56 protein-coding genes (2 of these 56 only partly in view) are annotated in these 57,671 nt (G+C 39.5%); 23 read left to right on the forward strand and 33 right to left on the reverse strand.

Translation table 11 applies throughout. The features are described from left to right. The 5 genes from mdh to odhB form a co-directional block, all read left to right on the forward strand. Positions 1 to 154 carry the 3' portion of a malate dehydrogenase gene (gene mdh / locus H3299_RS11180; RefSeq protein ID WP_182417742.1) on the forward strand. It extends 809 nt beyond the left edge of the window, so only the last 154 of its 963 coding nucleotides appear in the window; its start codon lies off the left edge, out of view; it ends in the stop codon at positions 152 to 154. Positions 155 to 216: 62 nt separating this feature from the next. Next, entirely contained in the window at positions 217 to 1,413 is a 1,197-nt protein-coding gene (gene sucC / locus H3299_RS11185; protein ID WP_182417743.1) for an ADP-forming succinate--CoA ligase subunit beta, read from the forward strand. A gap of 3 nt (positions 1,414 to 1,416) precedes the next feature. Further along, the gene (sucD, locus tag H3299_RS11190) at positions 1,417 to 2,319 is read left to right on the forward strand and encodes a succinate--CoA ligase subunit alpha (protein ID WP_182417744.1); all 903 of its coding nucleotides are present in this window, start codon (positions 1,417 to 1,419) and stop codon (positions 2,317 to 2,319) included. 654 nt (positions 2,320 to 2,973) lie between these two features. Continuing rightward, a complete protein-coding gene (locus H3299_RS11195) occupies positions 2,974 to 5,985 on the forward strand; it encodes a 2-oxoglutarate dehydrogenase E1 component (protein ID WP_182417745.1) in 3,012 nt (1,003 codons plus the stop codon). Between the two features lie 73 nt (positions 5,986 to 6,058). After that, on the forward strand, positions 6,059 to 7,282 hold the full coding sequence (gene odhB / locus H3299_RS11200) for a 2-oxoglutarate dehydrogenase complex dihydrolipoyllysine-residue succinyltransferase (RefSeq protein ID WP_182417746.1): 1,224 nt from the start codon (positions 6,059 to 6,061) through the stop codon (positions 7,280 to 7,282). 154 nt (positions 7,283 to 7,436) lie between these two features. On the opposite strand, the gene H3299_RS11205 is transcribed toward odhB, so the two are convergent. Further along, positions 7,437 to 8,663, reverse strand: a complete 1,227-nt coding sequence (locus H3299_RS11205; protein ID WP_182417747.1) for an MFS transporter — start codon at positions 8,661 to 8,663, stop codon at positions 7,437 to 7,439. Between the two features lie 213 nt (positions 8,664 to 8,876). Here H3299_RS11205 and H3299_RS11210 point away from each other — a divergent pair, with 213 nt between their 5' ends. Both H3299_RS11210 and H3299_RS11215 read left to right on the forward strand, forming a co-directional pair. Beyond that, on the forward strand, positions 8,877 to 9,137 hold the full coding sequence (locus H3299_RS11210; RefSeq protein ID WP_182417748.1) for a hypothetical protein: 261 nt from the start codon (positions 8,877 to 8,879) through the stop codon (positions 9,135 to 9,137). Further along, positions 9,134 to 9,430 (forward strand): hypothetical protein, encoded by a 297-nt coding sequence (locus tag H3299_RS11215; protein ID WP_182417749.1) that lies wholly within the window; start codon positions 9,134 to 9,136, stop codon positions 9,428 to 9,430. Before H3299_RS11210 ends, H3299_RS11215 begins: the two co-directional genes overlap by 4 nt. An 80-nt stretch (positions 9,431 to 9,510) precedes the next feature. Here the strand turns inward: H3299_RS11215 and H3299_RS11220 are convergent, their stop codons facing one another. The 4 genes from H3299_RS11220 to gloB form a co-directional block, all read right to left on the reverse strand. Beyond that, positions 9,511 to 9,981 carry an Imm63 family immunity protein gene (locus tag H3299_RS11220; RefSeq protein ID WP_182417750.1) on the reverse strand — a complete coding sequence of 157 codons (471 nt, stop codon included), beginning with the start codon at positions 9,979 to 9,981 and terminating at the stop codon, positions 9,511 to 9,513. A 60-nt stretch (positions 9,982 to 10,041) separates the two neighbouring features. Beyond that, on the reverse strand, positions 10,042 to 10,503 hold the full coding sequence (locus H3299_RS11225) for a hypothetical protein (RefSeq protein WP_182417751.1): 462 nt from the start codon (positions 10,501 to 10,503) through the stop codon (positions 10,042 to 10,044). A gap of 129 nt (positions 10,504 to 10,632) precedes the next feature. Continuing rightward, positions 10,633 to 11,115: a hypothetical protein gene (locus H3299_RS11230; RefSeq protein ID WP_182417752.1), complete on the reverse strand. Its 483-nt coding sequence runs from the start codon at positions 11,113 to 11,115 to the stop codon at positions 10,633 to 10,635. Then, a complete protein-coding gene (gloB, locus tag H3299_RS11235) occupies positions 11,112 to 11,876 on the reverse strand; it encodes a hydroxyacylglutathione hydrolase (protein WP_182417753.1) in 765 nt (254 codons plus the stop codon). Before gloB ends, H3299_RS11230 begins: the two co-directional genes overlap by 4 nt. Before the next feature lie 980 nt (positions 11,877 to 12,856). Between gloB and H3299_RS11240 the strand changes: the two genes are divergently transcribed. The 3 genes from H3299_RS11240 (at position 12,857) to H3299_RS11250 (ending at position 18,475) form a co-directional block, all read left to right on the forward strand. Beyond that, positions 12,857 to 14,197 (forward strand): hypothetical protein, encoded by a 1,341-nt coding sequence (locus H3299_RS11240; protein ID WP_182417754.1) that lies wholly within the window; start codon positions 12,857 to 12,859, stop codon positions 14,195 to 14,197. Between the two features lie 247 nt (positions 14,198 to 14,444). Further along, positions 14,445 to 17,072: a bifunctional lysylphosphatidylglycerol flippase/synthetase MprF gene (mprF, locus tag H3299_RS11245; protein ID WP_182417755.1), complete on the forward strand. Its 2,628-nt coding sequence runs from the start codon at positions 14,445 to 14,447 to the stop codon at positions 17,070 to 17,072. Then, positions 17,069 to 18,475, forward strand: coding sequence for a virulence factor family protein (locus tag H3299_RS11250; protein WP_182417756.1), 1,407 nt, complete (start codon positions 17,069 to 17,071; stop codon positions 18,473 to 18,475). The genes mprF and H3299_RS11250 overlap by 4 nt, the downstream gene beginning before the upstream one ends. A 58-nt stretch (positions 18,476 to 18,533) precedes the next feature. Here the strand turns inward: H3299_RS11250 and H3299_RS11255 are convergent, their stop codons facing one another. The 5 genes from H3299_RS11255 to H3299_RS11275 form a co-directional block, all read right to left on the reverse strand. Then, positions 18,534 to 19,175, reverse strand: a complete 642-nt coding sequence (locus H3299_RS11255) for a CatB-related O-acetyltransferase (RefSeq protein WP_210276100.1) — start codon at positions 19,173 to 19,175, stop codon at positions 18,534 to 18,536. A gap of 27 nt (positions 19,176 to 19,202) precedes the next feature. Continuing rightward, positions 19,203 to 19,769, reverse strand: a complete 567-nt coding sequence (locus tag H3299_RS11260) for a hypothetical protein (RefSeq protein WP_182417757.1) — start codon at positions 19,767 to 19,769, stop codon at positions 19,203 to 19,205. 109 nt (positions 19,770 to 19,878) lie between these two features. Beyond that, positions 19,879 to 20,289, reverse strand: a complete 411-nt coding sequence (locus tag H3299_RS11265; protein WP_182417758.1) for a hypothetical protein — start codon at positions 20,287 to 20,289, stop codon at positions 19,879 to 19,881. A gap of 79 nt (positions 20,290 to 20,368) precedes the next feature. Then, the gene (locus H3299_RS11270; RefSeq protein WP_182417759.1) at positions 20,369 to 20,815 is read right to left on the reverse strand and encodes a hypothetical protein; all 447 of its coding nucleotides are present in this window, start codon (positions 20,813 to 20,815) and stop codon (positions 20,369 to 20,371) included. Next, positions 20,787 to 20,984: a hypothetical protein gene (locus H3299_RS11275; protein ID WP_182417760.1), complete on the reverse strand. Its 198-nt coding sequence runs from the start codon at positions 20,982 to 20,984 to the stop codon at positions 20,787 to 20,789. Before H3299_RS11275 ends, H3299_RS11270 begins: the two co-directional genes overlap by 29 nt. Positions 20,985 to 21,479: 495 nt before the next feature. Between H3299_RS11275 and H3299_RS11280 the strand changes: the two genes are divergently transcribed. Genes H3299_RS11280 through H3299_RS11290 form a run of 3 tightly spaced genes read left to right on the forward strand, consistent with a single transcriptional unit; the run spans position 21,480 to position 25,294 of the window. Beyond that, complete coding sequence (locus H3299_RS11280) at positions 21,480 to 22,193, forward strand: gluconate 2-dehydrogenase subunit 3 family protein (protein WP_182417761.1); 714 nt, start codon at positions 21,480 to 21,482, stop codon at positions 22,191 to 22,193. Positions 22,194 to 22,196: 3 nt separating this feature from the next. Further along, positions 22,197 to 23,963 carry a GMC family oxidoreductase gene (locus H3299_RS11285; protein ID WP_182417762.1) on the forward strand — a complete coding sequence of 589 codons (1,767 nt, stop codon included), beginning with the start codon at positions 22,197 to 22,199 and terminating at the stop codon, positions 23,961 to 23,963. 11 nt (positions 23,964 to 23,974) lie between these two features. Then, positions 23,975 to 25,294, forward strand: a complete 1,320-nt coding sequence (locus tag H3299_RS11290) for a cytochrome c (RefSeq protein ID WP_182417763.1) — start codon at positions 23,975 to 23,977, stop codon at positions 25,292 to 25,294. 79 nt (positions 25,295 to 25,373) lie between these two features. Here the strand turns inward: H3299_RS11290 and H3299_RS11295 are convergent, their stop codons facing one another. The 7 genes from H3299_RS11295 to phnF form a co-directional block, all read right to left on the reverse strand. Continuing rightward, entirely contained in the window at positions 25,374 to 26,090 is a 717-nt protein-coding gene (locus H3299_RS11295; protein WP_182417764.1) for a phosphonate C-P lyase system protein PhnL, read from the reverse strand. 54 nt (positions 26,091 to 26,144) lie between these two features. Then, complete coding sequence (locus H3299_RS11300; RefSeq protein WP_246708068.1) at positions 26,145 to 26,981, reverse strand: ATP-binding cassette domain-containing protein; 837 nt, start codon at positions 26,979 to 26,981, stop codon at positions 26,145 to 26,147. Continuing rightward, on the reverse strand, positions 26,951 to 27,865 hold the full coding sequence (locus H3299_RS11305) for an alpha-D-ribose 1-methylphosphonate 5-phosphate C-P-lyase PhnJ (RefSeq protein WP_182417765.1): 915 nt from the start codon (positions 27,863 to 27,865) through the stop codon (positions 26,951 to 26,953). Before H3299_RS11305 ends, H3299_RS11300 begins: the two co-directional genes overlap by 31 nt. Then, positions 27,862 to 28,950 carry a carbon-phosphorus lyase complex subunit PhnI gene (locus tag H3299_RS11310; protein ID WP_182417766.1) on the reverse strand — a complete coding sequence of 363 codons (1,089 nt, stop codon included), beginning with the start codon at positions 28,948 to 28,950 and terminating at the stop codon, positions 27,862 to 27,864. Before H3299_RS11310 ends, H3299_RS11305 begins: the two co-directional genes overlap by 4 nt. Positions 28,951 to 28,964: 14 nt before the next feature. Next, positions 28,965 to 29,510 (reverse strand): phosphonate C-P lyase system protein PhnH, encoded by a 546-nt coding sequence (gene phnH, locus H3299_RS11315; protein WP_182417767.1) that lies wholly within the window; start codon positions 29,508 to 29,510, stop codon positions 28,965 to 28,967. Next, positions 29,510 to 29,977 (reverse strand): phosphonate C-P lyase system protein PhnG, encoded by a 468-nt coding sequence (gene phnG / locus H3299_RS11320; protein WP_182417768.1) that lies wholly within the window; start codon positions 29,975 to 29,977, stop codon positions 29,510 to 29,512. The genes phnH and phnG overlap by 1 nt, the downstream gene beginning before the upstream one ends. Before the next feature lie 97 nt (positions 29,978 to 30,074). Then, positions 30,075 to 30,797, reverse strand: coding sequence for a phosphonate metabolism transcriptional regulator PhnF (phnF, locus tag H3299_RS11325; RefSeq protein ID WP_182417769.1), 723 nt, complete (start codon positions 30,795 to 30,797; stop codon positions 30,075 to 30,077). A 190-nt stretch (positions 30,798 to 30,987) separates the two neighbouring features. Here phnF and phnC point away from each other — a divergent pair, with 190 nt between their 5' ends. From phnC to phnN, 6 genes are all read left to right on the forward strand, one after another. Continuing rightward, the gene (gene phnC / locus H3299_RS11330) at positions 30,988 to 31,839 is read left to right on the forward strand and encodes a phosphonate ABC transporter ATP-binding protein (RefSeq protein ID WP_182417770.1); all 852 of its coding nucleotides are present in this window, start codon (positions 30,988 to 30,990) and stop codon (positions 31,837 to 31,839) included. A gap of 68 nt (positions 31,840 to 31,907) precedes the next feature. After that, the gene (gene phnD / locus H3299_RS11335) at positions 31,908 to 32,900 is read left to right on the forward strand and encodes a phosphonate ABC transporter substrate-binding protein (protein WP_182417771.1); all 993 of its coding nucleotides are present in this window, start codon (positions 31,908 to 31,910) and stop codon (positions 32,898 to 32,900) included. Between the two features lie 125 nt (positions 32,901 to 33,025). Beyond that, entirely contained in the window at positions 33,026 to 33,820 is a 795-nt protein-coding gene (phnE, locus tag H3299_RS11340) for a phosphonate ABC transporter, permease protein PhnE (RefSeq protein ID WP_182417772.1), read from the forward strand. After that, on the forward strand, positions 33,820 to 34,494 hold the full coding sequence (locus tag H3299_RS11345; RefSeq protein WP_182417773.1) for a DUF1045 domain-containing protein: 675 nt from the start codon (positions 33,820 to 33,822) through the stop codon (positions 34,492 to 34,494). The genes phnE and H3299_RS11345 overlap by 1 nt, the downstream gene beginning before the upstream one ends. A 112-nt stretch (positions 34,495 to 34,606) precedes the next feature. After that, positions 34,607 to 35,752, forward strand: coding sequence for an alpha-D-ribose 1-methylphosphonate 5-triphosphate diphosphatase (locus H3299_RS11350; protein WP_182417774.1), 1,146 nt, complete (start codon positions 34,607 to 34,609; stop codon positions 35,750 to 35,752). After that, complete coding sequence (gene phnN, locus H3299_RS11355) at positions 35,745 to 36,350, forward strand: phosphonate metabolism protein/1,5-bisphosphokinase (PRPP-forming) PhnN (RefSeq protein WP_182417775.1); 606 nt, start codon at positions 35,745 to 35,747, stop codon at positions 36,348 to 36,350. The genes H3299_RS11350 and phnN overlap by 8 nt, the downstream gene beginning before the upstream one ends. On the opposite strand, the gene H3299_RS11360 is transcribed toward phnN, so the two are convergent. From H3299_RS11360 to H3299_RS11375, 4 genes are all read right to left on the reverse strand, one after another. Beyond that, entirely contained in the window at positions 36,347 to 39,121 is a 2,775-nt protein-coding gene (locus H3299_RS11360) for an adenosine deaminase (RefSeq protein WP_182417776.1), read from the reverse strand. The two genes, phnN and H3299_RS11360, sit on opposite strands and share 4 nt — an antisense overlap. Next, positions 39,118 to 41,955, reverse strand: a complete 2,838-nt coding sequence (locus H3299_RS11365; protein ID WP_182417777.1) for a hypothetical protein — start codon at positions 41,953 to 41,955, stop codon at positions 39,118 to 39,120. The genes H3299_RS11360 and H3299_RS11365 overlap by 4 nt, the downstream gene beginning before the upstream one ends. A gap of 435 nt (positions 41,956 to 42,390) precedes the next feature. Then, positions 42,391 to 44,061: a hypothetical protein gene (locus tag H3299_RS11370; RefSeq protein WP_182417778.1), complete on the reverse strand. Its 1,671-nt coding sequence runs from the start codon at positions 44,059 to 44,061 to the stop codon at positions 42,391 to 42,393. A gap of 233 nt (positions 44,062 to 44,294) precedes the next feature. Further along, a complete protein-coding gene (locus H3299_RS11375) occupies positions 44,295 to 44,849 on the reverse strand; it encodes a L,D-transpeptidase (RefSeq protein WP_246708069.1) in 555 nt (184 codons plus the stop codon). Positions 44,850 to 44,958: 109 nt separating this feature from the next. Here H3299_RS11375 and H3299_RS11380 point away from each other — a divergent pair, with 109 nt between their 5' ends. From H3299_RS11380 to H3299_RS11390, 3 genes are all read left to right on the forward strand, one after another. Next, the gene (locus H3299_RS11380; protein WP_182417779.1) at positions 44,959 to 45,642 is read left to right on the forward strand and encodes a response regulator transcription factor; all 684 of its coding nucleotides are present in this window, start codon (positions 44,959 to 44,961) and stop codon (positions 45,640 to 45,642) included. A gap of 518 nt (positions 45,643 to 46,160) precedes the next feature. Beyond that, the gene (locus H3299_RS11385) at positions 46,161 to 46,613 is read left to right on the forward strand and encodes a cyclic nucleotide-binding domain-containing protein (protein ID WP_182417780.1); all 453 of its coding nucleotides are present in this window, start codon (positions 46,161 to 46,163) and stop codon (positions 46,611 to 46,613) included. A gap of 78 nt (positions 46,614 to 46,691) precedes the next feature. Then, a complete protein-coding gene (locus tag H3299_RS11390; RefSeq protein WP_182417781.1) occupies positions 46,692 to 47,216 on the forward strand; it encodes a gamma-glutamylcyclotransferase in 525 nt (174 codons plus the stop codon). Positions 47,217 to 47,270: 54 nt separating this feature from the next. Here H3299_RS11390 and H3299_RS11395 read toward each other — a convergent pair whose 3' ends face one another. The 12 genes from H3299_RS11395 to rpoH form a co-directional block, all read right to left on the reverse strand. Next, complete coding sequence (locus tag H3299_RS11395; protein WP_182417782.1) at positions 47,271 to 47,810, reverse strand: hypothetical protein; 540 nt, start codon at positions 47,808 to 47,810, stop codon at positions 47,271 to 47,273. Positions 47,811 to 47,825: 15 nt separating this feature from the next. Continuing rightward, positions 47,826 to 48,134, reverse strand: coding sequence for a PAAR domain-containing protein (locus tag H3299_RS11400; protein ID WP_182417783.1), 309 nt, complete (start codon positions 48,132 to 48,134; stop codon positions 47,826 to 47,828). An 85-nt stretch (positions 48,135 to 48,219) separates the two neighbouring features. Beyond that, entirely contained in the window at positions 48,220 to 48,750 is a 531-nt protein-coding gene (locus H3299_RS11405; protein ID WP_182417784.1) for a tetratricopeptide repeat protein, read from the reverse strand. A 180-nt stretch (positions 48,751 to 48,930) separates the two neighbouring features. Further along, positions 48,931 to 49,239, reverse strand: coding sequence for a PAAR domain-containing protein (locus H3299_RS11410; RefSeq protein ID WP_182417785.1), 309 nt, complete (start codon positions 49,237 to 49,239; stop codon positions 48,931 to 48,933). A gap of 58 nt (positions 49,240 to 49,297) precedes the next feature. Continuing rightward, entirely contained in the window at positions 49,298 to 49,918 is a 621-nt protein-coding gene (locus tag H3299_RS11415; RefSeq protein ID WP_182417786.1) for a tetratricopeptide repeat protein, read from the reverse strand. 309 nt (positions 49,919 to 50,227) lie between these two features. Further along, the gene (locus H3299_RS11420; protein ID WP_182417787.1) at positions 50,228 to 50,767 is read right to left on the reverse strand and encodes a hypothetical protein; all 540 of its coding nucleotides are present in this window, start codon (positions 50,765 to 50,767) and stop codon (positions 50,228 to 50,230) included. A gap of 15 nt (positions 50,768 to 50,782) precedes the next feature. After that, positions 50,783 to 51,091 (reverse strand): PAAR domain-containing protein, encoded by a 309-nt coding sequence (locus tag H3299_RS11425; RefSeq protein WP_182417788.1) that lies wholly within the window; start codon positions 51,089 to 51,091, stop codon positions 50,783 to 50,785. A 432-nt stretch (positions 51,092 to 51,523) separates the two neighbouring features. Then, complete coding sequence (locus H3299_RS11430; RefSeq protein WP_182417789.1) at positions 51,524 to 52,042, reverse strand: type VI secretion system amidase effector protein Tae4; 519 nt, start codon at positions 52,040 to 52,042, stop codon at positions 51,524 to 51,526. Between the two features lie 3 nt (positions 52,043 to 52,045). Next, complete coding sequence (locus tag H3299_RS11435) at positions 52,046 to 52,258, reverse strand: hypothetical protein (protein ID WP_182417790.1); 213 nt, start codon at positions 52,256 to 52,258, stop codon at positions 52,046 to 52,048. A 9-nt stretch (positions 52,259 to 52,267) separates the two neighbouring features. Beyond that, positions 52,268 to 54,592, reverse strand: a complete 2,325-nt coding sequence (gene tssI, locus H3299_RS11440; RefSeq protein WP_182417791.1) for a type VI secretion system tip protein TssI/VgrG — start codon at positions 54,590 to 54,592, stop codon at positions 52,268 to 52,270. Between the two features lie 324 nt (positions 54,593 to 54,916). Continuing rightward, positions 54,917 to 55,432, reverse strand: a complete 516-nt coding sequence (locus H3299_RS11445) for an Hcp family type VI secretion system effector (protein ID WP_182417792.1) — start codon at positions 55,430 to 55,432, stop codon at positions 54,917 to 54,919. A 567-nt stretch (positions 55,433 to 55,999) separates the two neighbouring features. Beyond that, a complete protein-coding gene (rpoH, locus tag H3299_RS11450) occupies positions 56,000 to 56,956 on the reverse strand; it encodes an RNA polymerase sigma factor RpoH (RefSeq protein ID WP_182417793.1) in 957 nt (318 codons plus the stop codon). Between the two features lie 447 nt (positions 56,957 to 57,403). On the opposite strand from rpoH, the gene H3299_RS11455 reads away from it, so the two are divergent. Further along, positions 57,404 to 57,671 carry the beginning of an MFS transporter gene (locus tag H3299_RS11455; RefSeq protein WP_182417794.1) on the forward strand. It continues 1,358 nt past the right edge of the window, so the window shows 268 of its 1,626 coding nt (coding positions 1-268); it begins with the start codon at positions 57,404 to 57,406; its stop codon lies beyond the right edge, outside the window.

Consider the following 57,671-nt stretch of genomic DNA (forward strand, 5'->3'; position numbering starts at 1 on the left):
TGTTGGCGTACCAGTAGTTCTTGGTGCTGGCGGCGTTGAGCGCGTCATTGAAATTGAGCTTAACAGCGAAGACAAGCAAGCATTTGACAAGTCTGTCAACGCGGTTAAGGGGCTTTGCGAAGCCTGTGCAACTATTGCACCTAGCTTAAAATAAGAAATTGATCCGGGCTTTTATTAGCCCGGGTCTACACGCTTTCAACCAAAGAAGGATTAGATATGGATATCCATGAATATCAGGCCAAAAGGCTTCTTCATGAATATGGTGCGCCTATTGCTAATGGTGTTGCCATTTATTCTGCTGAACAAGCTGAAGAATGGGCAAAAAAATTGCCTGGGCCGCTTTACGTTGTAAAAAGCCAGATCCATGCTGGTGGCCGCGGTAAAGGTAAATTCAAGGAATTAGGGCCTGATGCAAAAGGTGGTGTACGCCTTGCTCATTCCATTGAAGAAGTTGTTGCTAATGTCAAGGAAATGCTCGGCAATACTCTTGTTACCAAGCAGACAGGTCCTGCTGGTAAGCAAGTAAACCGTCTTTACATCGAAGACGGCGCTGACATTTCACGCGAACTTTATCTTTCCATTTTGGTTGACCGCACTGTTGGTCAAGTGGCCTTTGTTGTTTCGACCGAAGGTGGCATGGATATTGAAGCTGTTGCTGAAGAAACACCTGAAAAAATCGTTACCGTTGCAATTAATCCAGATACAGGTGTAACTGCAGACGATGCTAACAAACTTGCTGATGCATTGAAGCTTGAAGGTGATGCACGTGAAGATGGGCTGAAGCTTTTCCCAATTCTTTATAAAGCCTTCACTGAAAAAGACATGAGCCTTTTGGAAATCAACCCACTTATCGTTATGACAGATGGTCATGTACGTGTGCTTGATGCCAAGGTTTCATTTGATAATAATGCTTTGTTCCGTCATGCTGATATCCTCGCTTTGCGTGATACAACTGAAGAAGATCCAAAGGAAATTGAAGCATCGAAATATGACCTTGCCTATGTTGCTCTTGAAGGTAATATTGGCTGTATGGTCAATGGTGCCGGGCTTGCTATGGCGACCATGGATATTATCAAGCTTTACGGTGCAGAGCCTGCAAACTTCCTAGATGTTGGCGGCGGCGCTTCAAAAGAAAAAGTAACAGCAGCCTTTAAGATCATTACAACGGATCCAAATGTAAAAGGCATTCTGGTTAATATTTTCGGCGGTATCATGCGCTGCGATATTATTGCAGAAGGCGTTTGCGCTGCAGTGAAAGAAGTTGGCTTGCAAGTGCCGCTCGTTGTGCGCCTTGAAGGCACCAATGTTGAAGCCGGCAAGAAAATTATCAATGAAAGCGGCTTGAACGTTATTTCTGCCGATGATCTTGATGACGCAGCGCAAAAAATTGTTGCTGCGGTGAAGGGAGCCTAAGCTATGTCCATTCTTGTTACAAGAGACACCAAAGTTCTCGTTCAAGGTCTAACCGGTAAAACTGGTACATTCCACACCGAACAGGCTCTTGCCTATCATGGCACGCAAATGGTTGGCGGTATTCACCCTAAAAAGGGTGGCGAAGTTTGGACTGCAACGAGCGGTCAAGAATTGCCAATCTTCACCAGTGTTGCTGAAGGTAAAGAAAAAACTGGTGCTGATGCATCAGTAATCTATGTACCACCAGCAGGTGCTGCTGATGCAATTATCGAAGCGATTGAAGCTGAAATTGGTTTAATCGTCTGTATTACTGAAGGCATTCCTGTGCTTGACATGGTACGGGTTAAAGCCCGCCTTGATAAGTCAAAATCACGTCTTCTTGGACCTAACTGCCCAGGCGTTCTAACTCCTGATCAGTGCAAGATCGGCATTATGCCCGGTTCAATCTTCCAAAAAGGTTCTGTAGGCGTTGTTTCGCGCTCTGGTACCCTTACCTATGAAGCTGTTTTCCAAACTTCGCAAGAAGGCCTTGGCCAAACAACTGCTGTTGGCATTGGTGGTGATCCAGTTAAGGGCACTGAATTCATTGACATGCTTGAAATGTTCCTAGCTGATGATGAAACCAAGTCGATCGTGATGATTGGTGAAATTGGCGGTAGCGCTGAAGAAGATGCAGCACAATTCCTTAAAGATGAAGCTAAAAAAGGCCGTAAAAAGCCTATGGTTGGCTTTATTGCAGGACGCACAGCACCTCCAGGACGCACCATGGGTCATGCCGGTGCGGTTATTTCTGGCGGTAAAGGCGGCGCTGAAGACAAGATTGCGGCTATGGAATCTGCAGGTATTAAAATCACAGATTCACCAGCACGCATTGGTAAAACTTTGGCAGATTTGCTTAAGGGCTAATCTTTCTTAAATGCCTAGATAGTTTTCAAGGTATTTAAGTGTCACAATTTGGGGTGGCGTTTAGCCACTCCATAAAAGCTAAATTATTACTGGTAAAACTAAGTCATTATGGGCAATGCAACTATAAAACCCAATTTTATGTAAAATAGCATTTATATAAACATAAAGGCAAATAACATAAATAAGGCTTATCTGTGTAATGAAGTTAGCTGAACTATTTTAAAATGCAGTTGCAGCGCAGTTATAATAATTTTGCCTGCAAATGAAAAACGAAAAGAATTGAATACTTTTAATGCGTTAAAACAAGTTTTACGCATGTTATGTTCGGGAGAACTCCTAACGCTTTAAATCCATCATGGTATAAAAGGCGGTTTGGAAAAGGTGGACATAGTAAGGAATGGATTGGGCGGCAAAATAGTGATGAAAGTGTTTGATGGCAAAAGCCATGATTCATATAAACTCATCAACGCTACCCAAAATATAATAAAGAGAAAACGGGTTCACCGACTATTTTTTGTTTTTTTAGAGCCTATATAAATATCAAGGCAAATTACGAAAAATAGTATTGAACTGATTAAGTTTTATAAGCTCTGGTCTATAATGACAATTATAACCAGCCCTTTAAAGGAGACGGAAGCTTTTTCCGTAAAGTAAATGGCAAGGCAAGAACAGGCAAATGATCTTTTGGCCCTTACCTCTTTTCTAGATGGTGGTAATGCTGATTACATCGATCAGCTTTATGCACAATATGAAAAAGACCCAGGTTCAGTTGATCCTCAATGGCAAGAATTTTTTAGCACTCTTCATGATGATAAAAATGATGTCGAGAAAAATGCAGCAGGCGCTTCATGGCAGCGGACGAACTGGCCGCTTAAAGCGACAGGCGAGCTTGTTTCAGCACTTGACGGTAATTGGGCCAGTGTTGAGCAACATATGAGCGATAAGCTCAAGAGTAAATCTGCCGCTGGTAGCGCCAAAAATGAAAAAGGCGAAGCCGTTGCAGCTTTAACGCAAGAACAATTAGTCAATGCCGCTCGTGATAGCGTGCGTGCTATCATGATGATCCGCGCTTATCGTATGCGTGGCCACCTTCATGCCAAGCTAGATCCTTTACAGCTTGCTGAACCGGTTGAAGATTACAATGAATTAGCACCTGAAACCTATGGTTTCACCAAGGATGACTATAACCGCAAGATCTTTATCGATAATGTTCTTGGTCTTGAATATGCAACCATTCCACAAATGTTGGAAATTTTGAATCGCACCTATTGCTCGACCATTGGTGTGGAATTCATGCATATTTCAGATCCTGCTCAAAAAGCATGGATTCAAGAACGCCTTGAAGGCCCTCATAAGGAAATCGCTTTTACGCCTGAAGGTAAAAAAGCAATCTTAAACAAGCTTATCGAAGCTGAAGGCTTTGAGCAGTTTCTTGATGTGAAATATAAAGGTACTAAGCGTTTCGGTCTTGATGGCGGTGAAGCTCTTATTCCAGCTCTTGAACAAATTATTAAGCGCGGCGGCGCTATGGGTGTTCAAGAAATCACCTTTGGTATGGCACATCGTGGTCGTTTGAATGTTTTGACCCAAACTTTGTCAAAGCCACATCGTGCTATTTTCCACGAATTCAAGGGCGGTTCTTATAAGCCAGATGATGTTGCAGGCTCAGGCGATGTGAAATATCACCTTGGTACCTCATCTGACCGTGAATTTGATGGCAATAAAGTGCATTTGTCACTTTTACCTAACCCTTCCCATTTGGAAATTGTTGATCCTGTCGTTATTGGTAAAACCCGCGCCAAGCAAGATCAATTGGTAGGTCCAACCCGTACCGATCTTATTCCATTAAGTGAGAGGGCAAAAGTTATGCCTCTTCTCATTCATGGTGATGCGGCATTTGCGGGTCAAGGTGTTATCCAAGAAACATTTGGCCTTTCAGGTTTGAAAGGTTATCGTGTCGCTGGTTCTATCCACGTTATCATTAATAACCAGATTGGCTTCACCACCAATCCTCGTTACTCACGTTCTTCGCCATATCCATCAGATGTTGCAAAGATGATTGAGGCGCCAATTCTACACGTTAATGGCGATGATCCAGAAGCTGTAGTTTTTGCGGCTAAAGTGGTTACTGAATTTAGACAAATTTTCCATAAGCCTGTCGTCTTAGATTTATTCTGCTATCGTCGTTATGGCCATAATGAAGGTGATGAACCATCATTCACACAGCCATTAATGTATAAGGCCATTCGTGGTCATAAAACCACAACTCAGCTTTATGCCGACCGCTTAATTAGCGAAGGTTTGTTGACAGCGGAAGAATTTGAAGCACAACGCCAAAAATGGCGCGATAAGCTTGAAATCGAATTTGAAGCAGGCTCCGCCTATAAGCCTAATAAAGCTGATTGGCTTGATGGCGCTTGGACAGGACTACGCGCTGCTGATAATGCTGATGAACAACGTCGCGGTGCAACCGGCGTTGCAGTTAAAACCTTGAAAGAAATCGGCAGCAAGCTTGTCGAAATTCCAGAAGGTTTTCAGGTTCACCGCACCATTCAACGCTTCCTTGACAATCGCACCAAGATGATTGAAACAGGTGAAGGTATTGATTGGGCAACGGCAGAAGCCTTGGCATTTGGTACTTTAGTAACTGAAGGCAATCCAATTCGTCTTTCTGGTGAAGATGTTGAACGTGGCACATTCTCCCAGCGCCATTCGGTTCTATATGACCAAGACACTGAAAATCGCTACATTCCGCTTAACCATTTGCAAAAAGGCCAAGCTATTTATGAGCCGATTAACTCCATGTTATCGGAAGAAGCAGTTTTGGGCTTTGAATATGGTTATTCCCTTGCTGAACCACGTGGCTTAACGCTTTGGGAAGGCCAATTTGGCGATTTTGCCAATGGTGCGCAGGTTGTCTTTGACCAATTTATTTCTTCTGGTGAGAGTAAATGGTTAAGAATGTCTGGTCTTGTTTGCTTGCTTCCTCATGGCTATGAAGGTCAAGGTCCTGAGCATTCATCTGCCCGTCTTGAGCGTTATTTGCAGCTTTGTGCTGAAGATAATATGCAGGTTGCCAATTGTACAACACCTGCCAATTACTTCCACATTTTGCGTCGTCAAATGAAGCGCGATTTCCGCAAGCCATTGGTTCTTATGACGCCTAAGTCATTATTGCGCCATAAGCGTGCTGTTTCAAGCCTAAGCGAACTAGGTCCAGATACTAGCTTCCACCGCCTATTGCTTGATGATGCGCAATATTTGAAAGACCAACCAATTGAATTGCAAAAGGATGCCAATATCCGCCGCGTTGTAATTTGTTCGGGTAAGGTTTATTACGACCTTTATGAAGAACGCGAAAAGCGCGGTATTAATGATGTTTACCTGCTTCGTGTGGAACAGATTTATCCATTCCCTGCAAAAGCCTTGGTAAATGTCTTATCACGCTTCCGCAATGCTGAGATTGTTTGGTGTCAAGAAGAACCTAAAAATATGGGTGCTTGGTCGTTTGTTGAGCCTTATATTGAGTGGGTACTTGCCCATATTGATGCGAAATATCCACGTGCACGTTATGCTGGCCGTTCTGCCTCTGCTTCACCAGCAACGGGCTTAATGTCGAAACACCTTGAACAACTTGCAGCCTTCCTAGAGGATGCGCTTGTTTAAATATTAATTTCAAGTCTATCTTAGCTTTTGCCAAGATAGACTTCCCGAAACTTAAGTCTAATGGAATGTAATTATGGCAACTGAAATTCGTGTTCCCACATTGGGTGAATCTGTTACCGAAGCAACAATCGGCAAATGGTATAAGCAACCTGGTGAATCAGTTAACGCTGATGAGCCGCTTGTTGAGCTTGAAACTGATAAGGTAACAGTTGACGTGCCTGCCCCTGCAAGTGGCAAGCTTGGTGATATTTTGGTAAAGGAAGGCGACACTGTTGAAGTTGGCGCTTTGCTTGGTACCTTGGTTGAAGGCGCTGCCGGCGCTGCACCTGCCGCACCAAAGGCTGAAGCTGCTGCACCCGCAGTTACAGCACCTGCCGCTCCAGCTACAGCTCCTGCATCTTCATCAGCTACACCACCTGCACCATCAGCTGCTAAGCTTATGGCTGAAAACAACTTATCAGCAAGCCAAGTTGATGGTTCAGGCAAACGCGGTCAAGTGCTTAAGGGTGATGTTCTTGATGCATTATCTAAGCCTAGCGCTGCTGCTAGCGCGCCAGTTGTTGCCGCACCACGCGCAGCATCTGCACCAGATGATGAAGCACGTGAAGAACGTGTACGCATGACCAAATTGCGCCAAACAATTGCTAAGCGTTTGAAAGAAGTGCAAAATACTGCGGCAATGCTTACCACTTTCAACGAAGTGGATATGAGCGCTGTTATGGAATTGCGTAAGCGTTACCGCGATGTATTTGAGAAAAAGCATGGCGTTAAGCTTGGCTTCATGGGCTTCTTCACCAAGGCTGTTTGCCACGCCCTTAAGGAAGTTCCAGCAATCAATGCTGAAATTGATGGCACAGATATCATTTACAAAAACTATGCCCATGTTGGTATTGCAGTAGGTACTGATAAGGGTCTTGTTGTGCCAGTGGTACGCGATGCTGACCAAATGTCAATTGCACAGATTGAAAAAGAAATTGGTCGTCTTGGCCGTTTGGCACGCGATAGCAAGCTTGGTATTGCTGATATGCGCGGTGGCACATTTACCATCACCAATGGTGGTATTTACGGCTCACTCATGTCAACGCCAATCATCAATGCACCACAATCAGCAATTCTTGGTATGCATGCCATTAAAGAACGTCCAATTGCAGTTAATGGCCAAGTTGTCATTCGTCCAATGATGTATTTGGCTGTTTCATACGATCACCGTATCGTTGATGGTGCAGAAGCTGTGACATTCCTCGTACGCATTAAAGAAAGCCTCGAAGATCCAGAACGTTTGGTTCTTGACCTTTAATCTTCTTTCCATCGCATAATGCTTAAAAGGCGCTTTATCGCAAGGTAAAGCGCCTTTATTTTTGAACTCACTTGCCATTTTGGAAATTGGCAAGTGAGTTTATCAGCTAGGTTTTTAGGTAAAATCTATTAAAATATGACAGCAATATTTGATCTTATTGTATTTCATTCGTTTTTTTTGTTTCTGGCATAAAGAAATATGCGATAATGAGCCCCATCAAGGCAATTGAGCCTAGCGTTAAAAATGCTTCTGCATAGCCAAATTTTACAACAATGCCGCCAGCCAAACTTGCGCTTAAAGCTGCACCAACGCCTTGTATAAAAGCAACGATGCCTTGAGCCGAATTATAATTTCCTTTGCCCCACATAATATCGGCGATAACCACTGGAAGCAGCGCACCTAAAATGCCAGCCCCAACCCCATCGAATAATTGCACAAAAAATAGCCAATAGACATTGTCCCATAATGGATACAAAAATCCTCTTAGGGTTAAAAAGAAAAAAGCCAAAATTATAAATTTTTTTCTTCCCCATAGATCTGCTTTGGCTGCAACAAGCAATGCAATCGGTATCATGACAATTTGTGCGGCCATGGTACATAATGCAACCAAAGAGGTTGCATGTTCAGCGCCAACAAGTTTACTTAAATATTGCCCCAAAGTTGGTAGCATTGCAGCATTTGCCAAATGAAACACCGCCATTAAAAAGGCAAAAATCAATAAGGATGGGACAAGTAGTATTTTTTTAAATTCTAGCGGCGGCCCAGCACTTTCATCGATGCCTTGCACGGCCTTTTTGTCAATTGAAGAGGATGGAATAAGTAGAATAGAAATAATCGAGAATATTGTTAAAATCGCCATAAGCCAAAAAACAACTTCAGGTCCAAAAAGATAAGCGCCCATCGCCGCCAATGCCGCAGAAAAGAAATTTCCGGCATGATTAAAAGCTTCATTTCGGCCTATTCTACGGGTAAAATATCTTGGCCCAACAATGCCAAGCGATATACCGGCTATTGCAGGCGCAAAAACACCTGCTGCCATTGTTGTTACTGATTGTGTAAGGGTTATAATAAAAAACGACGACACAAAAGGTAAAAACAAGCATCCGGCTGTTACAATTAACGCCGCCAAGATAAGTAAAGCACGTTTCGCATTTACTTTATCAATAATATAGCCAATTGGAGACAATGTTAAAAGCCCGCATAGTCCAGCAATCGTCATGACAAGACCAATTGTCGCCTCATTCCATCCTTGCTCAGGCCCTTTTACAGCTAGAAGATAAATTGAAAGATAAGGACCTAACCCATCGCGAACATCGGCTAAAAAGAAGTTTACACCATCGAGTGCTTTGAAAGCAGAAGTTTTATTTTTAAATTCTGGCAATTATTGTTCTCATTTCAACTGGATAGATAAGGCGCATTAGTTAAAAATATTGTTATTCCAAAATTTAAATTAGATAAATAGAAGTGCTCGATTTTTTTTATTGTACAGAAACACAAATTCGTTATTAACGGCGAATAAAACACTGAAATTTATAATAAAACTAATACAAAATGACATTTAAAAATTATAAGATGATAAATTGGTAAGTAATTTGTGTTGAGATTTGATGAAGATGATCGCTTAGCCTATATCCGTTACAAAGGAAACCTACACCTTTTTTCGATGAAAAGATGGGTTTGGATATTGGACTATAATAAGTGGAATATGGCTTGGATTAAGGCAAGCACTCAGTACGCTATTCCAATTGATTTAGAAGATGCAAAGGATAGATATGGTATCATGGTTCTTGATACTGATACGATTGATTTATTTTTTAAAAAACTCGGCACCGTATTATTCATATTGATGATATGAAAAAATTTTTTAAAAACAAAATCTCAAAGACCAATTGCTATTGGGATATCGAAAATTTACTTCCACACATATATATTGATTTTGATAAAAAACGACTTGATGCATGCTATAGTTTTGATGATAGTCCTTTTTGGGAACTTTATGCTCCTGAGGGATGGCAAGCAAGGTTTTTTAGTTTTTCGACAAAATATCCTGAAGATTTATTACCATTGGATCAAAAATACTGGTGCATCAATGGTGCCAACCATATATATTTGATGAATACCGACTGCGATGATGAAGATGAAAGCTAAATAGACTTCTACTATAGGCAATTATTTGTAAAATCTTCAATATTTCTCTTTGGTTCCATATACAGCATACAACCATTTTTTCAATGCCTTAACAAAACTTTCGGAATATCAAACCAACTATTAGCGACTTCATCTTTAGTAAGGCGTGAATGTCTTAAAAAACGTATATAATGATCATAGGCATATTTGCCATAGTCCTCACTTACCTGCGCCATCACCTCAATTGTTGGTTTCATCCAGTTCCAGCGTGAATGGCAGCTCCCATCTTGGCGATTATTTTGCTCATAATCGCGACCAAATTGGATTACTGATTCAAAAATATAAAAGCGTATAACTTCATCAAAGCTTAAATTTTCAATGCGTCCACATTCTTTGCCACGCTCTTCATAAAGAATTGTAAAAACGTCACCAGCATAGGTTAAATAGGGAGTACCATCACCTTGTGGAGCTTCAGGAACCGTATCATAATAAAGCTTTGGTAAATTGTGTGCGATTAAAATATCATTGACCGCATCCCTTATCTTAGCAATTTTGTCTTTAACTTCTACCATTTTACTTTCCTCTGTATTGCAAGATAATACAAAATCTGGATAAAAGGTTTACTCTACTGCTCATTGCGGTATTTCAGACCAGCTATTGGCAATTTCATCTTTAGAAAGTGGTGAACGAAATAGTACCTCTTGATAATATATGATTGCATATTCACCAAAATCTTCATCAACTGCCATCATTGCGTCAATTGCTGGCTTCATCCAATTCCAACGCGAATAATCATTTACATTGCGACGATTATTTAGTTCATAATTGCTACCAAAATGTTGGCAAGCCGAAAAAATATAAAATTTTACGACACCGTCAAATGTTAAATTCTCAATACGGTTAATTTCTTTGCCACGCTCTTCAAATATTAACGTGTAAGTGTCTTGGTCAAAAGTGAGATAGGGTTCACCCCACCCCGTTGGATTTTCAAAAATAATGACAGGCACGCTATTAGAATTAAAAGAATCGTGTTTTTCTAAAATGTCAAAAACTTTTGCACGTACAAGTTGAATTTGATCTTTATTTTCAGTCATTTTTGCAGCTCACCATTATTAAATCGATGATTTTTCTGTTAGCTACAGAAAAAGCAGCCATTAACAATAACAAAAAGGGCCAAACGCAATGTTTGACCCTTTATTGAAATGCTTTTAAAAACACTTATGTCAATCAGCCAACACAGCGCGAATACGATCAATATATCTACGGCCAAAGTTCAAATTATTTTCGGAAACCGAAAGGCTTTCGTCAAAAAATTGCTCTTCGCCTTGCGCTGATGCTGCCGATAAAGCCGCCGACAATGCCATTGAGCCTACGACATAATCATGAGCAGAGATAGAATATTTGCGCAACAGCGTCATCAATTCAGGGCGACCGCTAATCGCCTGCGTCATGCCATCAATGGACGTATCATCATCACCTGTGCCAGGAGGATTTGATTCAAGCGGTAATGATTGAAATTCCGTTCGCACTTTTTCCATTCTGCTTAAAAAATCTTCATTTAATGGATAGGTGGCAACTTCTTTGGCGTTTTCTTCACGAATAAGAGCAAATGACGTATCATCGCCTTTGGGTGCATTTTGTGCAAAACTTAATGTTGGCACTATGATTAATCCCAAAATAAAGAGAATCCCTCTTTTTATTTTCATTTAAAATTGTCCTTTAACATGCGAATTTTTGTAAATACTGTAATATCATCAGCCCCAACAAGATCAAGATTAGCACGAATCTTATTGTCATCACAGCGCAAGAATGGATTGGTTGCCTTTTCTTGACCAATTGTGGTTGGTAATGTTGGCAAATTATGGGCGCGCAATGCATCAACTATAACCATGCGTTGCTGTAAAGCATTATTGCTACCATCAATTGACATGGCAAAACGTCCATTAGATTGAGTATATTCATGACCACAATAAATATGTGTTTCATCGGGTAGTTGTGCTAATTTTTGTAGCGATGCATGCATTTGACTAGGAGAACCTTCAAACAAACGACCACAGCCCAATGAAAATAACGTGTCGCCTGTAAACAATAATTGGTCTAATGGCAAATAATAGGATAATGCCCCACTGGTATGGCCAGGCGTAGATAGTGGCACGACACGGCTATTGCCAAAATTAAAATCATCCCCCTCAGCAATAGCGCTATCAAGCCCGACTATTTGCGATTGCTCGGCTTTGGGACCAATGACCAAAGCCGCCGTTGCTGCTTTTAATTTTTCAATGCCAGCAATATGGTCGCTATGATGATGGGTAATAAATAAATAATCAAGGGTCCAATTTTTTTGTTTTAAAACCGCCAAAATAGCATCGGCATCAGGCGCATCAATAGCAGCCGTCTTGCCGCTGCTTTCTTCATGCAAAATAACGCCAAAATTATCACTACGACACATGAATTGCTCAATTTGCATAAATAGCTCCTTTTGTAAGCGTGCCAAACATCCATACTGGCGCCTGATAATAGATCATTAACGGTAAATGCGGCAGTACTTTGCTTATATATCATTTTTAAGCCCCCCGGACTGAAAGTTTTAATTTCCTTAACGAGCTAAGTTGGTGCTAATTTATTGCTTGGTGATTGGTGAGGATAGCTCACAAGCGGCGATATCTACCAATTTTGCTATCAAATAGTCATTAAATCATTAGATGCGCCTTTAATTAAGAGCAATATTATCAAACATGACCGCATTAGCTATAAGTTTATCTTAAAAACTCGCTACAAAGTTAATGAATCTATTTATAGCACTTTGTACAAAAAAAGCTAAATTTTGAGAATTTTTTGGAAATCCATCAGTGTAGTTTTTTAAAATTAGTGGATTCTATATATATTATCCTATTATTATAATAGAAATACCATTTTTATTTTAATTTATATTAAAGTATTAACAAAATAGATTTTTTATCACAACATACTGTTTTTAAATATTTTTTTTTAAAAAAATCTAGTAATTAGGATATAGCTAAACAGATTTGCCACCGCTTACTTATTTTGTACGCAAGCTCAATTTGCCTTATATTTTATTAAATTATAATAAAACAAAATAATATATTTTATATTTATAAAATAATAATTTAGTTATATTAAATTCTAATGCAGGCATAACAAATTGATTTTATTAAATTTATTTTTTTATTTTTTATATTATTTATTGTTTAATTTATTACATAATTAAATAATTATATAAATGTTATTAAATATAACAAAAATAAAAAATAGAATAAGCTAATATTTGAAATAATATTTAAATTGACAACATATATATTATGAAACTACAAATGGAATTGTAGAAAGAAAGATATATACATTCGAAATATTATCTTATTTAGATTTAAACATTACGCATGAGAATTCAAATTCACTTTCTCAAGTTGAAAACGAAAGGTTGCTAACATGGCTAAAGGTCTTACAAAGTCTATCCGTGAAATCGTCACAAAATATGGCTTAAAATATTTCGATGGTAGTAATAATGATGATGTTCTTACTGTACAAAAAAATATTGAAAGCAAATCTAATTCTGCAATCGGCATTAATTTAGGTAATGGCGATGATATATTGAAAGTTAATGGTTCAATTAAAGCTCAAGGCAAAAACACCATTACTGGTGGCGATGGCGATAAAGAAATCAATATTCGCAAAGGTCTTGAAGCAGACAAGGGCGGCGAAAATCGCTTTACCTTTGGTGAAGGCTCTCACATCCTAACTTTTGGTTCAGATATTGAAGCTGGTTCTGGTTCAGCCAACCGTATTATCGCTGGCGAAGGTGATAGTATCATCAATGTTAAAGGCGATCTTGATAGCAAGGGCTTAAATGAAATCCTTCTCGGTTATGGCTCCCATGAAATCAACATTGAAGGCTTTGTGGCTGAAAAAGGTGGTGTAAATCGCTTGACAACCGAAGGTCAAACAGAGCTAAACATTAAAGATAGTATCAAGGCTAAAAGTGGTACCAATGAAATTACCACTGGTGAAGGCGATGACCACATCATTATTGGCGACAAACTTTCGGCCAAAAACGGCGGCGTAAACCGTATCTCAACTGGTGATGGCGATGATGTTGTTCATATTAAAGATGGTGCTGAAGCCGATCGCTCAAGCCACAATTATGTAGATACTGGCGCAGGTAATGATACTATTATTCTCGATGATGGCGTGAATGTTGGTGGCCTTACTATTGACGCTGGCGATGGTTATGATGTTTTGGTGTTAAACTCCAATTATAACTGGTCTTTCCAACTAGACTATCGCAACTGGTTAACCGACCTTCAGCAAAGTGGTGAGCTTGCCTCAACCAATCTTGAAGAAATTCAAGCTAATATTGGTTATCGCGCTTCAGTTTCTAGCATTGATTGGCTAACCCAGCTTATCAATGATTATAATGCGGAAGCAGGCCATGATGACATTAACTTGACAGTTAATCTTGATAGTGCTGGCCGTGTTATCAACTTTGATAGCCTATTTACCAGTGCTGATGAAAGTGCAATCACTGGCATTAGCCTAACTGGTGGTCGTGCCAATACCTTGAAAATCGGTTCGGATATTCAAAGTTCTGGCTATGATAATGACAGCTTGCACATCACAGGTGATGGCAATGACACTGTACAGCTTGCATCTAACTGGCACTTAAGTGAAAGCAATTATACAGCTGAATCTGGCGTTATCTATAATGTTTATAATAATGGCGCTAATGAAGAAATCTTCGTACAAGCAAGTATGAATGTTGCTTATGGCTGATAATTACAACAAGTAAAGCGCCCCCGCTAGGCCCGCACCATAAAGGTGTGGGCCTTTTATTATTTTTACTTCAAAAAAATGACCTATTAATTGTGAGGTGCTCATATTTACACCACTATTGACAAAACTAATTATTATAAGCGGCTATATTCACGACAATATGATTTCACATTAGCCTAAACCGCCATAACTTTGCCGTGCGATTCAATAAGGAAATAGATAAGCTTAAGCCCTTGGATATTTCATAATGACAAATAATACCGCTACACCATTTAGCAAAGACGATGACAACCATAAAAATAAAGCTTCTTTTAGCCAATACCGCCGATTAAAGCGTTATTTTGGGCTTTTGGCAGGAATAGCTATTGCCTTTATTTCTCTTTACGCTTTTTGGCATCTTGCTTCATCAACCCCGCGCCATGAAACGTGGAATGCGTTGCATAATATTGATAGCAAAAATATTATGCTTGCTATTTTATTTATGATCATAAGCTATTGTGGCATTGCTCTTTATGACGTGATTGCTGTCCATATTATTGCACCGGGGAAAATCCCTTTACCGCTTGCAGCTGTCACCAGTGCAGCAGGCTATGCAGTATCCAATGCCCTTGGCTTTTCCTTTGTGACTGGTGGTGCCTTGCGCTACCGTCTTTATGCGCAGGAAAAAATCAATATCGCTGATATTACCCGTATTACTAGCATGTCTTGGATTTCCATGTGGCTAGCGCTCATGGTCATTTTAGCTTTTGCCTTAATTCTTGATCCGATTGGTTTCCCCCACCTACTTGCCTTTATGTCGGGTTTAGAACGTCCAATCGGCATTTTATTGCTCATTGTGCTCGCCGCACTGTTATTTTGGCTACGTAAAGGCGCACGTGTATTAAGAATAAAGTCGTTATCGCTGCCCTTGCCTGATGCCAAAAATGCCATTTTTCAAATGATTGCAGGACTAATTGATTTAATTGGTGCGGCCGCAACGCTTTATATTTTTATGCCGGCAGATTTAAATATCGGCTTTGCCGCTTTTACTGTCATTTATGCCTTGGCCGTGGTTATTGGTGTTTTTAGCCATTCCCCAGGAGGCCTTGGTGCATTTGAAGCAATCATTATTGCTGGCCTTGGCATGCCAAGTGATGGCGAAGTTTTAGCCGCTCTTGTGCTTTATCGGCTTGTTTATACCGTACTACCTTTAATCCTTGCGGCTTTTGGTGTGGCATTATGGGAAATAATACGCCAACGCAAAAAAATGACCAGTAAAGCTGCCTTGGTTGCAAGAATTATTGAGCCTTTCATTCCAATATTATCAGCAGCTCTTACCTTTTTAGCAGGCGTTGTCATGCTTATTTCTGTGGTGACACCGGGGCGAAAAATAAGACTGGATGTGTTATCCGATATATTGCCGATGATTTTTATTGAGACGTCAAATCTTGCTGCAAGTCTTGTCGCTATTATCTTGCTTATTGTTTCTTATGGTCTTGCCAAACGTCTTGCCAATGCTTGGTTGGTTACCATGTGCCTTTTAGCTGCTGGCGCAGTATTTTGTTTAACCAAAGGCTTGGATTTTGAAGAGGCGCTTATTCTTTGCGTATTTGCTTGGCTTTTATGGCAATTTCGCCATTCCTTTTATCGCCGGCCATTAGATAGTAGTTTTTCAATCAGCTGGGGTTGGCTTACCAGTGTTATTACCTGTATAGGTGCGGCGCTTTGGCTTGGTTTTTTTGTTTATCGCCATGTTGAATATTCCAATAACCTTTGGTGGGATTTCGCATGGAACGCCAATGCACCGCGTTTTTTGCGCGCTAGTCTCGTGATTTTGGCCGGCATTTTTATTATTGCCCTTTATAATATTATTCATCGATCATCACGTAAAGACAATCATCATAATTATCAAATTCCTGATATTATACCCTCACTTGTTCAATCATCACCAATGTCTGATACAGCTTTGGCGTTATTAGGTGACAAACAATTTTTAATCTCTGAAAATCAAGATGGTTTCATTATGTTTGATCGCTCAGGCGGCAGCCTCATTGCTCTTGGTGAACCGGTAAGTACTAATGGTGATACATTAAAATCACTCGCCTGGGATTTTCATAAAAAAGCTGATGGCGCTGCGCTCCGTACCGTTTTTTATAGTGTTGGGGTTGAAAATCTACCGCTTTATCTTGATATGGGGCTTAGTGTTTTAAAACTTGGTGAAACGGCGCGTGTTGCGCTTGAAAACTTCACCCTTGAGGGAGCAAAGCGGCAACCTTTCCGCTATGCTTATCGTAAAGCCGAGCGTGATGGATTGAAATTTGAAATCATTCCGGCAAAGGATGTAAATCTTCATTTAGATGAATTGCGTGATGTTTCGAATAGTTGGCTTGCCAAAAAGTCAGGTGCAGAAAAACATTTTTCTATTGGTAATTTCAATGATGAATTTTTATGCCGTTTTGATGTTGCGGTTATGAAAAAGGACGATAAAATTGTGGCTTTCGCCAATATTTGGCAAAGCGCCCATAAAAATGAAATTACTATTGATATGATGCGCTATTATGCCAATATTTCGAATATTTTAATGGAGGCCCTTTTTGCCAATTTGTTACTTTACGGCAAAGAAAGTGGCTTTAAATGGTTTAATCTTGGGGCAGCTCCCTTATCTGGTCTTTCAACCAATCGTCTAGCCTCGCGTTGGCAGCGCATTGGATCATTTATTTATAATCGTGGCCGTGATCTTTATCATTTTGATGGTTTGAAAGCCTTTAAGGATAAGTTTGATCCGGTTTGGACACCTTATTATCTTATTTGCCCTGGCGGTCTTGATACGGCAAAAGTTCTTTTTGATGTTACAACCTTGATTAACGGCAACCCGTTGGAGTTTATACGTAAATGACCAGAAGAAAAAAAAAATTCACGTCATTGATGATTATAGTGGTTGCCTTGATAGCGGGCGCAGTCATTTATGGCTTTATGCATCAGGGTAAAATAATGCGTCTTTTAGCAGGTTGGAAAGGTGATAACGCCCCGATTGCTTATGCAGAAGGCGAAAGACTGCAAAATATACCAGTTTTTATACCAAAAGGTGATCCACGCGGCTTTGTCATTTTTGTTACAGATAAGGGTGATAGTTCAGCCAATGAGCAAGCTTTACAAAAATCTTTATTGGATCATAATTTAATTGTTGCCAATGTACGCTTTGATGCATGGCGCAAAGCTTTAGATGCCGAAGATGGCGAATGCATCTATTTGGTTTCCGATCTTGAAGCTTTGGCTAAAGATGTGGCACGAAGACTTGATCTTGAACAATATTTCCGTCCTGTGATTGTTGGTTTAGGCGAAGGTGGCGCCATTACATATGCGGCAGCTTCAGACTCGCCATTAAATACTCTTGCTGGTGCGGTAAGCATTGACGCAAGTAGTGGTTCGCATACCCGTCTTCCCTCATGTACTGAGAATGCTCTTGCCACCAAAACTACCGATAATGGCTTCCAATATGGGCTTAATGTTTCCATTCCTGTTCCAACCGTGATTATCGACAATAAAAACCCAATCGATAATAATCCGATTGAAATTGGCGAAAGCGGTGATGTAGCCGTTCTTGCCCATGTCAGCAATGATGCCCAACGCATAAAACAAGCCGCCGACACAGCGCTTGCTTTTGCAATTCGCGATAATAGCGACAATGCATTACCGGTAGTTGACTTACCGTCGAAACAGGCACCCAAAGCTGTAGTGATTTTCTTTTCTGGTGATGGCGGTTGGCGTGATATTGATATGCAAATTGGCGATTGGATGCAAAACCATGATGTTCATGTCGTTGGTGTTGACTCCTTACGCTATTTTTGGGCTAAAAAAACACCCGAAGAAATGGCGCATGATATTGAACAAATGATAAAAAAAGCCGATCCAACCGGAAAATTACCAGTTAGTCTTTTTGGCTATTCTTTTGGGGCAGATGCTTTACCTTTTGCGTGGCCTTTACTGGATAGCAAAACCGCTAATCGCATCAAAATGATAGCTTTAATGGGCGTTTCAATGAGTGCTGACTTTCAAGTATCAATTGACGGCTGGTTTGGCGGAGCAGGAGATATGCCGGTTTTGCCAGCGCTGCAAAAAATGCCAATGGATAAAACTATTTGCATCTATGGTGATGAAGAAGATGATACGGCTTGTGCAAGCAAGGATCTTGGCTCAATGCAACGCATTGAACTAAAAGGCGGCCACCATTTTGATGAAGATTATGCAAGCCTTGCACAAACCTTGCATGAAAATCTATTAAAGCGCATCGATAATTAAGAGTTAAAAGGCATCTCGCTAGGGTTAGGATACTAGCAAGATGCCTTTTAAATTAACATTAAGTGCTTGATAAGCCTTGATCATAAATTGCAACAGCTTCTTTTAAAGCATTTATATCATTTGCACATAATTGCCGTTTTACCGCATTAAATTTATCTTCTGGCCAATCATAAATTTTCAATGCCAAAAGATCATTAATCACCTCCGATGTAAAACGATGCTTAACCAATTTTGCTGGGCTACCCGCAACAATGCTATAGGGCTCAACATTTTTAGTGACAACGCTATTGGCTGCGATGATGGCTCCCTCACCAATTTTGACACCAGGTAAAAGAATAGATCGCATACCAAGCCATGCCCCATCTTCAATAATAGTATCACCCTTGCGTTCATAGGCTTCATCAATAAAGTCAGCAAAAGGATAAAGACAAAACCAATCTGCACGATGGGTGTGATTACCACCCATTAAAATAATAACTTCAGCCGCTATGCAGACGTAATCGCCAATATAAAGCTTATCAATTTCCCAATTATTATTCCATTCCCGGCTAATTGCATCACCTTGCAAATAACGTACACAATAACTTTCAAAGCCGCTATCCCAGCAATCACTATAATAGCTGTGAGTGCCTTTAATGATAATATTGGGATTGGTAACAACTTCATGCAAAAGCTGTGTTTTTGACCAATGTTTTTCCATTATAAGCACGCCTTTACCATATAAATACTAATAGCCAAGCGTTGCACGAACTGCCATAGCGGGCAAAGTAAGAATCTGCATACCGATACAAAAGGCCAAAAATGCAATAATCGTACCTAAGACAATACCAACTGCCCCATTCATAAACTTTGCTGTCCAAATTGGATCGCGCGCAATTGGCGGTTCTGGGTCATTTTTATCATCATCAAGGGTAACAATAAAAAGCCCCAAATTAAGAAGTGGTACAATGCTTAGCCACGCTGCCCGTTTACTACCAAAACCATCGCGCGCTCGCATTACAGCTAAAACCATATAGAAAAAGCCTAGCAAAAATGACGGTAAACTTAATAAGGCTAAAATTACTAAGGGCGGCAGCAAAATCATATTTGTGGTAATAGCAAGATAAGTAACCAACCAACTAAGTAGCATATAGAAAAAATAAAGGGTTCCAAATAGGAAAAGGTAAGGAATACGGTAAAGGGTTTTTCGACCAAACATCAAAAAATAACCCAATACCAATCCAATAAAAAGCGATAACAACCATGTTCCGACCGGTAAGATCGGGCTTCTAATAGCAAAAATATAATCTAGCATTTTATTTCCTTTAAATACCGCACGGTAACTGGCAATTTGACTTTATTATCCTCCACTTTTAGAGGCATCCAATTGGCATTATATAATTTACTAATGCCTATAAAATATCTTAACCAAATATTATTCCACCACCCTCATCAATTCTTATAATTGCATCATATACAGAGGATGTATAAAAATTATATTTAAATATAATTTTATTCCTACTTTTTTCATTAAAAAAAATATCAACGATATTTATTTCATAATTTACTTTAAAAAATTGTTCGTATATGGAACTATATCCAAATTTATTATTTTTATTGCTATTATCAGACCAATTAGGGGCTATCTGTTCGAAATAATCTATGGTAAAATTCCAATTTTCGTCTAATGTAAACCTTAATATCTTATCTGAACTCTTCACAAAAAAAAATTCATTTATAGGTAAAAATTTTAAATTATCACTCTCTTTTTTTACAATACATGGTATTAATATGTCTTGTATTCCATTATTTATAATATAATTTTTCCAATCCATTTTATACCTCACAAGATATACAAATTTAAAAAAAACAATTACGATTATAAAACTTTGATATAAATAATATTAATTTTATTTACTCAAGTTCTTTTCCAAATAAAATACCTATAATTACGTTAGAAGATATTATAGATTCACAAACCTTAGAATTATTTATTCTATATTTAAATATAATACAATCACCATTATTATTAATATGTTTTATATCAATAATATTTATTTTAGATTTTGTTCTAAAAAAATTTCTGTATATAGAAATATAGCCAGTTGGATCGATATTTTTTTTTGAAAAAATTGTATGATCATATTCAGTTAACCAATAGGGAGTTATTTTCTCTATAAAACCGATATTATATTCCCAGTTATCCTCTAATTTAAATCGTAAAATTTTGTTTGCAGTTTTTATAAAAAATGCATCATAATAACATGTTAAATTATAATAGCCATGATCATCCACTTCTGTAGGACCAGATACTAAAATATCATCCACCCCATTACATAAAATAAAATTTTTCCAATCCATTTTTAACCCATTCTACTTTAAAAAATGTTGTGGCTTTTCCTTTACTTTCTTTTAACATTGTAACCCATAGACCATCAGAAGCAATAAAAACAAGTAACCCATGCCCTTGATATAATTCTAAAGGTTGGCCACCTTCTATTAAGGTATAAAGACCATCTTGTTTGAGCAATTTACCATCAATATAGCAGTAGCTAAATCATCTAAAAAAATGCCCCAAATTATCACCATCTTTTTTGTTGATTGATGATAGGGTTGCAACTAAAGAACCTATGCTACCATACCCTGATGTACTAAAACCTATTCCACCTCCTCCTAAAAGGTAGGATTATCTTGACCGTCATAGGCGTAAAAACGGTTAAGTGATTAGCGAACGTTTTTAAGAACCAAATTTTGCATGATAACATTCTACATTGATGGGTCCTTATTCCAATCATCATGATTATTATCGAGTTCTTCTGGCTCTATTTTAGGCTTTGCTTTAGATTCTTATATTGTAAGCTGCCATACCATATTAGACTAAATAATAACAATAAATATCCATTGCTAAAAGCGCCATAAATCTTGAAAAGATAGTTCAAGATTATCACTAAAGGTTCAATACGTTTCTTCTTCAAACAGTTTATAATTAAAATAATTCAATGTTTGTGTGGAGGGACATCTTTATATGAAAAATCCTAACCTATTGTCGAAAACAGGGCATATTACAAGGCGAGGCCTGTTATTAGGTGCTGGCGCCTGTGCAGCCCTTGGTCTATGTGCGAACCAAATGGCAGCGATAGCTCAGCCTTTACCAATTGATACCTATCAACGGGTGTTTTTTAATGCCCAAGAATGGGCTTTTATTAAAGCCGCAACGGCGAGAATCATCCCATCTGATGGCGCAGGGCCAGGTGCAATAGAGGCCCATGTCCCTATTTTCATTGATAAGCAGATGATGACGACATGGGGACAAGGCGAAGATTGGTATCGCCATGAGCCTTTTGATCCAAAAGCGCCAAGCTATACCGGTTATCAAGCAGAGCCGACACCCGCACAAGCCTATCGCATCGCCATTGCACGCATTGATACTTGGTGCAGCGAACAATATGGCGATATTTTTGCAAATTTAAAAGCCGAGCAACAAGATGAAGCTTTGACTCGTATTGAAAAAGACGAAGTCCCCATTGACGAGTTTCGCTCCAGTGATTTTTTTGCCTTTCTATTGCAAAACACCAAAGAAGGATATTTAGCTGATCCGATTTATGGCGGTAATCATGATATGGCGGCTTGGGTCTATATTGGTTTTCCAGGCGCAAGAGCAAGTTTTCTTGAATGGGTAGAAAAGGACAATGTAAAATATCGTCTCGGGCCCGTAAGTCTTTCCGGCGAAAGGGCATAAATCATGACAATAACCATGAAAAAAAAAGACGTTGTAATTATCGGCCTTGGCTGGACCGGAGCTATTCTTGGCATTGAACTTGCGCAAGAAGGCTTAGAAATATTAGCGCTTGAACGCGGTGAAGATCGCGATACTGTACCACAATGGGCTTACCCAAAACCTGCCGACGAATTAAAATATGGTTTGCGTTATGACAATATGGTGCGTCCTGCGGATTGGACAATTAGCATTCGCCGCTCGCTAACCGATAAAGCAGAACCCTATCGGCAATTAGGGTCATTTTTACCCGGTAATGGCGTTGGTGGTGCAGGCATGCATTGGAATGGTCAAAACTGGCGGGCACATCCACAAGAATTACGTCTTCGTTCCTATGTGCAAGAAAATTTCGGCAATATTATTCCAGATAATATGACCATTGAAGATTGGGGCGTTAGCTATGAAGAATTAGAGCCATTTTATGATTATTTTGAGAAAGTAGCCGGAGTTTCAGGCTATGCAGGTAATTTAAATGGTGAAATTCGTGAAGGCGGCAATCCCTTTGAAGGCCCACGAAACAATGATTACCCCATGGCACCGCTTGATCTTACTTATAATGGCCGCCTGTTTACTCAAGGTGCAAAATCGCTCGGGCTTCATCCATTTCCTTTCCCATCGGCGATCGCATCGCGTTCTTATACCAATCCTTATGGCATGCAAATGGGATCGTGTAATTATTGCGGTTTTTGTGAACGCTATGGCTGCTTGAATTACTCCAAAGCTTCGCCACAACTTGCTATCCTTGCAGCACTCAAGCAATATAAAAATTTTGAATATCGTACAAAATCTGATGTTATTCGTATTAATAAAGCCGCTGATGGTAAAACGGTTACCGGCGTCACTTATGTAAACGAGCAAGGGGAAGAGGTTTTTCAGCCAGCAGATTTAGTCATTCTTGCTGGTTTCCAATTAACCAATGTCCATATGCTATTGGTTTCAGAGATTGGCACGCCCTATAATCCCGAAACGGGTGAAGGCGTTGTTGGTAAAAATTACGCTTATCAAACCACTGGCGGTGGCAGCAAATTATTTTTTAAAGACAAAGTTTTTAACCCGTTTATCGGCCATGGTGCTAATGGTGCGGTGATTGATGACTTTGGTACAGCAAATATCGACTTTGCCAAAGAAGGCTTTATTGGCGGCAGCTATATTAGTTCATCACAAACCAACGGTCAGCCAATCCATTCTACTAGCCTACCCAAAGGCACCCCTGCATGGGGTGCGGGTTGGAAGAAAGCTATGGGAGATTGGTATGGCCACAGCATGGGTATTGGCCATCACGGTACCAATATGAGCTATCGCGATAGCTATCTTGATCTTGATCCAACCTATAAGGATAAATATGGCCGCCCATTGATGCGCATGACCTTTAATTGGCATGATAATGATATTTTAATGGCCCAATTCATGGCACGGCAAATGGACAAAATTGCTCATGCAATTGGTGCAGACCAAATTGAAACATCACAAATGGAAATTGGTCAGCCCTATGATGTGCGCCCCTATCAATCAACCCATACAGTTGGTGGTGCAATTATGGGAACAGATCCAAAAAAATCGGTTTTAAACCGCTATTTACAGCATTGGGATGTCCATAATCTCTTTGTGACTGGTGCTAGCGCCTTCCCGCAAAATATTGAATATAATCCTACTGGCACAGTAGGAGCTTTAGCCTATTGGCTCGCGCATGCCTTACGTACAAATTATCTTAAAAATCCACGTCCATTGGTATAGGGGGCAAGAAAATGCGTCGTTTTATGAAGATTATTCTTTCCCTTATTATTCTTGGTCTTGTTGCAATTGCTGGGATTATATTTATTCCCATTCAACGTACTGGCCCATTAGAAAACCTCCCCACAGATTATAAACCAGCCAAAGGTGCTGGGGAATATGTCGCTATATTAGCCGATTGCGCCGCCTGCCATACTGCGCCTAATGGTAAAGCTTTTGCTGGTGGCCGAGAAGTTGAAAGCCCGTTTGGAACAATCTATTCGTCTAATATTACGCCAAGCAAAGAGGGTATTGGCAATTGGACATTAGACCAGTTTCGCGATGCTGTGCGTGATGGCATTGCCGCTGATGGTAGCCATTTATATCCAGCTATGCCTTATGAAAACTATCGTAAAATAAGCGAAAAGGACATGGTTGCCCTTTATGATTATTTCATGCATGAGGTGAAGGCCGTTGATGAAGCAACGCCAAAAACATCGCTCATGTTTCCATTCAATCAAAGATGGGGCATAAGGGTTTGGAATTGGTACGCCTTGCGGGGCGGTGCTGGTTTTAACAATCGCTATAAAAATGAGCAGCTTGACCGTGGTGCTTATATCGTTGAAAGTCTCGCCCATTGCAGCGCTTGCCATACGCCACGTGATTTATTCTTCCGTCAAGAAAGCACCGATGCCACAGGTAAAAACTTTTTAGCCGGCGCTAATCTTTCTGGTTGGTATGCACCCGATTTATCAAGCAATCATTCTACAATGCAAGGTTGGAGCGATGAGGACATTGCTCTTTATCTAACCACAGCACGTAATAATATAAGTGCAGCGGTTGGCCCAATGCAGCTTGTTGCCGGTGAATCTTTACAATTTGCGAGCAAGGATGATGTCAATGCGATTGTTGCTTATCTTCGTCATATCAAACAAGATAGACCTGTTGTAAAATCAGCATCTGCCGCAATTATCGACACACAAAAAACAACTAAATTGCTCACGGATGCTGCACCGGATATGCCGCTTGGCGCAAGGCTTTACCTTGACAATTGTAATGCTTGCCATTTTGCCAATGGCCGCGGCGCACCGCAGGTATTCCCACAACTTGACGGTGCAAGCATTGTTAATGCCAAAGACCCTTCTGGCATGATTGATGTTATTTTGCATGGAGCCCGCTTGCCTTCGACCAAACAAAGGCCAGCCGATCTTGCTATGCCAAGCTTTGCCTACCGCATGAATGATGAGGAAGTGGCAACATTGGTTACTTTCTTACGCCATGCTTGGGGAAATAATGCCCCTAAAGTAGATGCTAAAGATGTAGCAAAAATTAGAGCAAACCCATTAAAACAATAAAAAAACGAGCACCTTAATAGTTTTACCAAGAGGGTAATGACGATTAAGGTGCTCTTTAAAACCAATCTGCTATTGCCCACTATTGCAGATTGACCATTGGTGAAAGATCAATTTCACGATCAATCAAATCTTCAACATCTTCTCTATGATGAAATACCCCTATCATAGCCGTGCCATTTTCCTTTAATTCTTGTAAGCGCTTAATCAGAGCCGCACGCGCTATAACGTCAAGCGAGGCAGTTGGCTCGTCAAGAAACAATAATTTTTGCGGTACAATCAGTGCGCGTGCTAAATTTACCTTTTGCTGCTCACCACCAGAAAAAGTCGATGGATAGGCTTGCCATAAAGCTTGTTTAACCCCAAAGGCAGCTAAATAGTCTTGTGCCTTTTCTAATGCTATTTGTTTGTCTTCGCCTGCATTTAAAAGCGGTTCAGCAACAAGATCTTGCGCACTTACCCTTGGGCGCGGCTGCAAAAATTGTGTTACAAAACCAATCTCCTTACGGCGCAATAGGGCTATATCAATATCACTTGCACAAGCAAGATCAATCACACCGTAATCACTGGCATAATACACATGACCACCGCGCGGCACGCATGAGCGATAGAGCGTGCGCAGCAAAGTAGATTTACCAACACCATTTGGCCCACGTAATAGAATAAATTCGCCGCGATTAAGTTTAAAACTAATATTTTCAAAAGCCGGCAATTGAGTTTTTAATAAATGAATATCAAAAAATTTGGTAAGATTTTCAACACGCAACAGCGGGTCATTTATTTGACCTATAAAATCCATTTTTCAAATGCTCCTTTCCTATTGATATAATTTTACCACCGATAATCTTACTACTTACAATTTGGCATGGACGAGCTGCTGGGTATAGGCATGTTGCGGATCATGAAAAATTTGATCAGCAAGCCCTTCTTCAACCACCAAACCGTGCCGCATAACCATAACCCTATCAGCCATAGTACGAATTACGCCAAGGTCATGGCTCACCAATACCATGGTCATGTGCCGTTCACGTTGCAAACGTTTTAAGGTATCGAGAACAAGAGCTTGCACCGATACATCAAGCCCTGTGGTTGGTTCATCAAGCAATAATAATTGCGGCTCAAGCGCAATAGCCTTAGCAAGCTGCACCCTTTGCTGCATACCGCCTGAAAGTTCGATTGGACGAGCATCCATGCGCTCTAATGGAAACTCGGAAGCTGCCAATGCCAAACGCGCTTTTTGCCGCAATGCAGCAAAATTACGCTCACCTGCGACCAATAAACGCTCGGCAATATTGCCGCTACTGGTGTTTTTCATCAATAAGCCAAGATGAGGATTTTGATATACTATACCAATATGGCGCGCCCGTAACATACGCCGCGAAAACCGATCAAGATGAAACAAATTTAAATGATCATAACCATCCAAATCAAGATGATACTCTCCACTATCAGGACTATCTTCTAAATTCATCATTCGTAGAAAGGTTGATTTACCTGAGCCACTTTCACCGACAATACCTAACACCTCGCCGGGGTAGACCTTAGCACTGACACCGCGCAAAGCTTGCACAGGACCGAAATTTTTTGTAACATTATCAAGCTGCATCAACGGTGTTGTTTGCACAATTTGTGGATTATTGAACTGCCGCAACTCACTTATCATTGTGCCATCTTTCCATTTTGATACCATGTTTGCCCAAGGGTTTCATCTTCCCCTTCATTTTTACGAATGGTTTTTATGCCATAATTGCTATCTGATAATTCATAAACAGCCGAACCATCCTCTTGTGGCAACTCATTCATGAACATTCCTTTGACACCGCTACGCGTACAAATGGCGTTTTCATGGTTTTCAACCGCATAAGGAATATCGTCAAAAACAAGCGGTTCTACTTTTGTGTGAGGTGGCACCGCATAAAGACGTTTTTCACGGCCAGCAGAAAGAATAGTTAAATGATCCGCCATATGCAGTTTTTGCACATCCCAACGTGGAATGGGCGATGGGGTAATGACATGGCGGTCATTTACTAAGCTTGGATAGGACGCCCCTTGTAAAATACGCCCAGCGCGCACCATTTGCTCATATAAAATAAGCCAAAGCCGACTGTAATCAGCATCACCATGCATTTCTCGGGCCGTTGACATATTAGGCTCAACCGGTCTTAACGGCTCGGGATTGGGTACTTGCAATATGAGTATCTGATCAGCACTCAATTTTTCTTCAGGAATGCGGTGGCGTGATTGAATAAGGCTTGCTTTAAGCGTATCCCATGTTTCTTGCGCATTGCTTACAGTTTTAATAAATTTTCGGATTGTTGCCGCATTAACGCTATCATCTGCACCTTGGTCAATCACTTTAATAATTGAGCGTGGATTAACAAGGGTAAGAGTGACTTGCAAACCGCCCGTCCCCCAACCTCGTGCAATTGGCACTTCACGGCTTGCATAGGGAATTTGACATCCAGGAATAGCAATGGCTTTCAACATGGCGCGGCGTAATTCACGCTTGGCAGATGGGTCTAAAAAACCATGGGAAAAAGACTGCCATGAGTGGGTAAGATCACTTAGTTTCATATTAATTCTTCTTCCAGTCTTTTTAAATCTTCACGGATTTCACTACCATCAGCATTGCGTCGCTTTATGCCGCGCAAGGCGTCAAGGCTCGATTGAAAGGTGACATAGTGAGGAAGTTTAAAATGGATGCAAAAGCCAGAAGATTCGACAGCTTCGGTATGATAGAGAAAAAATTCTTCTGACACAGCATCCGATTTGCTTTCGGTAGATGCATTTAAATCAAGTGTTGCAGCTGCAATAACTTTAACTTCATTCCAACCAAAAGTAGCAGAAAAACCAAGCTCCAACTTATCCTTTTTGGTTTTGGAGATAACCTCGGCTTGCGATATCTTAATACGCCCAGCGCTAAATTGCGTACCAGATGGATGCGACACTATAATTTCCGCTTCACTTAAGCGTAACTCATTAACTGTTGGATGAGCACTACCAAAACCACGCATAGCAGAATAACCAAGCGCCAAAACCCCGCCGGTATCGGCACGGCTTAGGCTTTGTAGACGATGGGCGCGACTTGCTGGAAATAGCAACGGTTCACGGGTAAGGTCTGGAATATCCTCTGCTGCAATTGGATGATGAACTGGTGCTTCAACCAATCCTTGCGCTTGTTGCCACTGGCTAAGAGAGGGTAAAAACGCTGGCGATGGCTTGGTACTTTTTTCCACCGCTTGCGCAATAAAAGGCTCGCCATTTAAGCTGTGGGTTGCTAAAATCTTATGGGCATAATCTAATGTTGGCCCTAAAATTTGTCCGCCAGGAATATCTTTAAATGCCGCAGATATCCGCCGAAGCGTAAACAACTTGTCCTGTTCTATGGTTTTAGCAATAGCAATGCGTGGCTGCGTTGTGCGCCAAGCGCGTAGTAGCAAAACCGCTTCATACAAATCACCACCGCCTTGAGCAATGGCGAGAGCGGCAAGCTCTGGCTCATAAAGTGAAGCCTCGCCCATGACACGATCAATGAGATATGGGAGAGTGTTTTTAATTTCGGTAATGCGCTTTTGATCTATAGTGCCAATTGATTGACGATAGAGGCGCTCTGCTTGATCTATTGCTTTTTCACCACCGCGTGTTGCGACATAGGCCATGATTTTTTCTCGCTTTACAAAACTTCAACATAGGTGGAACGGGGTAGCCCGATAAGACTATTTTGACTGAAGAAAAAAATGTCAAAACCAAGCGGATAGGAAATAAGAGCATTACGCATTGCCCAAAATTGAGGGTAAACTCCGCCAAATTGAATAGTTTTTTGGCCTTTAATGCCAGGTCCAGAAAGCCGTAATGCTGTTCCAACACCAAATTGTGCTGGCGCAATTAATAATGCGCCTTTTTCAGGATAGAGAAGATCGCCAATTGCAATATGCGTTATCGCCTCAACATCGCTTTCATTTTCAAGTGGCATAAAAACATATTGCGCTTGTGGCAGGGAGGAAGGCAAAGCACCAGTTGCTTGCAATTTTTGCCTTAGCGTGAGTTCATCGCAAAAAAATCGCGTTTCACGGTCAAGCAAAGTATCGCCAAATGTTGCCCATGACAGATTATCACAAGTTATGTCACAACCAGGATTTGCCAAGGCTTTCATTAACTTTTCAAAATGCCTATTATCCAGTTCATCTTGTATGCTTGGTTGTATGTTTGGATTTTGCATTAAAATGTTTCCATCTCTACACGGGTGGCATTTACTTCGCATAAGCGTTGATGATCTTCTTGGCTTTGCAACTCAAAGGCAGTTTTCAAAAAGCTGGAAATCTCATTGCTTTGGATATTTGCATTAAAAGCGGCATCAATAACCGCCATTGCCATGGCTTGCTCAAGATCACGGCCGACAATCATGCCATAACCGATACAGTTTAATTGTTTGAGCTGAATGTGAGCTTCAGCAACAAGCACTTCACCAAGGTGAAATTCACTGCCTTTTACGCTGTCACGCATCGGCACCATGACAAGACCAGTACGGCTTTGAATAACCTCGATATCGCCTAAATCATCAATTAAAGTTTCACTGAGTTGCTTGATAGCTAAGCCATCAGCACGCGCAAGAATAGATAACCTATCACTATGCGCAAAAATATCATTATCGCTAGGATTATCTCGGTTCTCAATGGTTGGGGACATAATAATCGTCCTTTATTCTAAAAGGGTTATAAAAATAGGGTAAATAAGTAAAGGCGCCTTAGTCGGTCTTAGTCTGTATTTAGCGCCAAAAGCCGTATCAAAGGCGGCCTGTATCAAAAGCAAATTGCACCTTTTCAGCCGCCCAGATTGATACTGCATAGCCAATGGGGCGATACTCCAAATCGACATCGCATTTTTCCATCACGATAACAGGCTGGCCATTTGAAAGTTGGAGCATTTCCGCCTCCTCATCAAGCGCCAACCGCGCTGATATAATGGTTTCATGACGCAAATAATCATCAATGCCGTAATGGCGATAAATGGCACTATCACCAAGACCATCATGATAGAATTGCAAAAATTCAGGAAAGCGTTGCGCTGGGTGATAAGAACGCGAAATATGAATAGGCTCACCATCAGCAAAGCTGCGTTGTCCCACCATCACCAGTAAATCACCAAGGTTTACTTTTAACCGCTCAGCTTTTTCTTTATCTGCTTCAACAAGACAAGCAAAAATATTTTCAGTACTTGGCACACGCCCCTCACTTATAAGATTGGGGTGAAAACGCGTGCGCTGCGACACGACGTAACGGATTGGCCGGCGAAACTCGACAAAAGTACCTCGCCCTTGATCAACCCGTAATTTACCCATCGATACCAAAGCGGCAATTGCGCGGCGAATAGAATGGCGGCCAATGTCAAAACGCTGTGAAAGTTGATTTTCTGTTGCAAGTTGGCTACCCGCAGAAAGAATACCTGAAGATATTTCGTTATCCAATACGTCTCTAACGTATTTCCAGCGTCCATATGAAGAATTCATAGTATATCCCGTCAATTCATTCGAATGAATTCTTTATATACCTTCGTCATTTCAATTTTATTACAATTTAATTAAAATTAATATCATGATAAAAAATTTTATATTATTATTTAACCATTTTATTGTCATAAAAGTTTAATCTCTACTTTTTATATGATGCTGATATAAATGAAGTGGGAGAGTAAATATTATGAAAGCCGTTGAAGTTGCCAATATTTCCAAAACCTATGGACGCACCAAAGCGCTTAAAGGTATTAGCTTATCAATTGATAAGGGTGAAATGGTAGCGCTTATCGGTGCTTCGGGATCGGGAAAAAGTACCTTAATCCGACATTTGGCAGGTCTTGAAACAGCAGATCGCGGCAGTGCTGACATTAATATTTTTGGCGAAAAAACCCAAGAAAATGGTCAAGCAACCAAAGCCAGCAAAATGATGCGTGGCAAAATATCGGTGATCTTTCAACAATTCAATCTGGTTAACCGTTTATCATTATTAACCAATGTTCTCATCGGTCTTTTGGGGCGTATTCCATCTTGGCGTGGCACTTTAGGCTTTTTCAAACGCGAAGAAAAAATAGCTGCAATTGATGCCTTGACACGAGTGGGAATTGACCATGCTGCATTTCAGCGCGCCTCAACCCTTTCAGGTGGTCAACAACAACGGGCAGCAATTGCCCGATCACTTTTACAAAATGCTGAAATTTTAATTGCCGATGAGCCAATTTCAGCCCTTGACCCAGCATCGGCCCGCCGCGTCATGGATATTTTATCTAAAATCAATGAAGAAGATGGCATCACCATGATTGTCTCGCTTCATCAGGTAGAATATGCAAGGCGTTTTTGCCCAAGAACCATCGCCATGCGTGATGGTGCAATTGTTTATGACGGGCCTTCAATCAACTTAACCAATGCTTTTTTATCAGAGCTTTATGGTAGCGCATCAGAAGAACTTGTTTTGCCCGATGCGGCTGATATGCCGTTAGCAAGTCACAATACACCGCCAAAAGTATCTGTAAGACAACAATATTTCCAGCCTGCGTGAGTTTATTTCAAATTAAACCAATTTTCGACCTGCCGCTTTAATATTTTTAAATCTAGGAGAAATGATTGATGAAAAAGCTTCTCAAAAGCTTTGCGCTTGGTATAGCAATGGCAACAGTTGCAACTGTATCTTTTGCACAAACCCTCAATTTCGGCATTATTTCAACAGAATCGCAATCTCATTTGAAAACTGCTTGGGATCCATTCCTTGCCGATATGAAAAAGAAAACTGGCTTTGAAGTAAAACCATTTTTTGCATCTGACTATGCTGGTATTATTGAAGGCATGCGTTTTGGTAAGGTTGATATTGCATGGTATGGTAATAAATCGGCCATGGAAGCAGTTGACCGCGCCAAAGGTGAAGTAATAGTGCAAGCTATGGCTGTTGATGGCAGTCCGGGTTATTGGGGTGTATTAATTGTTGAAAAAGACTCGCCAATTAAAACCGTTGAAGATGTTTTAAAATGCGACAAGACTTTGAATTTCGGTATTGGTGATCCAAACTCAACATCGGGTTATCTTGTACCGATGACTTTTCTTTTTGCAGCCAATGGTATTGATCCAAAAAATTGCTTCAAAACCGTACGCAATGCCAATCATGAAACCAATGCTTTGGCCGTTGCCAACAAACAGGTTGATGTAGCAGCCAATAACACAGAAAACATGGATCGTATCAAGAAAAACAATCCAGATGCCTATGCAAAATTACGCGAAATTTGGCGTTCACCACTTATCCCCGGTGATCCAATTGTTTGGCGTACCGATCTTCCCGAGGAAACCAAAACAAAGATTAGAGATTTTTTCCTCACCTATGGTACAGATAAATCAACTGGCAATATTGAAGAAGAAAAAGCCGTCCTAAAAGGCTTAACTTGGGGGCCATTTCGCGCTTCTAGCAATGATCAACTATTGCCAATCCGCTTGATGGAAGTCGGCCAGAAGATAAGTAAGCTTGAAAATGATGATAAGCTTGATGCAGCAGAGAAAAAAAAGCAGCTAGATGCATTAAATTCTGAAAAGGCTGATTTTGAAGCAAAGCTTGCAGCCAGCACAAAAAAATAAAAGCTTAGGGACAGCTTGCTCATCCTGCACACTGTTTCATTATTATAAAATGCAAAGCGTTTCATGGCTAGATTATCATCTAGCCATGATGGCTTTTGATTTACCCAATCAATAGGTTCAAAGACATGACAACAGCGGCTGAACGCTATCAGACATTAAATAATAAGAGTGGATGGAAGCGCTGGATTTTTCCAAGCATCATTATTATCATTCTTGCATGGAGCTGGTCCCCTGCCGAAATGTATTTATGGCCACAGCTTTTTACCCATGCTGGCAATATGGCTGAATATGCTGCTGGTTTTTTACATCCCGATTTCACCGAATGGCGTTATTACTTGACTGAAATGCTAGTCACAGTCAATATTGCTATTTGGGGTACATTTCTTGCTGTTGTCTTTGCTATTCCTTTAGGCATTCTCTCATCAGCCAATATGGTGCCAACCTATATTTTGCAGCCTGTAAGACGTTTGATGGATCTATGCCGCGCTATTCATGAAGTTGTTTTTGCGGTTCTTTTTGTGGTTGCTGTTGGTCTAGGGCCATTTGCTGGTGTCATGGCACTTTTTGTTCATACTTTGGGCGTGCTTGCCAAACTCTTTTCTGAGGCAGTTGAAGCGATTGATCCACGTCCTGTCGAAGCTATCAAGGTTGCAGGTGGAACACCGATACAGCAAGTCATTTATGGAGTTATTCCGCAGGTTTTACCGCTTTGGATTTCCTTTTCACTCTATCGGCTAGAATCCAATATTCGCTCGGCAACCGTGCTTGGCATTATTGGTGCAGGTGGTATTGGACAAATCATGTTTGAATCCATTCGCGGTTTTTCTTACTCGCAATCATCGGCAATATTATTAATCGTTATTATAACCGTTGTTATTATGGATATTATTTCCCAACAATTACGAAAGCTGTTTATTTAATGCGAGCCGCTATTTATTTCACCCCCGATAAAAATCATCCAATAACAACAAAAGCTACAAGTTGGTTGGGGCGCGATGCATTTAACAGTGCAAATACGATATCTAGCCCTAATAACAAAGATTTAACGCTTATAAAAAGCCCAGCACGTTATGGCTTTCATGCAACGATTAAGGCGCCTTTTGAACTTGATGTGAGCTATGGGATCGATGATGTAGCAAAAGCATTGATGGATTTTTGTGCAATCAATAAATCTTTTAAGCTGCCCAATATCAAAATTGGGAAACTAGGTTCTTTTTTTGCACTGGTTCCCGAATTTTGCCCCGATGAATTATCTAATCTTGAAGCGCGTACTGTAAAACAATTTGAAATTTACCGCGCACCACTAAGCGATGAAGATATAAAAAGGCGCAATCCACAAAGCTTAAGCGACAGGCAAAAAGACAATCTTACCGCCTATGGTTATCCTTATATCTTTGAAGATTTCCGCTTTCACATGACCCTAACAGGGCCTGTTGAGCACCAAATCCAAGATGAAGTGGAAGAACAGTTAAACACTTATTTTTATGAGTTTTTGGGCAAGGATCTTGATTTTGACGGATTAGCGCTTTTTATCGAGCGAGAGCACAAAGGCAGTTTTTATTGCCATAGTTACTTCAAGCTTGCCAAAACCTAACGCCTATCCCCATGAAACTTAGTCAATGACCTTATTATCATATTTATTTTGCGCATTTTACGCAAAACTGCTGCACCGTTTTGCCAAAATGCTTTAATTGCGGAGATATATAATGCCTTATGAACAGGTATTTAAAAACGCCAAAATTGTTTTAGAAAATGAAGTTATTTTTGGCAGTTTACAAATAAAAGATGGTAAAATCGCCAATATAGATCAGGGTAAAATGACGACAGGTACAGACGTTGGCGGCGACTATCTTGTCCCTGGTCTCATTGAACTTCACACCGATAATATTGAAGGCCATCTTCATCCGCGACCAAAAGTGCGTTGGAACACATTAAGTGCTCTTCATGCCCATGATATGCAAATTTGCGGTGCCGGCATTACTACTGTTTTTGATAGCCTGCGCGTTGGCAACGAAGAACTACGCGGTGTAGCAACATCCTCCATTGCAGAATTAAAAGATTTAGCTGATACAATCGCCCATGCGGATAAAGAAAATTTGTTAAAAGCTGAACACTTTATTCATTTGCGCTGTGAAGTATCACTGCCTGATACAGTCGATATTTTTGACCAAGTAGCTGATAATAGCCAGATACGCCTTGCTTCACTAATGGATCATGCCCCAGGACAAAGGCAATTTGCAACAATTGAGGCGTATAAGATCTATTATCAAGGCAAATATGGTATTTCTGATAGTGTTTTTGAAGAATATGCTGCACGCCGCGTTAAGCAATCAGCACAATATTCTCGTGACAATCGCTTGACCATTGCCCAAAAAGCGAAAGAGAAAAATATTATCCTTGCTAGCCATGATGATGCAACCACCGACCATGTAAGCGAAGGGTTAGAGCTTGGCGTTGCAGTTTCAGAATTTCCAACCACCCTTGACGCAGCTATTCATGCCCACAAAAACGGTCTACATGTATTAATGGGCGCACCTAATATTGTGCGTGGCAAATCTCATTCGGGCAATATATCAGCCTCCTACTTATTAGAGCATGGTTGCCTTGATATTTTGTCATCCGATTATGTGCCTTTTAGCCTATTGCATTCAGTTTTTGCTATTGCAGGTGATAATGATAATGATCTTGCAACTGCGATGCGCTATGTGAGCGCAAACCCCGCCACAGCAGCAGGCCTATATGATCGTGGCATATTGCAACAAGGGCGGCGCGCTGACCTATTGCGGGTACGCAAGCATCAACATATGCCAATCATCAATGGTGTATGGCGCGAGGGACAACGTGTTGCCTGATAACCAGACCTTTGAAAATTCAACCTATGTGCCTGATCTTGGTTTTTTTGTTGCAATTATTGGGCCAAGTGGCGCGGGTAAAGATACGCTACTTGCCCTTGTGCAAGAAAGTTTCAAAAATGATCCACGCTTTGTATTTGCAAAGCGTGTGGTAACCCGCCAAGCGCAAGGTGAAGACCACGATACTTTATCAATTGAAGGCTTTTTGCACGCACAAAATAATGGTGCCTTTTGTTTAAACTGGCAAGCCCATGGGCTTTATTATGGCTTACCGCAGCAGCTTATTGATGACCTTACTCAAGGCAAAACTGTTATTGCCAATATTTCTCGCAAAACACTCAATCAGTGCGCAGATAAATTTAAAAACTTTGCAATTATTGAGATTACCGCCCAAAGAGACATTTTACGACAGAGATTAAAAAATCGCGGTCGCGAAAGTGACCAAGACATTGAGCAACGTCTATTGCGAGCAAGCCTGCCCTTTGCATTGCCAAGCAATATATTGGCCTACCAAATTGACAATTCTTTAGCACCTCAACATGGTGCGGCTCAGTTGCAAAAAATTTTATGCCTATTGCAAACTACTTCTGAACCTTAAAACCGAAATTTTTTACCATCAAGACAGATTTTTTCTAATAATAAATCAGGTCGTACGTCGTTCAAGTTTTTTAAACTAAGATTATGGAGTGGGCGTAAAAAATGGGCATATTCCATACGTAAACTTGTTGCAAAAATACCTGGGTCATCTGAACCTATAGAAAAACATACAGGCTCATTGGTTGGGTCATCAACAGATTTCAACCAATTTTGCGCATGATGGCTATCATAAGTATCATGAATACTAATGCGCACATTACTGCTTGGCAGTGTTTCAATGGCAATTTGTCGCTTTTTAAGTTCGAGCAAAATAGCTTGTTGAAGAGCTTTTAACACTTCCTCATCAAGTACATCACTATTTCTAGTAATGATGATATCAGTTTTAGTTCTTTGCATAACGGTCTTTTTTACCGTGTTGCCTTGCCTCTTTTCATGAAGATCAAAATGTTCAGGTACATTGTTTGTATTGCGAAAAATCGGCTTCCTTAAACCGACCCCATGGCGGTTCCAAAATAAATCATAAGCCAAAGGGTCATCTAATTTTGCTTGGGCAAGTCGCTGTGCTTCTTGACGCCTTGTCGGGTTAATATCACGAATAGACCAGTCTTTTGCCAAGGGATCAAGGCCGCGCAACAACCATGCTTTTATCAAATTTTCAGGTGTTATAGTATTATCCTGCCAAATGTATTGAGCAAGATTATGAATTTCACTGTTGATACGGGGTAACTTGGCGAGCAAAATGGCGTGCTTTTTTATCATATATTTTGCAAATATTAAATCATCTAACCTATCTTCATAGGTCATAACAATATTTTCACCAATTGCATTCCACCATTGCGTAACATTAAGACCAGAAGCCGTTGCATGACCAAGGCGGCTGCCTGCCTGTGGTTCCAAATAGATCAAGGTTTCCATCATAGCACGAAGACCAGATGCAATATGGTTGAAGTCTTCACCAACATGATAGGTTACCCGTGAAATACCAGCCGTTTTTAAACGCCTAAAAACTGGTGCAAATATTTCTGGTTCGGCATGTCGTTCATTGCTGGCTGCATCAATGCCGCGAATAAAATAGCTTAAACTAGGATATTTTTTTAAAACTTGAATCAGCGCCCTACCATTTTGATCGATTTGACGCCTTACAGAAGCCTTGCGACAAGATGGGCGATAGCCACTGTCAAAAAAGCGTTTTTCCTCATTTATGTCCAACCTTTTGATAAAATGACAAACAAGACTGAGCCGCAATCGCCGTTTGGTTTTTGAAGGGCAGACTTTATTATCACCCTTATCATTTATCGGCAGCTCAGCGCTTTCTTTCGCTTTAATGCAATCAATCAATTGGCAAATAGAGCGACCCGTATAAAAAGAATCTTTTGGCAGATTATCATTTTCATCCTCACATAAAAAACGATAATAGCCGCGCAGAATATCAACCAGTAACTTTTCTGTCTTTTCGACATTGCTTTTAGGAGAAAACCGCCCTTCTAAATGACTGATAAATTGCTGGTGGCCGCGCTCTATTTGTCTAAAACGTTCAGCATATTTTTTCTCAGCCTCAGTGCGTAATTCAGTAAATGTGATATATTGAAACTGATCAAAGCCTTTTTGGCTTTTTTGCTGAACTAATAGCCGATAGAATTGCGAACGAATTAAAGCATAATGCCAAAACCACAGTCCAAACCGCACATCCTTGTCATTATCGATAAAATATTTATAAATTTGTGCTAGATATAATGCCTCTTCTGCCGTTTTTGATTGGCCGCGCATTGAAGCCATTTTTTTTATTCTTTTGGTAATTTTTCGCTGTTTAAATAAGTATTCATCCATAAAATTACGCCATGATTTACGACTATTTTTAAACTTAATTCTAGGAAGATACGATAAATGCTTTTGATACTCATTGTTGTAAAGACTAAAATAGAGCAAGCGAGTACGCTGTTGAGAAGCTATTTTAACACGGTTTAATAATTCTTGGCGTGTAAAACCTTGCTCCTCCTGCTCAAGCAGGCGCGCAACACCATTGCCGATAGGGGTTCTTAATCCGCCATCTTTTAAAGGGTCATCCAACAAAGGTTTTAGAAATGTGTCAGGCGCTTGAATTGCCGTCATCCAAACCTTATCGGCCTCTAAGGTACCATTTAAATGCATGTGCACTTCATCAAGACCATGGGTCTTGCAAATATAGTCCAAAAACGGGCTATCATCGACTGGCAAGGTTGAATCGCATAGCCAGTTGTTAAACCTTTGTTCAATAACACCGCGTGACTTCACATCGGACAGCCATTGCTTACCATCCACCAATTGTTGAGTTATCCAAGATGCAGTAATCAATAATGGCGGTACCACCAAGATAAGATCTTGCCATAAATCAACCAAATGCATGTGGATACGGATCGATTTATCATTGCCTTCAACAATAAAAATATTCGCCAATGCATTCAATAATTTTGGCAATAAGTAGGAAAAATCACTAGTATTTCTTTTATTGGCAAAAACTTTGTTGCTATCAGCACTATATTTAAAAATAAGCCGTTCAATATGGTTTTCCACCGCTTGGTCGGTTGCAAGTGGTGTAAGTTCCCGCAGTGCTAAAAAACGCCCTTTATAAAACGCATCGGATAATTTTTTTAAACTCGCAATATTAAGCAAGTTCTCGCTGGTGTCATGAAAATCGTTTAAGCAATTTAAAAATAAATGATTGCGCATATTGGCCTTGGTATAATTTACCAATTCCTGCGCTTCAAACCGTTCACTCGCCAAATGTTGTGTCATTTATCATCGACAGTATAATGTGGCACAATATTAAGAAGATCAAAAAAACCATCAATCGTCACATATCTCTGGTTCTTCTCATCCTTTGCAATACGACCAATCTTTACATGGATCTTCGGAGGGGTCATCCAAACATCAATATTTTCTGCAAATAGCCCTTCAAATTCTTTTCGTTCTTCCTCTCCAACTATCAGCTCCTTCATTTTAATAATGTTTTCAACCAAAATTTCATAAACGGCTTCACGGAAAGTTTCATTTTCATCATATGGTGTGTTGTCTTCATTAGCTAACGTTTTATCAGGTTGAAGAAATGCCCAAATAAGCGGACAAGATAACAAAATAAATGCTAAGGGATACAAACCAACTGACCCAGTTTTTTTTAATCCCTTCAGAGTCGTAAACACAACTTTATCGCTAGCCTTGGGGCTTTGACGACGACCCGGAATATTTCCTGTTACAGCAATAACGCTATTTAGTATGTTGATAATTTGACGATGGACTATTTGCCCAGTCATGACATCACCACCCGAACGCACAGCATCATCCAAACCGACGAGATCATCATGAAGGCGCGTAGCTAAATCGCCTAACATGCTGGGTGATAATTTGGTAACGCTGCTTAGTTTTGCAGCAAAATAACGCCATTTTTTAATGTCTTGTGCATAATCATAAAAGGATGAAAAAGGATTATCCAAATCATCAATATTCTCAACTTTCAGCGCGGCTTTATTAATATCTTCTACTGCACTTTTATCAACAAGATTAGTTTGGATACCTATATTATTACCCTCTGCACCAACTGAAAAAAAAGGCAAAATATCTTCAACGGTTGCTTTGGAAAAAGCAGCTTCCATACCACGGTCAAGATCGCATAATATTCCTATAGTGCTAAATAGGGATAAGGTGGAGAGTGCATTTTGTTCCTCCCCACTTGAATTATAATATTTATAGGATATCGTTTTTAAAAGAATATCAAAATTATAAAGACGATCTTCCTCAAATAAATCTTGAAAACGATACCAGATAATATTTCTATAAGGACTTAAATCATCATTTTTTGAATGTATTTTTTTTAACCATTTTCTATTTATATTTTCAACATCCCAACCAAAAGTTTTTTGCTTAGTATCATCAACTTCTTCTGCCTTTATCGGATTTGATAGTGTTCCTCTATATAAAATTTTAATAGCGTCATTTGTTTTCCAAAAATTTGCCAAACCGATTGCCCCCAAGCGGGTGGGGCGCAAAGCACCTCTTTGGTCTTGGAAGCGGCTTACAGCACCTATACGCGCAGTAAAATCGGCTATTTCAGGATTTCCCCCCTGCCATAAATAATTTAAAAATTTTTTTCTTTTATCACTATTTTCAAGAAAATTTTGCTTGGTCATCACCGCAGGTAAAGCTAGTGCGAATAAAGCACGCAGTATTGACGGCGCACTATTTAATCCATCAGCAAGCGCTAGTGATAGACAATGCAAGGGAACAACAGTTTTCGAAATTTGGTTAGTGCTAAATTTGATTAAGGCTGCTGGCTCACCTACGTTAATAAACCAGCTTAAAATAACAGAAAGGGTCGTATCAAAGCTTTCTGGCTGCAACTGCAATTGTGGTATGCCGATAGCCCGCAAGCGCAAATTAAAAAGCTGTAAAACCCTGCGACGGCTTTCAGTTATATCAGTTAACTGCAACGCACGTAAATAACCAAGCACAAGACGAATTGGTTCAGCAAAAATAATATCTAAAAATTTATTATCATCTGCGTCAACTTCGTGTAATTGTATAGATATATTTTTTAATGCCCATGACCTCATGATAAACTTTGGAGCATTTACCCCTGCAATCGCTTGTATAAATATATCTTGCTTAATTGTCCCCAAAGGTAACATAGGAATACGATATTGAGGGGGAAGAATTTTTAAAAGATATTGCTCTTCTAATTCATTGACGGCGTCTTGCAAGCGCTCTTTGCTAATATCATTTTTACTCTCTCCTTCAAACTTCATGACATCGGTGCCAAAATTTTCATAAATATTTTTACGAATAAGACGACCATAAAGCTCAATGTCACCAGACAAGATGACAAATAGTTGTGGTGATGTTAAGTATTTTCGCAAGGCCTCCAATATCATATAACCGCGCTCAAAATTGGTATCAACATCATCAAATGACAGAATGAAAAACTCACACTTCAAAATTTTCAACGCAGTTTCAATATAGTTATTTAGCTTAAGTTCGAAATTGCGACGTTTACTTGCTTTGCGCAATCCCTCACTCATTGCCCAACTAGCATCCTCCCATTCTTGGCCAAAAACGTCTTTGCTACCAATACCATCTAAAAGAACTAGCCCCTCCGCAAGTTTTTCCCTCGCGTCATTATAGGCATAGTCTTCGCTATCGGATGTATGTTCGTTGTCTTGAAACTTTTCAATTGACTTATCAATCAAGTCAATAATCATTAAAAGGATATGGTCTTTGCTTTCAATCAAGGTTGGATCAATAATGGGTAAAATACAAACCTTCGGCTTATCACTCGCATTAGAGCTTCCATTATCTGGTTTTGAATAGTCATCTAAAAAACGAATTAAAAAATTTGTTTTACCACTGCCACGTCCACCCTCAATAAGCACGGTTTGATGAAATCGGGTATGATAAATTACGCTGCTTTCAGATTCTTTATCTTTCAACCGTTCTTTACGTTCTTTAAGAAAGGTTAATAAACTTTTGTTAGCAGCTATCTGCAACATAGAGCCCGCTTTAGGGGAATCAGGCTGTGACAAATCAATAATAATATCGGCTTTTTCTGCACCATTTGTTGTATTGCTTTGATTTGTCATACCCCATTCTCCTCAAGATACATGTTATATAATCATATTGACCGCATATAAAACACAGCATCAATCGCAAAATATAACATTAAGCTAAGCTTATATTCATAAATATTTAAGGAACATTGGTAATTTAAATAAAAATGTTACGCAATACAAATCTCATACTACTTAATACAAATATATTTCATGATATTCTAATTAATTGAATTTAACTCTTCTACTTAAACCCAAATATTTAATCTTGTTTTCGTTGACAAAAATGGCAAAAGACGCAGCATGTCACGCTCGCGCAGCGAAATGCGGTGCGAAATTCCACTATAATAAGCGCATTTCGCCAACATTTTTATTAAAAACATCAAATATTGATCGAAGTATAGCTAAAAATGCATTAACTAAAAATACTGGCGAAATACAAGTTAGTTCGAAGAATAACGGTTTTCTTTAAACAATAAGTGCTGTTTGTGCATGTTGGTCAAAAGCCGCATTATAATTGTCATTGGCAAAATCGCGAGCTGAAGCACTATCTGCGCTATGCTGATCAGCCATAATACTAAAGGCATTCGCAGATCCGCTATCAGCAGCAAGGCCAAGTTGTGGCTCAGTAATAACATTACCATTTTTATCTTCTAGGGTAATGTTTGCACCATCAGCATTGGCCTGATTGATCAAATCTGTTAGCCAACCAATTTTATTTGGCTGAACATTGCGAACATCCAAACGAATGGTTTCAATATTGCTAGCAAGCAAACCAGAAGAGGATAGATCAACCAACCAATCCTTATAATTTGCTTCAAACCGGCTTAATGTGCTTGCGGTCAAGATAAGCGTATCATTGCCCTCGCCACCATCAATTTGTAAAGCTCCAGCATCAATATGACCATTCAAATGAATAATATCATCGCCCGAACCCGCATCAATTTTATTTTTACCGCCATTAGTAGCAGTAACATTGCCAATTAAGGTCATAATGTCATTGCCTGATCCTAAATCAAACAGGTTAAGACCGCCAATGTTTTCTGCATGCACATTACCTTCGATATAAAGGTCATCATTGCCGCCACCAGCAAAAATATTATTAGCCCCACTATTGGCAAAGAAATTACCAAGGAAAGTCAAACTATCGTCTAAATCACTTAACTGAAAACGGTTTTCAGGGTCTATTGCATTCTTATCGCTATTTGGGCTTTGATTTATAATATCACCGTTTACTTCTAGAACAGTTTGGGCATAACTACCAATCGAATTAGTTCCATTATCGTAAACTTCCACATTACCATTAATAGTTATCAGGAAAGAATCAACTTGCAAAGCATTTTCGTCCATATAACCGGTGTTGATAGAGTTTTTACCTTTATTGCTAATTAATGAACCAGAAACAAAACTTCCGTCTAAAGAATTAATCCCAAAGTTATTCATTCTATAACCGCTTGATTCTATATTACCTAAAATCTTAACTTCCGTCGTTTGGCCAAAAAATGCGAATTGGTTATCCCCTTCATTGGCAATAAAGCTACCGGCAACAAACATTTTTGCATGTTTTCCGCTAACCATTACCAAATTCGATGCGTCGTTTTGAGAAATCACACTTCCGTTAACATTCAAAAAACTATCATAATTAGAATCACCTATAGTAATAACATTCACAGCTCGGCTACTAATATCCCCAGTCGCAACCAAATCACTTCCAACATTTAATGTATGCGAACCGCTTGATAAAGTGATGCTTAAATAACCACCTAAATTTTCAATTCCACCGTCAAAACTTATGGTTTTATTTCCGCTATCACCTGAAATCCATAGGTCTCTCCCGCTACTGGCAATCGCTTTTCCTCCGACATTGACAATATCATTACCATCCTTCAAATCTAGTACGGTTGAATTATATGGATCATTACCGGGGAAAGTTGCCAATGTACCAAGCAAATTACCTGTAATAGTAACAGTGTCATCAAGGTTAGTGCCCGTGAACGAACTACCATTGCCAAAATCACCAACAATATGGAGTTGGCTGCCAGTAGTACTTGAACTTAAAACCTGCGCTAAAGCATTTTGGTTGCTTTGCTCCAAAGCATTCTCATCAGCGTCCAATATTTTTTTTGAAATTACAGTCATCTTCCACTCCTTTAATAATTACTAATATAATTATACGATAATTAAATACATTAACTTTACAAGTAGAAATAAGCGATTCACAAATAAATATATTTATATTATATTTAACTTATTTATAATATAATATAAATCAATAAATTTGGAATTTTAATTATTCTAAAAATGCGGTATCATGACACTCAACTTATTGCACATTTACATATAGTTACGTCGTCGCTGCCTTTTTGATATTGTCACCCCAAAACATTCAATACTGTTTTCGTTGATAAAAATGGCAAAAGGCGCAGCATATCGCGCTCGCGCAGCGCGATGCAACCTTGGGTGCCACTATAATTAGGTCGTGCCAAATGGAAAAAGATTGCACTACCACAATTTTGTCGGCGTGGGCGAAGATTATAATCAAGAATAAAGCCAATATTATAAAGGCAGTCTTGGCGCAGCATGGTTTCACAGCTCGCAGGATAAGGCAGTTTTACAGGCCGGTTATAATTGCGGTCATTAACCGCATCACACCAACCGTCATTTTTTCCAACTGTTTTCATAGGCACAAAGCATATTGGTTTGATGCGTCGTGTTGGTTTTTGATAGCCTGATATAATCCGCATTTTTGCTATAGGTGTTTTTCCGTCCCCCTCGCGCTTTAATGCGGTTATTCCATTTTTGCCAATAGCACATTGAAAACTAAATTTGCCCGCGCGTAAAATAGCCCTATTTTTACCCATTGCGCTGGGGCGCACATCAATATTGTGCAAAAAACGGTGTTTTAAATTAGATTTTCGTTGTTTCATCACTTTTTTCACCACTTCAACACTTGCAAGCACCTGTAATTATGTGAAGAATACATCATAAAATAATAAGGTAACAATGGCTATAAATGCCCTTGATAAGGAATGACATATGAGCGGTCGTACAATTTTAGTTATTGATGATGATGATGACCTACGTGGAATTTTGGTTGAACAATTGCAAATGCATGAAGAATTCACCGTTTTTCAAGAAGATAGAGCCTTGCCCGCGATAGAACGCGCTAAAAAAGATGATCTTGATCTTGTGATTATGGATGTTGGTTTACCTGATCTTGACGGCCGAGAAGCGGTAAAACAAATGCGCCAAAATGGGTTTCGCGCACCGATCATCATGCTAACTGGTCACGATACTGATTCTGATACGATTCTTGGCCTTGAAGCTGGCGCTAATGACTATGTTACAAAACCTTTCCGTTTTGCAGTATTGCTTGCTCGTATCCGTGCGCAGTTGCGCCAACATGAACAAAGTGAGGATGCAACCTTTCAAGTAGGTCCTTATATTTTCAAACCAGGCCAAAAATTGCTCATTGATGAAAAAGGCGGTAAAATTCGCTTAACTGAAAAAGAAGCTGCTATCATTAAATATCTTTATCGGGCGGGCGAAAAAATCATTAGCCGCGATACCTTGCTTGAAGAAGTATGGGGTTATAATTCAGGTGTTACCACTCATACACTTGAAACCCATGTTTATCGCTTGCGCCAAAAAATTGAAAAAGATCCTTCGAATGCTCAGCTTTTGGTAACTGATAGCGGCGGATATCGTTTGGTGCCTTAATGAAAAGAAATGCTAATTTGCGCCTCATATTATTTAAGTAAAGTGCGGCGTAAATAGCAAAAATTAAGAGAATTTCATTTCTGATCTAAATAAGCGCCTCATTTATCACTAGCATATTTTCATTAAATTGGATCACCATCGAAATTCCAAATATGTGCTATATGAAATCGTTACAAAAAGCATAATTGATGGAGTTAAACTCAAACGAGATTGGTTTTAGTTAATTATGTGATAATCATAACGAGTGCATTATTGGCTAAGTTGGAAAGGAAATTCTCGTAAAGATTGTAGTTAAATAAAAAAATGAACATTAATTCTGATAAAATGTCACATAAGATATAAAATGCGGTGATGTTAAAACTATTTTTAGTTATTAGCAGTTAAATATTAGCTATTCATAGTTGGATATTGCTATATAGCAAATATGGTGAAAAATTTTGACTATGGGTTAGGATTATTGCCTAATTGCTTTTGCATATTATATCGGAGAGGAACTCTTTTGAATTTGGTAAATGGCCATGTCGGTTGAAGAAGAATTGCTAATTTTAAAGCAGCTTGGCTTTTTTCAATGCTTTACCGATGAGCAATTGCGCCTTGTTGCCTTTGGGGCAGAGAGGGTTCAGTTTCGCGCTGGCCGTGAATTATTTCGCGAAAATCAACCAGCTGATAGCGCATTCATTCTTATGTCAGGTCAAATTGACCTATATCAAATGGGCAATGAAGGGCCAATATTGGTTCATAATGTTATGCCGGGTTCGATGATTGGTGAACTTAGTCTTATTTGCAAAATGAAACGCTCTGTTAGTGCAGTTGCGGCAGACGATGGCACAGCGTTGCGCGTTAGCCGTGGTATTTTTAGGCGCATTCTTGATGAATATCCGCAGGCAGCCAAGCTACTTTTTGAGCATTTAAGCAATGATTTCCATCACATGGTGGAAAGATTGAGTAATACACAAATTACAAAAGAATAACGGCTTTATTTAACAGCAGCGCAGGTCACTATAGTTTTTAATTTCATGATAATCAGCAGTTTATAAGGTCAAAAATTCATGGATTCATTTTGGGTATTTGGCTATGGTTCTCTCATGTGGAATCCGGGTTTTGTTTATGAAGAAGCAAAGCTTTGCCGTCTTCATGGCTATCATCGCAGTTTTTGCATCTATTCTACCCATTATCGTGGTACCGTCGAGCAACCAGGTCTCGTCCTTGGCCTTAAAAAAGGTGGGTCTTGTCTTGGACTTGGGTTTAAAATCGCTGAAGAACATGCTCAAAAAACTTATGATTATCTCGTCGAGCGCGAACAAGTAACAGGCGTTTACAAAGAAAAACATCTAAATTTATATTTTGACGATCACAGTCATAATCATGGTCTTGCTTTTGTTGCTGATCCCTTACACGAACAATATGCGGAAAAACTTGATTTACAAAGCATGGCTGATTTAATCAGTAAGGCGGCGGGAATAGCCGGTAAAAATGCCGATTACGCCCTTAATACCGTTGAACGTTTACAAAAAATTGGCATTCATGATCGCCAACTTACCAAGCTTGCACAAATCTTAAAAACAAGCACATAAAAACTTGGTTCCACTTTAAGATCTGAACAAAATAAAAACTCATGATTGCAAGGTTTAATATCCGCGTTCTTTTAGCATATTGATCACTTCATGGGGTAAGCGATTTTGTAAATCTATTGGCAAATCAATTTCTGGCAAATCTGGTCGAGCAGCAAGTAGTAAGCAGACGGAACCAATATTATGCTCACCACATTCAATTATTTTTGATAAGCAATTTTCAGGCAAAACTATTGGATTGGTTAATAAGGCTGCAAATTCGTGATTTGGCTGAGATGTAACTCTAAAATCCAATTTGTTCCATATCGTGAAAATATCTTTCAAAACTGCATTTTCACACCATGTTAAAGCAGTCGTTGCCTCTTTTGTCCAACCGATAGCATGATTGAATGAAATCCAATTTTGAGCAGGAAATTTTTGCAATTTTTCTGCCATGCGTAATGATACGGCTATTTGCTCTCGCCAATCTTCTGACTTTTGACGATTTTTCGACCAGAACTGCGCATTGGCATGAATTTCATACCAGATATCAATAGCCGAAAAACCATCACCCAAAACAATGAGCGGATTGATATCATTAATGTCCCATTGTTGCATTATGGATTATTAACCTTACTCATCACCATCATCAAAAAATACATCCAGAGACCCCGTTTGCGAAACTCCACCGCAGTCAATAGCATCGCCAATACGCGCTGCAGGACGACCGTTTATAAATATCGTTGGCGAACCTTCTGCTTGCTTTCTTGGATGATCTGGAGCTGGGCATGTAGTGCAGCCATGTGCAGCATAACTATCCCCAACGCGAACTGCTGGAATATCATTTATAAACACATCAGGACTACCACTTATGGCATCAGTTGATGGAAAGTGGCAACTATGGCCAGAACCGATATCACCTTTTCGAACACTTGCCAGCATGACTATTCCACTTTATGTTATTATATTGATATATAATAAACGTTATTTGTATTTTACTACGTATCCATTATATAAAAAAAGAAATCTAATTAAATACTGCTTCTATTCTTTCCAGCATTTTAATTGCACGAGTATCACCTTGTTCAGCAGCCAATTTAAACCATTTAATAGCCTTTACAATATCGCCTGCATTATTTTCACCTGTACCTTTAGCATACATAATACCCAAATTGTATTGTGCTTCAGCATCACCTTGCTCAGCGGCCAATTTAAACCATTTCATAGCTTCAATATCATTTTTTTCAACGCCTTTGCCTTTTAAATACATAATACCTAAATCGTATTGTGCATCAACGTGACCTTGCTCAGCAGCCAATTTAAACCATTTCATAGCTTCAATATCATTTTTTTCAACGCCATCACCTTTTTCATATTTCAAGCCAATTTTAAATTGCGCCGGTGCTGATCCTTGTTCTGCACTTAAAGCTAGCGTCTTGGCATTTTCTAATTCACAATTATAAAAATAAATAAAAACACTTATCACTATAATAAAAATTATAAACAAAATATATATAACTCTTTGTTTAATCGTATTAATAAATTTAATTGGTGCCACTACATATATCTCCCATTTCATTATGATGGTAAGACCTTAATCAAGCCCCATGTTATTGGTTGACTGTATTACAGTTTTCCCAATAGATGGAAGACAACGAAAATAATCTAAACCTCCCACATATTGGCGAAGAGGGTAATAATCATTAATGTCCCATTGTTGCATCATGGATTATTAACCTCATCCATCACCATCATCAAAAAATACATTAGGAGCCCCTGTTTGTGAAACTCCACCGCAATCGATTGCATCACCAATACGCGCTGCAGGACGACCGTTTATAAATATCGTTGGCGAACCCTCCGCTTGTTTTCTAGGATGATCAGGCGCAGGACATGTAGGACAGCCATGTGCAGCATAACTATCCCCAACGCGAACTGCTGGAATATCATTTATAAACACATCAGGACTACCACTCGTGGCATTGGTTGGTGGATAATGGCAGCTATGGCCAGAACCTATATCACCTTTTCGAACACTTGCAGTCATAATTACCGCTATTTGTTCTTATGTGAGTAACTCAAACAATTTTTTATAAAATATAAATTTAATCGACTAGCCACTTTAATGCGTTTTGGGCATTGATATTGCCTTGCTCTGCGGCAAGCTTATACCACTTAATAGCTTCGGTGTCGTTCTGGGCAACCCCCTCACCTCTTGCATATAATGATCCCAAATTAAGCTGTGAGTATACATCTCCTCGCTCTGCAGCAAGTTTATACCATTTAATGGCCTCACTGTAATTTTGCTCCACCCCTTTGCCGTTTGAATACATTTTACCTAAATTAAATTGAGCTTCAATGAGGCCTTGATTAGCTGCTAGTGTAAACCACCGAAACGCTTGATTATAACTTTTTTCTACTCCTTCACCATGTAAATACATTATACCTAAATTGAATTGAGCTTCTGGGAGGCCTTGATTAGCAGCTAGTGTAAACCATTCAATTGCTTTGTTGTAATGATGAGAGCTACTATTGTCGTTATAATATACTATTCCCAAATTAAATTGAGCCTCGGGCACCCCTTGTTCAGCTTCCAAAACCAATTGTTCAATACTTTTTTCATTAATATAAAATTTATTATAAACGTAAAAAAATAAAATAAACATAAGTATAAATAATATTAAATACTTCTTTTGGAATTTTATTTTATTATTTGATAAATACATTTATTTTCCTTTTACTTATCCTAGGATCAGGATCCATTAATTTGAACGAAATAGTATGAGGAAATTTTTGTGAGAACCCAAAGATTGTATTTAAGAAGAGCCGACGAGAAATATAAATATTTTCAAAGGCTCTTAAACAAAGTTATCGCGAGAATTGGCTATGTCCTGAAGGGACACAAAAACAGAAGTAATCTACAGCGTCGTAAAGCTCACTTCAGTATACCCCACTTTTCGCTTTCCTCCCCTTTATATCAAAACTGTATATTTTTGCTATTATTGTGCCAGTTCCTAAATTAATCAGTCCTGCCCCTAGTATCCGCGTTCTTTTAGCATATTGATCACTTCATGGGGTAAGCGGTTTTGTAAATCTATTGGCAAATCATTTTCTGGCAATTCTGGTCGTGCAGCAAGTAACAAGCAGACTGAACCAATATTATGCTCACCACATTCAATTATTTTAGATAAGCAATTTTCGGGCAAAACTATTGGATTTATTAATAAAGCTGCAAATTCGTGATTTGGCTGAGATGTAACTCTAAAATCTAATTTGTTCCATATTATAAAAACATCATTCAATGCTGCTTTATCACACCATGTTAAAGCAGTTGTTGCCTCTTTTGTCCAACCAATAGCATGATTAAGTGAAATCCAATTTTGGACAGGAAATTTTTGCAATTTTTCTGCCATGCGTAATGATACGGCTATCTGCTCTTGCCAATCTTGTGATTTTTGACGATTTTTTACCCAAAATTGCGCATTGGCACGAATTTCATACCAGATATCAATAGCCGAAAAAGCACCACCCAAATCAATGAGCGGATTAATATCATCAATGTCCCATTGTTGCATTATAAGTTATTAATCTCATGCATCGCTATCATCAAAAAATACATCCAGGGACCCCGTTTGCGAAACTCCACCGCAGTCAATAGCATCACCAATACGCGCTGCAGGACGACCGTTTATAAATATCGTTGGCGAACCTTCTGCTTGCTTTCTAGGATGATCTGGCGCAGGACATGTTGGACAGCCATGCGCTGCATAACTATCCCCAACGCGAACGGCTGGAATATCATTTATAAACACATCAGGACTACCACTTGTTGCGTTAGTTGGTGGATAATGGCAGCTATGACCTGAGCCTATATCACCTTTTCGAACAGCTGATGTCATATTATCATTCCCCCAACAAGTTACCATTTTCAATTATTTTTATTGTATTCTTTGCAAATAAACATGTAATTAAAAAAATAATTCCCACAACGACCCATGGATATATCTTATCGGACAACGGAATTAGATCTTTGTTTATGAAAAAACGAAAGAAATATACTAAAATTCCAATTGTTATAATATAAATAAGCGAATACTTAATTATAAGTAATATAAATTTAAAATAATAATCAAAAATATTTTTTTTAAAAATCAATAAATAAATAGTTATAATAAAAATCATTAATATAAAAATTAAAATAAAGGGATTTATAAAAAAATTATCTCTAGAATATTCAAACCCTCCTTCTCCTTCTAAATAATATATTAAATTATTTAGATAATAATAACTAATAATAAAATATATAATTGAAATGATGCAATTTGTTAATGCTATTTTAATTCCCAAAACCAAACCTCCCTACATTTACTCCATGCTGATACATCGGGAGCTAACGTCTCCCACATAGCACGCGACCAACGAAACAAATAACCAGTGGTCTTATTTTTATTCCATAAATCAATATGATCACCTGATCTATTTTCCCATTGCTGATTACCTACAGTATAATAATCTTTAAAAAATATTATACCTGTTTTCCCGTCAATTTCGTTGTGAAAATTTTCTGGATTTAATTTTACTCTTTCTTTCATTCCTTTAACCGGCATTGTATTTAACCAAACTGCCAACTCTTCTGCTCTGAGCACATGTTTACCAAGATAATTATGTGCCGGCCCATAACATTTCACTGCAGGGCAACTACTGAAATCAACTCCTGAGTCTAAAAGCGCATGAGATACGCGAATAGCGCATTGATTGCTAAAATCTCCTGGACAAGGCTTGCTTTCAGAAGGGTAATTATCCCATAAAGTTTTAAATGAAATAACTTCCATATTAACATCTTGTGCCATCTTCTACTCCTCATTCATTCTCATTGCATCGTCACATATGAAAATCTCAACTTGAACTTCATTTTCTCTTAATATAGGTGCAGTTAAGCCCTTTTCATCTGTATGACCAAAATGAGAAGTTCCATCAGATATTTTAATGAAATAAGGCGTTTTTAACAATGGCTCACCAGTATTAGCATTAAGTAATCTTTTCCTTATCGTGAACAACTTAGCCATTTTAATTCCTCAGTTTAACTTTATTTTTGCAGCAGTTAAAGAAATTGAATTTGCTGCATCTGCAATTAAGCTATCATCGGCTGCTAAAATAAATTTTTTACATTTCATGGCTATTGTTCCATTTGCATTGAGAGTAATCATAGATTCACCACAAGATATATTGATTGTCTTAGAGCTGTGTAGGTTTAACGTTTTATCTGAATTTATAGATGTAGCTCCTGCTGAGGATATACTTATATCCTTATCAGAACGTAGCTTTAGTTGTTCACCAGAATATATTTCTTTATGTTTTTCTACATAAGAAGAATCTGAACCACCAATATATTCATTTTTATTTGATGCTACTCTTATACTAAACTCACCTCTATTCGTGCCTGATAGTGAATTTACATTCAATTCATCACCTAGATAATCAATCCCTCTTTTATTATTTTTATCAAATTGACTAATCGGTTTATGTGAACCAGTTGGTCCAATTGTAATTCCCATAGAACCAATAACATATTGATCGTGATTGGCATCTACTTGTAAAATACTATTGCCCCCCACGGATTCCACCTTATTATTATCTATCCTCATTGTCTTGTTGTGTTTAATCTTTGTATTCATATCACGTTCAGCATGGATGTAAAATTCCTCTCGTCCTCTGTCATCTTCGAATGAAAGCTCGTTAAATCCAATCTTACCTTTTTCATTTTTATGGGTATCTGAACGAATAACCATTTTGGTCTTATCTTCAGGCAAATCATAAGCAGGCTTATTAGTTTCATGATAGGTTCGCCCGATGATAATGGGTTGATCCGGATCACCTTCAAGAAAGTCCACGATTACTTCATGACCAATGCGTGGTAGCGCCATACCACCATATTTACCACCGCCCCAAATCTGGCTCACCCTTATCCAGCAAGATGAATCTTCTGCCTTTGGGTCTTTGTGGCGGTCCCATGGGAAGTGAACCTTAACGCGGCCATATTGGTCGGTGTGGATTTCTTCACCCTCTGGCCCAACCACTGTGGCGATCTGCGGCCCATCAATGAGCGGCTTGTTGGTCTGCGGGGCGCGGTAGGGCAAGTGCGAAGGCTGCACGGCAAAGGCATTGGCATAGACGGTGGCATTGTCAGCACCGTTGTTGTTGCCTTGAATGGCTAGCCCCATGCGGCGGTTTAAGCTCTGAGTAAGCAAGTTAGGGCTATGCGATGATGTTGTGCCAAAGCTAAGGCCTGATAGCGTTGTGCCATGCAGACCCGGAGCAACAATGCCCGTGTCTGCCATACCCACCCCTTGTGCATCCTCACCCCATGCTTGCGGCTGCACGCCTTCATGACGAATGGTGAGCAGCCGCCATTTTTGGTTTAAACGATCATCTGGATGCTCAAACAAGGTAATGCCATGGCCAGTTAGCAAATGCGGTGCATTAGAAACACCATAGCCGAGTGAGGCGTCTACACGCGTTGCTTCTAGCTTATAACGGGTGAAGGCTTTACCGGCACTATCCTTCTTATAACGACCTGGATAATCATAAAGCTCATAATCATGCTTTTCACCATTAGGATTAGCGGTGCGTTCTTTATGCTCTTGATTGTAGACTGGGTTCTTGAAGGTGTAATCGCGCTGCACAACCGTTGTGGCGCGCAATTTCTCACGATAAGAAAGCGATGAGCAAAACAATCCCTTAACTGATCCTGATGCGAGAGAATTATATTCAATCTCTTTTAAGCCTGGGCAATCATGCAAGACATTGGGCTTGTCGGAGATAATAAGCTTTAACAGCCCTTCCTTGTCATGCTCAAAGTAATAGAAAATACCTTCTTCGGCCAAAATACGCTCAACAAAGCCAAGATGGCTTTCACGATATTGCACGCAATATTCACGCGCATCGTGACTACCTTCATCAATATCCCAAGTGACATTTTCAATACCATGCTCTGAGAAGAGTTCCTTAACAATATCGCCAACTTTTTTGGTCTGGAACACACGGCAATCAGAACCATGATCCAAACGATAAAGACTTGGCATAAGCATAAGGCGATAGGCAGTACGGTGATGACCTCGGTCACCACGCTCAGCCTCTACCACAACGCCAGAGAAATGACGCAAAGTTTCCATATATTTATGATGGACGGTTAAAGTGCCTGGACTATCAAGCAAGGCTTGCAGATCAATATTATCATCACTGCTTGACAACATGACTTCAATCTTGGTCATACCAAAGATCGCTTCATCGACCGCAAAGGCGGTGACGACAAAGGTGTCATTAGGCGCTTCCTTCATCCAATAGCTAAAGGCAATATCCTGATCTTGAAATTGTTTTGGCAATATTGGCATAGCGCTCATGGGTCTTCTCCAGATGATAAATTGAAAGCAGGACAATTAAACAAATATCGAATAAGGCCGATAAAGGCCTCTATCATTCTTGGTATGAGATAAAAAACGAAGCTAATGCTTGTCTTTTTTTTCATGTGCCTATTTATTAAAACAAGGCCATGATTTTTCCCGTAAAAAGGCCTAAATCACATCGGTAGTGCTCTAACCCCGTGAAGCATACCGATGATAATATACCCCCATGCACCGTTCTGATAAAATGCATGGGGGGCAAAAGTTAAGATTGAGGACTTGTCTTTAAACCCCTGATAAGACCTCAATCTTACACTTTAAAGTTTAAGCCTTAGGCGCACGCCAATCATCAGCACCTGATGTGCCAGCAACTGCATGTTCCCATTCAATCTTACGATAGCTTAGTGATACAGTGACCAATTGGGTAAAGTCTGCATTCTTGGCATCTTGGCAATGCGGCATGTTGCAATCAATATCAACAATGATCGCATCAGTAAGCTTGGTGGTAAAGAAATGCTCTTGCTTACCGGATGTATTGGTACGATACCACTTTACTTCACAGGTGCTGAGCATTTCGCCAGAAGTGAGCGCATTGTAAAGCAAAGGTGTTGCTTTGCTCAAAGCTGCTGTGAACTTGAAAGGCTTATGAACGCGTTGACCGGAAGGCTGGCCCGACTGTGGATCACGAGGAATGGTGACAACATGATCAATGGCCTGAACGAGGATTTCGTCTTCATGGCCTTCTTGCCAGATATTGCCGATTGAATCTTCAGAGGCTGCACCTTGAGTGATTGGGCCCTGTGTTGTACCTTCGATTTTAATATAGGCTGGTGTTGGCATTTCTTTATCCTTTTATATAAACAAACAAACTTACATTTTAAAAACTGACGGCACTTAAATCCCTTGAACAAGAGCTTAAAATGATGATAGCCAACAGTCCTGTGAGCAAAGAAAGTTCAAAGGAGAAATGAAAACCCTTGCCCACAGTAAATACTAAGCAAGTTTCATGCCAACTCGGAGCAATAACAAAAATAAAATGACAAGCAATTGAAAATAAACAATAAATTAAATTTTAGCCGCCATACATTCAATTATTAGCAGGTACTAATAACTGCAAAAAATTGCAGTCCATTTTTGCTAAAAACAGCTAAAAACACACCTAACCATAAGAAAACAAAAAGAAAAACACCAGACTGCAAAAAATTGCAGTCGACTGCAATTTTTTGCAGTAATTAGAATGTTATTAATACTCTAATATAAAAAATCCTTGATATTTATCAAATGATTTTTCAGCAGTTATTCAAAAAAACCTCCATCATGCAATGAAAGGGTTTTTAGTCAATAAATTGCAAATGAATTAGGGACATTTTTCATTGTCAAGCAATGTCCCTAATTATGATGTTTATATTAATGAGCTGAAATCGTTTTATGGTTATGTTCGACCGCTTCTTCTTGCGACACAGCCGCAGCCTTAACCGCCTCTTGTACCTTTTCGAAAGCACGCACTTCAATCTGTCGTACACGCTCACGGCTAATGTTAAACTCAGCTGATAACTCTTCCAAAGTCATAGGATCTTCTGCCAAGCGGCGCGCACTAAAAATACGCTTTTCACGATCATTAAGGCCAGCCATGGCATTTTCAAGCATTGTACGGCGATTTTCAAGCTCGTCCTGATCGATCAAAGTTTGTTCTTGCGATGTTGAATCATCAACGAGCCAATCTTGCCACTCGCCGCCCTCGCCTTCACTGGCGCGAATAGGCGCATTTAAAGAAGCATCGCCTGAAAGGCGCTGATTCATGGATACAACCTCTTCTTCAGAAACATTAAGACGCGTTGCAATCTCCTTAACTTGATCAGGCTTTAAATCGCCATCATCAAGCGCTTGGATTTTGCTTTTCATTTTGCGCAAGTTAAAGAATAACCGCTTTTGATTGGCGGTTGTCCCCATTTTAACGAGGCTCCACGAGCGCAAGACATATTCTTGGATAGAGGCTTTTACCCACCACATAGCGTAAGTGGCAAGACGAAAACCGCGCTCTGGCTCAAAGCGCTTGACTGCTTGCATAAGCCCAACATTGCCTTCAGAAATAACTTCACCAATGGGCAATCCATAGCCGCGATAGCCCATGGCAATCTTGGCCACCAAGCGCAAGTGACTTGTTACTAATTTATGGGCCGCCTTTGGATCTCCATGCTCGGCATAACGCTTGGCCAGCATATATTCTTCCTTAGGCTCAAGCATAGGAAAGCGCCGAATTTCTTGCAGATAACGGCTTAAACCACCGTCACCGGCAGTAATAGTAGGCAATGAAGTAGTTGACTGGGCCAAAATTGCACCCTCCGTTGTTACAGCTCCCGACATGGCAAGCCTTTGGCATGATCTTTTTAAAAACGATCATATATTTTCAGTTAAACGACCAATTTAGGCGAAAAAACGAACAAAGATAAAAAAAATTCTAACGAAACAGTGATTTGCATTTTTTAACAATTGCATCCCATGTCCTTGAGAAATTATCATAACAACAAATTAAGAACAGATTATTGCAGATGACTATTTTGTTCAATTTTTCAATTAAAACAATGGACTATTTTTATTGTTCACAAGGATATGAACCAAAGTTAGCCATTAGATATAAGGTTGATCTATGCATTTTCAATAGGAATAAATTATAAAAAAATTTCATAACTATTTTATAATATAGATCTTCCTATAATCTACCAATTCAAATTTTCTTGAAAAACATCTAACAAAAAAATGAATTTGCTTATTAAACGATTTCCCCTACTATGAGATAAAAACGAGGGAAATATGTTACCACGCGGATCAGCTCTTGCACCATTTAAAACCATTGCCTTTCGCAATTTATGGTCAGCAACACTTGTTTCCAACCTTGGAGGCTTGGTGCAAACCGTTGGTGCTGGTTGGCTTATGGTATCAATTACCAATTCGCATTCTATGGTGGGGCTTGTTCAAAGTGCGACCACCCTACCCATCATGATTTTTTCGCTAATGGCTGGGGCATTAGCCGATAATTTTAATCGTCGCCAAATCATGATAACGGCCCAGAGCTTAATGA

It is taken from the genome of Bartonella sp. HY038 (assembly GCF_014117425.1).
GTDB lineage: Bacteria > Pseudomonadota > Alphaproteobacteria > Rhizobiales > Rhizobiaceae > HY038.

Bases quoted from the DNA above. Each gene is read 5' to 3' on its own strand.
- H3299_RS11395 (WP_182417782.1), bottom strand. From the start codon at position 47,810: ATGCAACAATGGGACATTAATGATATCAATCCGCTCATTGTTTTGGGT.
- H3299_RS11270 (WP_182417759.1), bottom strand. From the start codon at position 20,815: ATGGATTGGAAAAATTTTATTTTATGTAATGGGGTGGATGATATTTTA.
- H3299_RS11305 (WP_182417765.1), bottom strand. From the start codon at position 27,865: ATGAAACTAAGTGATCTTACCCACTCATGGCAGTCTTTTTCCCATGGT.
- H3299_RS11265 (WP_182417758.1), bottom strand. From the start codon at position 20,289: ATGGATTGGAAAAATTATATTATAAATAATGGAATACAAGACATATTA.
- H3299_RS11300 (WP_246708068.1), bottom strand. From the start codon at position 26,981: ATGGTATCAAAATGGAAAGATGGCACAATGATAAGTGAGTTGCGGCAG.
- phnC (WP_182417770.1), top strand. From the start codon at position 30,988: ATGAAAGCCGTTGAAGTTGCCAATATTTCCAAAACCTATGGACGCACC.
- H3299_RS11420 (WP_182417787.1), bottom strand. From the start codon at position 50,767: ATGCAACAATGGGACATTGATGATATTAATCCGCTCATTGATTTGGGT.
- H3299_RS11425 (WP_182417788.1), bottom strand. From the start codon at position 51,091: ATGACATCAGCTGTTCGAAAAGGTGATATAGGCTCAGGTCATAGCTGC.
- odhB (WP_182417746.1), top strand. From the start codon at position 6,059: ATGGCAACTGAAATTCGTGTTCCCACATTGGGTGAATCTGTTACCGAA.
- H3299_RS11215 (WP_182417749.1), top strand. From the start codon at position 9,134: ATGAAAAAATTTTTTAAAAACAAAATCTCAAAGACCAATTGCTATTGG.
- H3299_RS11380 (WP_182417779.1), top strand. From the start codon at position 44,959: ATGAGCGGTCGTACAATTTTAGTTATTGATGATGATGATGACCTACGT.
- phnF (WP_182417769.1), bottom strand. From the start codon at position 30,797: ATGAATTCTTCATATGGACGCTGGAAATACGTTAGAGACGTATTGGAT.
- H3299_RS11290 (WP_182417763.1), top strand. From the start codon at position 23,975: ATGCGTCGTTTTATGAAGATTATTCTTTCCCTTATTATTCTTGGTCTT.
- H3299_RS11345 (WP_182417773.1), top strand. From the start codon at position 33,820: ATGCGAGCCGCTATTTATTTCACCCCCGATAAAAATCATCCAATAACA.
- H3299_RS11400 (WP_182417783.1), bottom strand. From the start codon at position 48,134: ATGCTGGCAAGTGTTCGAAAAGGTGATATCGGTTCTGGCCATAGTTGC.
- H3299_RS11390 (WP_182417781.1), top strand. From the start codon at position 46,692: ATGGATTCATTTTGGGTATTTGGCTATGGTTCTCTCATGTGGAATCCG.
- H3299_RS11225 (WP_182417751.1), bottom strand. From the start codon at position 10,503: ATGACTGAAAATAAAGATCAAATTCAACTTGTACGTGCAAAAGTTTTT.
- H3299_RS11255 (WP_210276100.1), bottom strand. From the start codon at position 19,175: ATGGAAAAACATTGGTCAAAAACACAGCTTTTGCATGAAGTTGTTACC.
- H3299_RS11415 (WP_182417786.1), bottom strand. From the start codon at position 49,918: ATGTATTTATCAAATAATAAAATAAAATTCCAAAAGAAGTATTTAATA.
- H3299_RS11310 (WP_182417766.1), bottom strand. From the start codon at position 28,950: ATGGCCTATGTCGCAACACGCGGTGGTGAAAAAGCAATAGATCAAGCA.
- H3299_RS11430 (WP_182417789.1), bottom strand. From the start codon at position 52,042: ATGGCACAAGATGTTAATATGGAAGTTATTTCATTTAAAACTTTATGG.
- phnE (WP_182417772.1), top strand. From the start codon at position 33,026: ATGACAACAGCGGCTGAACGCTATCAGACATTAAATAATAAGAGTGGA.
- H3299_RS11195 (WP_182417745.1), top strand. From the start codon at position 2,974: ATGGCAAGGCAAGAACAGGCAAATGATCTTTTGGCCCTTACCTCTTTT.
- H3299_RS11360 (WP_182417776.1), bottom strand. From the start codon at position 39,121: ATGACACAACATTTGGCGAGTGAACGGTTTGAAGCGCAGGAATTGGTA.
- H3299_RS11435 (WP_182417790.1), bottom strand. From the start codon at position 52,258: ATGGCTAAGTTGTTCACGATAAGGAAAAGATTACTTAATGCTAATACT.
- H3299_RS11375 (WP_246708069.1), bottom strand. From the start codon at position 44,849: ATGAAACAACGAAAATCTAATTTAAAACACCGTTTTTTGCACAATATT.
- H3299_RS11280 (WP_182417761.1), top strand. From the start codon at position 21,480: ATGAAAAATCCTAACCTATTGTCGAAAACAGGGCATATTACAAGGCGA.
- H3299_RS11230 (WP_182417752.1), bottom strand. From the start codon at position 11,115: ATGAAAATAAAAAGAGGGATTCTCTTTATTTTGGGATTAATCATAGTG.
- H3299_RS11385 (WP_182417780.1), top strand. From the start codon at position 46,161: ATGTCGGTTGAAGAAGAATTGCTAATTTTAAAGCAGCTTGGCTTTTTT.
- mprF (WP_182417755.1), top strand. From the start codon at position 14,445: ATGACAAATAATACCGCTACACCATTTAGCAAAGACGATGACAACCAT.
- H3299_RS11410 (WP_182417785.1), bottom strand. From the start codon at position 49,239: ATGACTGCAAGTGTTCGAAAAGGTGATATAGGTTCTGGCCATAGCTGC.
- H3299_RS11260 (WP_182417757.1), bottom strand. From the start codon at position 19,769: ATGCTAGATTATATTTTTGCTATTAGAAGCCCGATCTTACCGGTCGGA.
- phnG (WP_182417768.1), bottom strand. From the start codon at position 29,977: ATGTCCCCAACCATTGAGAACCGAGATAATCCTAGCGATAATGATATT.
- H3299_RS11350 (WP_182417774.1), top strand. From the start codon at position 34,607: ATGCCTTATGAACAGGTATTTAAAAACGCCAAAATTGTTTTAGAAAAT.
- H3299_RS11285 (WP_182417762.1), top strand. From the start codon at position 22,197: ATGACAATAACCATGAAAAAAAAAGACGTTGTAATTATCGGCCTTGGC.
- phnD (WP_182417771.1), top strand. From the start codon at position 31,908: ATGAAAAAGCTTCTCAAAAGCTTTGCGCTTGGTATAGCAATGGCAACA.
- sucD (WP_182417744.1), top strand. From the start codon at position 1,417: ATGTCCATTCTTGTTACAAGAGACACCAAAGTTCTCGTTCAAGGTCTA.
- sucC (WP_182417743.1), top strand. From the start codon at position 217: ATGGATATCCATGAATATCAGGCCAAAAGGCTTCTTCATGAATATGGT.
- H3299_RS11220 (WP_182417750.1), bottom strand. From the start codon at position 9,981: ATGGTAGAAGTTAAAGACAAAATTGCTAAGATAAGGGATGCGGTCAAT.
- tssI (WP_182417791.1), bottom strand. From the start codon at position 54,592: ATGAGCGCTATGCCAATATTGCCAAAACAATTTCAAGATCAGGATATT.
- H3299_RS11370 (WP_182417778.1), bottom strand. From the start codon at position 44,061: ATGACTGTAATTTCAAAAAAAATATTGGACGCTGATGAGAATGCTTTG.
- rpoH (WP_182417793.1), bottom strand. From the start codon at position 56,956: ATGTCGGGAGCTGTAACAACGGAGGGTGCAATTTTGGCCCAGTCAACT.
- H3299_RS11445 (WP_182417792.1), bottom strand. From the start codon at position 55,432: ATGCCAACACCAGCCTATATTAAAATCGAAGGTACAACACAGGGCCCA.
- phnH (WP_182417767.1), bottom strand. From the start codon at position 29,510: ATGCAAAATCCAAACATACAACCAAGCATACAAGATGAACTGGATAAT.
- H3299_RS11250 (WP_182417756.1), top strand. From the start codon at position 17,069: ATGACCAGAAGAAAAAAAAAATTCACGTCATTGATGATTATAGTGGTT.
- H3299_RS11240 (WP_182417754.1), top strand. From the start codon at position 12,857: ATGGCTAAAGGTCTTACAAAGTCTATCCGTGAAATCGTCACAAAATAT.
- H3299_RS11365 (WP_182417777.1), bottom strand. From the start codon at position 41,955: ATGACAAATCAAAGCAATACAACAAATGGTGCAGAAAAAGCCGATATT.
- gloB (WP_182417753.1), bottom strand. From the start codon at position 11,876: ATGCAAATTGAGCAATTCATGTGTCGTAGTGATAATTTTGGCGTTATT.
- H3299_RS11295 (WP_182417764.1), bottom strand. From the start codon at position 26,090: ATGGATTTTATAGGTCAAATAAATGACCCGCTGTTGCGTGTTGAAAAT.